This window comes from Microbispora sp. H10949 (genome assembly GCF_014161435.1).
In the GTDB taxonomy this organism is placed as follows: domain Bacteria; phylum Actinomycetota; class Actinomycetes; order Streptosporangiales; family Streptosporangiaceae; genus Microbispora; species Microbispora triticiradicis.
Genome location: NZ_JABBWZ010000001.1, coordinates 113893 through 169457 on the forward strand (window position 1 = coordinate 113893; position 55565 = coordinate 169457).

Below are 55565 nucleotides of genomic sequence, written 5' to 3' on the forward strand. Positions count from 1 at the left end.
GTCCGGGGACGACCCCTGCGCCCGCGTCGTGTCGGCCGTCGGCTATCTGGGGCTGTCGCTGCTGCCCCCCGGGCAGGAGGAGGCCCAGCACTGGGACGGCGACGTACGCGGCCGTTTCGGTTACCTGCGCGGGACGCTGGCGATGTACGGTCCCCGGCTGCCCGCCCCGGCCGCTCCCGCCGTCAGGGCCGTCGACCGGCTCGCCCGCACCCTCTCCCTCGCCCGTACGGAGGACTCCCGGCGGCCCCGCCTGCTGCGCGAGTACCGGACGGCGTCCGCCGCCGTCCTGGCCGCCTGCGACCGCCCCTGATGTCACCTGCCGGCCCGCGTCACCTGCCGGCGTCCGTGACCGGCGTGACCAGGGAGACGATGTCGTCCATGGCGATCACGAGCACGGCGGCGGCGAGCCCCGTCAGCACCGCGAGGGCGAACCATCCCGTGGGCGCGAAACCGGCGGGCTCCCCCGGCGCGACCGCGAGCGCCGCGGCCGCCAGGAGGAGGTTGCGCACGACGTGCCGTCTCCCGACGACGGCTCCGCTCCTGCCGAAGCAGTGACAGCGGGCCCGCCGCCCGCTCCGCAGCGCGACCACGAGCCCCGCCGTGAGCACGGCCAGCAGCGCCGCCGCCAGGACCAGCCCGTACGGCGCCAGCCACGCCCGCGCGAAGGACGCCGCGAGGAGCACGGCCGTGACCCCCTCGGCGAGGACGACGGCCCACGCGACCGGCAGGACGGCGGCGCGCGGCACGACGCGCAGCGCCTCCAGCGACCGCGCGAAGCTCCCCGGGTCCCTGGCCTTCCCGGACGCGGAGACAGTGAAGATCGCGATCAGCAGGACCTGGACGGCGTGCTGGGGGAACGTCATCTCACCGGCCCCCCGAGATCCGCCGCACGACCCGGCCCAGCACCAGGCCGACGGGAACCGGGCCGAGCTGACGGGAGTCCAGGCTGTGGCCGCGGTTGTCGCCCAGCACCACCATGTGACCGGGCGGCACGCGCGGCGAGCCCGCGCCGTCCCCTCCCGCCACCCGCTCTCCCGCCGCGGCGACCTCCTCGGGGACGGGCTCCCCCGCGACCGCGACGACGCGTTTGACCATCCACGCCCGGCCCGGGCGGCCCGTGCTGCCCGCCGCCGCCAGGGGGTTGAAGAACACCACCACGTCGTCCGCCCGCGGGCGCCGGCTCCTGCGTACGAGCAGCCGGTCGCCGTCGCGGTAGGCCGGCTCCATGCTCCGGCCCACCAGGTCGACCACGACGAGACAGCGCCGGACGACGAGCGCGGCCGCCACGGTGACGGCCGCCACGAGCGCCGCCGTCATCACCCGGCGCTCCACCCTGTGCGGGGACCGTGGCAGCGGGTGGCGGACCGGTCTCACGGCCGCGTCCCGCCGGTCACGCGAGCACCGGGTCGGCCGCCCCCGGCAGGTCCGTCGAGACGATCCTGCCGTTCCCGGTCGCGACGAAGGCGGGGGTGCCCTGGACGCGGAACGCCTGCCAGACGGGCTTGCCGAACTCCTCCACGATCACCTCGCCCACGGACTCCAGAGCCGAGAGCATCTCCTGGAAGCGCGGGTCGTCCCGGTCCCCGTCCATCATCACCGCCACGGCGCGCAGATCCGCGTTCTTCGCGTACGCCACGAACTGCGGCAGCCTGGTCCGGCAGGGCTCACATCCGGCCGACAGGAAGGCGACCACCGTCCCCGAGGCCACGTCCCCGTCGCCGATGGTGGCACCGGTCGTCGTCGTCGCCGTGAACGCTCCGATTTCCGTCCCGACCGGCGCCACGACGGACGCGGAGAAGCCGGAATTCATCGTCTGCCGCAACAGGTCCGAATGCTCGCGCAGCCGGCGGATAACGGCCACCGTGAGCAGCAGGTCGATTATCGCGACGGCCCCCACCGCGACCAATCCGGCCACCAGCAACGACATGAGATCGCTCCCGTAGGTTGAATTCACGTTACAGACACGGAAACGCGGGGGCCGCGCCCGCCTGCAGCGGCAGGCGCAACCCGGCATTTCACAGGCAGTTGGACGACGAGACGCAGGTGCTGAACACCGCGATACAGCCGCCGCTCTGACACTGCCAGCAGTATCGATAGGCCCACCTGTTGTTTCCCTGACAGCCGCAGCCCTGCTCCCAGCACCCGAAGCAGTTGGTGCAGGCCGCGCTCGCCGTCACTCTGGGCACCAGCCTGCCGAGCAGCCGGTCGCCGAGCCGTGCCATCGACTCGAACATTTCCCTCCTTCTCCTGCATTATCCGAACGTGAACTTCTCTCGGATGGTTACACGGCGCGGACAGAAGGGTCAAGGCATTCCGTACGAGCCGGAACGACGGAGAGTCATTCACCGAATACGCCCGGCCATACCGCTCGCACGGGCCCGGCTTCCGGAAAATGCGGCGCATAATACCGGCGGCCCGGGCAAATTCAAGCTCTTGTCAGGTGATTTTCCATGACCGAATCTGTTCGGGTGAAGCGGTCGCAGGAACGTCGCGTGCGGTGGCGCCGTCCCCCGGCCGGGCCGTGGATCGCGCTGACGATGGCGTGGCGGGCCGGAGCCGTCTGGGCCGTGTCGATCGCCGCCGTCACCGCCGTCTCGTCCGGCGTTCCGGTGGCCGTCGCCTGGCTGACCAAACTGGTGCTGGACCGGCTGGCCGGCGGTCCGGGCGCGCTGCCGGACGTGCTGGGCCCCGCGCTGGCGCTGATGGCGCTCGGCCTGGTGGCAGGCGTGCAGCCCTCCGTACGGCGGTTCGCCGGCAACGAGCTGGACCGCCGGATCAGCCTGCTGGCGCAGGACCGGCTCTACACGGCCGTGAGCCGGCTGAGCGGGCTCGCCCGGTTCGAGAACCCCGTCTTCATCGACCGGCTCCGGCTGGCCACCCAGGCCGGCGGGTCGACCCCGGGCCAGGTGCTCAACGCCGTCTTCGCCGTCGCCGGCGGCCTGATCACCCTGGCCGGCTTCCTGGTCTCGCTGCTGACGATCAGCCCTCCGATGGCGGTGGTGCTGCTGCTCGGCGCGGTGCCGGTCCTCGGCGCCGAACTCGTGCTGGCCCGCCGCCGGGCCGCCTCCGACTGGCGGCTGGGCCCGGTGGAACGACGCGAGTTCCTGTACGCCACCCTGTTGTCGAGCGCCAACGCGGCCAAGGAGATCCGCCTCTTCGGGCTGGCCGCGTTCCTGCACGACCGCATGCTGCGCGAGCGGTCGGTCGCCGAGCGCGAGCGGCGCGGGCTCGACCGGAGCGAGCTGCGGATCCAGCTCGCCCTCGGCCTGACGGCCGCCCTGGTGGCGGGGGGCGGACTGGTCTGGGCGATCACCCAGGCCGGGCGCGGGGCGCTGTCCGTCGGCGACGTGTCCATGTTCGTGGCGTCCGTCGCGGGCGTGCAGGCGGGCCTGTCCGGCATCATCACCGAGATCGCCGTCGCCGCGCGCCGGCTGCTGCTCTTCCAGCACTACCTGGCGGTCGTGGGCACCGAGCCCGACCTGCGGGGAACCAGGCGTGAGCTTCCCCCGCTCACGGGCGGCATCGAGTTCCGCGACGTGTGGTTCAGGTACGGCCCCGAACATCCGTGGGTCCTGCGAGGGGTCAGCCTGGTGGTGCCGTACGGCCGCGGCGTCGGCCTCGTCGGCGGCAACGGGTCGGGCAAGAGCACGCTGGTCAAGTTGCTGTGCCGGTTCTACGACCCGGAAAAGGGCGCCGTGCTGTGGGACGGGGTGGACCTGCGGGAGATCGACCCGGCCGTCCTGCGCGCCCGGATCTCCGGCGTCTTCCAGGACTACATGCAGTACGACATGACCGCCGGCGAGAACATCGGGCTCGGCGACCTGGACAGGTTCACCGACCGGGCGGCGGTGCGGGAGGCGGCGCGCAGGGCCGGGGCGGAGGAGTTCGTCGCCGCGCTGCCCCGGGGATACGACACCCTGATCACCCGGGTGTTCTTCGACTCCTCCGACGACGAGGAGGGCGTCTTCCTGTCCGGGGGGCAGGGACAGCGGGTCGCCGTCGCGCGGGCGATGCTGCGCGGCGACCGCGACGTGCTGATCCTCGACGAGCCGAGCTCGGGGCTGGACGCCGAGGCCGAGCACGAACTGCACACCAGGCTGAAGGAGCACCGCCGGGGCCGGACGAGCCTGCTCATCTCCCACCGCCTCGGCGCGGTGCGCGACGCCGACGTGCTGGTCGTCCTGGAGAACGGCGTCGTCGCCGAGCAGGGCACGCACGACGAGCTGATGGCCGCGGGCGGCGTCTACGCCCGCATGTTCACGATCCAGGCGTCCGGATACCGCGAGCCGGACCGGCCGGCGATGACGGAACCCGGCCCGCCCGGATGACGCGCGGGGGCGGGCCGGTCGGACCGGCCCGCCCCCGTCACCGTCGTGCCGCCTGCCTAGCCGGCGATCTTGCCGGTGTTGAAGGAGGTGTTCTTGTTGTTGTTGTCGGCGCCGTACTCGTAGATGCCGATCGTGGCCTCGGCCGGGTCACCGGCGTCGTTGAACTCGATCGGGCCCGACGCGCCGTCGAAGTCGATGTCCTTGCCCGCGGCCAGCAGGTCGGCGCAGGACTTGAAGTCCTTGCACTTCTCGCCGCCGGTGGACACCTCCTTCAGGTGGGCCGCGATGTCCTTGCCGGCGTCGCTCTTGGCGGCGGTCGCCGCGAGCGCGGTGAGGATCGTGGCGTCGTACGACTCGGGGCCGTAGTTGAAGTCCTTCAGGCTCGGGTCGACCGACTTCAGCTTCTCCTTGAAGTCGTCGGACACCTGGGCGCCCGGCTGGGTGCCCTTCGCGCCGTCGAGCGTGCCCTTGGGGAACCCGTCCTTGCCGGTGCCGTAGTTGTGCAGGTTGCCGTCGACGAAGTAGTACTTCACCTTCTTGGCGGTCAGGCCCTGCTTGACCAGCTCGGGGACGATCTTCTTGGTCTCGTCGAACCCGATCAGCGCGACGGCCTTGGGGTTCTTCTCCTTGATCTTGGCGACGTCGGCCGAGTAGTCGGCCGCCTTCGGGTCGTAGATGACCTTCTCCACGACCTCGCCGCCGCCGCCCTCGACCGCCTTCTGCACGTTGTCGGCCAGGCCCGTGCCGTACGCGTCCTGGAGGGCGAGGATGCCCACCGTGTCGTTGCCGTCGGCGAGGATCAGGTCGCCGAGCACCCGGCCCTGCAGCACGTCCGGCGGCGCGGTGCGGAAGTACAGGCCCTTGTCGTCGTACGTGGTGAACTGGTCGGAGGTGTTCGCCGGCGAGATCTGCACGACGCCCGCACCAGTGATCTTGTCGATGACCGACAGCGACACCGAGGACGACGCGGCGCCCACGACCACGTCGGCCTTCTGCTGCAGCAACTTGTCGACAGACTGGGAGGCAATGTTGGTGGAGGTGTCACCCGAGTCCGTGTCGATCTCGGTCACCGGCTTGCCGAGGACACCGCCGGCGTCGTTGATCTCCTTCACGGCCAGCTTCACACCGGCGAACTCCGGCGGGCCGAGGAAGGCGAGCGAACCGGTCTGGGGCAGCAACGTGCCGATGGTGAGGACGCCGTCGCCCTGCGCGGCGGCGGGGGCCGCCGAGGAGGCCGCCGGCGCCGGGGCCGAGGCACTCGGGGCGGCGCTGTCCTCGCCACCGCCACAGGCCGCCAGCGCGAGGGTGGCGGCCGCGGCGACGGCCAGAGCCCGCCCGAGGGGGGCAATGCGGATCATGAAAGCATCTCCTTCATCCAGGCCCGGGAATCCGTCAGCGCTGCCGACTGTCCCGATCGACTGGCTGAAAGGTACATAGGCGGGGGCGCCCCGGACCAGGGATGCATCAGAACTGTCCGCACTTGGATGCGGAGTCGTAATAACTCCTCAACTTAGCGGCGCACGCCCCTGACCAGGAGTCTTCTCCCAGACGATCAGCACGGGCGCGTGGTCAGGCGGACGCCGGGGCCCCGCCGCCGTTCTCGTTCACCACGATCTGCGCCACCTGGCGCATGCTCATGCGCCGGTCCATCGACGCCTTCTGGATCCACCGGAACGCCTGCGGCTCGGTCCACCCGTGCTGGGCCATGAGCAGGCCCTTCGCCCGCTCCACCAGCTTCCTGGTCTCCAGCCGCTCCGACAGCGTGGAGACCTCCTTCTCCAGCGCGGCCATCTCCTCGTGCCGGCTGACCGCCATCTCGATCGCGGGGACCAGGTCGCCCTTGGTGAACGGCTTGACCAGATAGGCCATGGCCCCCGCGTCCCTGGCCCGCTCCACCAGGTCGCGCTGCGAGAACGCGGTGAGGATGAGACAGGGGGCGATCCGTTCCGACACGATGCGCTCCGCCGCGGAGATCCCGTCGAGCACCGGCATCTTCACATCCAGGATCACCAGGTCCGGACGGAGCTCCAGGGCCAGTTTGACCGCCGTCTCTCCGTCACCGGCCTCCCCGACCACGGCGTAGCCGTCCTCTTCGAGCATCTCCTTCAGGTCGAGGCGGATCAGCGCCTCGTCTTCCGCGATCACCACTCGCCGCTGCGTACTCACGCACAAGAGGTTACCGATGTCCGCTACATTGGAACCACGCCAGGGGCCTCGTGAGTGATCACCTGTTTGGTAGGCTGCTGCGCGACGGGTTCGGACAAAGTAGGTAAAGTCCGGATTGAAGCCCCGGTACCCCAATTGGCATGAGGGAGCGGATTCAAAACCCGTACAGTGTGGGTTCGAGTCCCACCCGGGGCACTTTTCACTCTTCGCGTCCACTCGGAAACTGTCGGTGGCGACTGTCACGATCAGGCGCGTGTACGCCTCCTCGACTCGCCGCCGAGCTCTCCGTCTCCTCGCCTCCGGTCTCACCCTGACGCAGACGAGCCGTCAACTCGGCATCTCCATCTCGACGCTCCGTGAGTGGCGGGACCACCCCGAGTGGCTTCCCGCCCGGGCCGCGACCTGCCCGCGCTGCGAGGAGATCCCCACAATGCCGGAGCCGCCCGGTGCCTACGCCTATCTGCTGGGCCTGTATCTGGGAGACGGCTGCATCAGCGTGGTAGGCGACCCGGGCAAGCGGGTCTGGTCGCTGCGAATCATGTGCGCGGACTCGTGGCCCGGCCTCCGGGACGAATGCGCGCGGGCGATGACGGCGATCCGCCCGCTCAACCGGGTCCGCGTCCTCCAGAAGCAGGGCTGCAGCGAGGTCAACAGTTATTCGATGCACTGGCCCCATCTCTTTCCGCAGCATGGGCCGGGGAAGAAGCATCAGCGGGCCATCGTGCTGGCGGGCTGGCAGGAGGAGATCGTCGCCGAACATCCGGGGCTCTTCGCACGCGGTCTCATCCACTCGGACGGCTACCGGGGGACGAACCGGGTCCGGCGGCCGGTCGGCGGGGAGGACAAGTGGTACGAGTACCCGCGATACCTGTTCAAGAACGAGTCGGCCGACATCCTCCGGCTGTGCGGCGAGACGCTGGACCGGCTCGGCGTCGCATGGCGTCACAACAAACCCAACGAGATCTCGGTGGCCAGACGCGACGCCGTGGCCCGCCTCGACCAGTTCGTGGGCCCCAAGTACTGACGATCACAGGGCCGCCCGAAGCGACGGTCAGGCGAGGCTGTCGAGCCAGGCGTGGTGGAGGCGGGCGAACCGCCCGGAGCGGGCGATCAGCCGGTCGGGCGGGCCGTCCTCCACGATCCGGCCGTGCTCCATGACGAGCACCCGGTCGGCGATCTCGACGGTGGACAGGCGGTGGGCGATGATCAGCGCGGTCCGGTCGGCGAGGATCGTCCGCAGCGCCCGCTGCACGAGCCGCTCGCTGGGCACGTCGAGGCTGGAGGTGGCCTCGTCCAGGATCAGCACGGCGGGGTCGGCGAGGAAGGCCCGGGCGAAGGCGACGAGCTGCCGCTGCCCCGCCGACATCCGGCCGCCGCGCTTGCCGACCTGCGTCTCGTACCCCTCGGGGAGGGTGGAGACGAACGTGTGGGCGCCGATGGCCTCCACGGCCCGTACGATCTCCGCGTCCGGCGCGCCGGGCCGCCCGAACCGTACGTTGTCCGCGATCGTCCCGCTGAACAGGTAGTTCTCCTGGGTGACCATCACCACGTGGCGGCGCAGGGTGTCCTCGTCGAGGTCGCGCAGGTCCACGCCGTCGAGCAGCACCCGCCCGGCGACCGGGTCGTGGAACCGGGCGATGAGCTTGGCCAGCGTGGTCTTGCCCGCGCCGGTCGTGCCGACGACGGCGACCGTCTGCCCGGCGGGGATCTCCAGGTCGAGCAGCGGCAGCACCGGCGGGCCCTCGGCATAGGCGAACCGGACGGTCTCGAAGCGCAGGGCCCCGGCGGCGTTCGGCAGCGGCGCCGGACGAGCGGGCTCGGCCACCGCCGGCCGTTCCTCGAGCACCCCCGACAGCTTCTCCAGCGCCGCACCCGCCGACTGGAGGGCGTTGTAGAACTGCGAGATCTCCTGCATCGGCTCGTAGAACTGGCGCAGGTAGAGCAGGAACGCGGCGAGCACGCCGACCGTGACCGTGCCGCGCAGGGCGAGCATGCCGCCGTACAGCAGGACGGCGGCGACCGTGACGTTGCCGATCAGCTTGATGCCGGGCATGAACACGGCCACCAGGCGCGAGCCGCGCACGTTGGCGTCGCGGTAGTCCGCGTTGAGCCGTTCGAAGATCTCCTGGTTGCGCGGCTCGCGGCGGAACGCCTGTACCGCCCGGATCCCGGTCATCGACTCGACGAAGTGGACGATGACCAGTGCGACGGCCTCCCGCGTACGCCGGTAGGTGACGCTCGACTCCCGGCGGAACCATCGGGTGAACAGCAGCAGGACCGGCAGCGGCAGCAGCGCCACCAGGCCGAGGTGCACGTCGAGCACCAGCAGCATGACCGCGGTGCCGCACAGGGTGAGCACGGCGGTGACGAGGCCGTCGAACCCGGAGTCGAGCAGTTCGGCGATCGCGTCCACGTCGGAGGTCAGCCGGGAGATGACCCGCCCTGAGGTGTACTTCTCGTGGAACGACAGCGACAGCCGCTGGAAGTGGTCGAAGACCCGGCGGCGCAGCTCCAGCAGGGTGTCCTGCCCGATCCGGCCGGCCATCTGCAGGAACGCCTGCCGGGTGAGCGCCTGCGTGAGCGCGGCCAGCAGCACCGCGGCCACGACGGCCAGCAGGGTCCCCGCGCCCTGCCCCCGCAGCATCGGCGGGATCCCGTCGTCGATGCCCCTCTTCACCAGGTACGGCAGGGCCAGTCCGGCGGCGTTGGACACGACGATGACCGCGGTGAGCACGGCGATCGCCCGGCGGTGCGGGCGGAGCAGGTCGCCGAGCAGGCGGCGGGACCGGGTCCGCAGCAGCAGGGAGACCCGTTCGGAGATCTCGTCCCGGTCCTCCGCCGCGACCCCCCGCCAGGCGGTGTTTCCCGCTTCGCTCATCGGGGCGCTCACATCCGCCGGGGTCGCGCCGGAGGCGCGCAACGGGCTCTTCCCTCGTCGCGCTTGGTCGCTTCGCTCCCGCACACTCCTCAGTCCAGACCGGCGGCGCGCCCCTCCGGCTTGCTCGGTGTTTCCCGCTTCGCTGCCGGTGTCGTGGGTCATGGCGCGGATCTCTCGGCGTCGAGGCCGGCGTCCTGGGCGAGCAGTTCGCGGTATTCCGGCACCGTGGCCAGCAGGTCGCCGTGGCGCCCCACGTGGGCGATGGTGCCGTCGCGCAGCAGCGCCACGCGGTCGGCGAGCAGCACCGTCGAGGCGCGGTGGGCCACGACGATGCCGGTGGCGTCGGCGAGCACGCGGCGCAGCGCCTCCTCCACCAGCGCCTCGGTCTCCACGTCGAGCGCCGACAGGGTGTCGTCGAGCACGAGCACGCGCGGCCGGCCGAGCACGGCCCGGGCCAGCGCCAGCCGCTGCCGCTGGCCGCCCGACAGCGACATGCCCTGCTCGCCGATGCGCGTATCGAGCCCCCACGGCAGGTCGTAGGCGAAGGTCGCCTGCGATATCTCCAGGGCCTGCCTGATCTCCTCCTCGGTGGCGTCGCCCCGGCCGAGCGTGACGTTCTCGCGCACGCTCATGGAGAACAGCGTGGGCTCCTCGAACGCGGTGGCGACCACCGAGCGCAGCGAGGCCAGCGACAGGTGCCGTACGTCGTGCCCGTCGATGGTGACGCGGCCCGCGGTGACGTCGCACAGGCGGGGCACGAGGGTGGTCAGGGTCGTCTTGCCCGAACCGGTGGCCCCGACGACGGCGACGGTCTCCCCCGGCCGCACCTCCAGCCAGACGTCGCGCAGCACCGGGCGGTCCGCGCCGGGGAAGCGGAACTCCACGCCCTCGAAGCGGACGTGGCCGCGGGGGCGCTCGATGACGGCCGCGCCGCCGCGGATCGCGGGGACCGTGTCGAGCACCTCGACGACCCGGTCGGCCGAGGTCATCGCCTCCTGCCCCATGGCGAGGATGTAGCCGAGGGAGGCGACCGGCCAGACGAGCTGGAGGACCAGCGTGGTGAACGCGACCAGCGTGCCGAGCGTCAGCGCGCCGGCCCCGACCGCGATCGCGCCGAGCAGCAGGACCAGCGCGAGCGTGACGTTCGGCACCACTTCGAGGAAGGTGAAGAACCGGGAGGCCAGGCGGACCTTCCCCAGGGCGGTGCGGCGGACCTCCCGCGCGGCGGCGGCGTACCCGCCGAAGACGTGCTCGCGCCGCCCGAACGCCTTGACGGTGCGGACTCCGACGGCCGACTCCTCGACGAGCGTCGCGAGGTCGCCCTGCTGGTCCTGCAGCCGGCGGGAGATGCCGATGTAGCGCCGCTCGAACCGCAGCGACAGGGCCACGACCGGGAGCGAGGAGGCGGCGACGAGCAGGCCGAGCGGCCAGTACATCCGGAGGAGCACCACCGTCACCGCGGTGAGCTGCAGGATGTTCATGATCAGGAACAGCACGCCGAATCCGAGGAACCGGCGGATCGTCGACAGGTCGCTCGTCGCGCGGGACAGCAGCTGGCCCGACTGCCACCCGTCGTGGAAGCTCATCGGCAGCCGCTGGAGCCGCCGGTAGAGGTCGTCGCGGATCGCGGTCTCGAGGCCGAGGACCGGCCCTGCCTGCGACCACCGGCGGACGAACGTGAGAAGCGCCTCGGTCACGCCGAGGCCGAGGGCGAGCAGCCCGAGCGGGACCAGCCCGGCCAGGTCCCCGTGGGCCACCGGCCCGTCGATGATCTCCTTGCCGACGAGGGGGATCACCGTGCCGGCCGCGATGCCGCCGAGCGCCGCGAACCACGAGACGACCAGGCTGCCGGCGTACGGCCGCAGGTAGGTCCGCAGCCGCCACAGCGAGCGCCACGACGACCGGCTGTGGACGGGCCCAGGGGTCTGGGGGGATGCCATCAACGGGCGCAGCGCTCCTCCGGCGTCTGACAGGACGGATTACTCGCTCCTGCCATGCTCCGTCGAAGAACGCCGCGCCCGCAAGCGATTTGACCCCGCCGCCGGGGATCACAGCTACCGCGGGGGCCGGGCCCTCAAGGCTCGGCCCCGCGGGCCGCCGGTGTCAGCCCGCCGGGTGAGCGACGAGGGAGCCGACGGTGTGGACGCGCAGCGCGTTGGTGGACCCGTGGTTGCCGGGCGGGGAGCCCGCCACGACGACGATCTTGTCGCCCTTCTCGCACACGCCGAGCGCGAGCAGCGAGGCCTCCACCTGGCGCACCATGTCGTCGGTGTGGTGGACGAACGGCACCTCGAACGTCTCGACGCCCCAGGTGAGCGCCAGCTGGCCGCGCACCTGCGGGTTGGAGGTGAAGGCGAGCAGCGGGATCGACGAGCGGTAGCGCGCCAGACGGCGGGCGGTCTCACCGGACATCGTGAACGCCACCAGGGCCTTGGCCTTGACGATCGCGCCGACCTCGGCCGCCGCGCGGGCGATGGCGCCGCCGGTCGTCTCGGGCAGCCGGTCCAGGTTGTGGGTGGCCTGCAGCGTGGTGCCCTCCGCCGCGACCGCGATGCGGTCCATCGTGGCCACCGACTCGATCGGGTAGGTGCCGACCGAGGTCTCGCCGGACAGCATCACCGCGTCGGCGCCGTCCATCACCGCGTACGCGACGTCGGACGCCTCGGCGCGGGTGGGCCGCGGGGCGCTCATCATCGAGTCGAGCATCTGGGTGGCCACGATGACCGGGTGGGCCTTCTCGCGGCACAGCTCGATGATGCGGCGCTGGACGATCGGCACCTGCTCCAGCGGAAGCTCGACGCCGAGGTCGCCGCGGGCGACCATCACGCCGTCGAAGGCGTCGACGATCTCCTCCAGGCACTCGACGGCCTGCGGCTTCTCGATCTTGGCGAGGAGCGGGAGCCGGACGCCCTCCTCCTCCATGATCCCGTGGACGAGGGCGGCGTCCTCCGGTGACCGGACGAACGACAGGGCGATCATGTCGAAGCCGGTGCGCAGGGCCCAGCGCAGGTCCTCCTCGTCCTTCTCCGTGAGCGCCGGGGCGCTGACGGCGACGCCGGGGAGGTTGAGGCCCTTGTTGTCGGAGATCATGCCGCCGATGACGACGCGGGTGACGACGCGCGGTCCCTCGACCGCGGTCACCTCGAGGTTCAGCCGTCCGTCGTCGACGAGGATGGTGTCGCCGGGACTGACGTCGCCGGGCAGGCCATCGTAGGTGGTGGACACGATGTCACGGTCCCCGGGGACGTCCTCGGTGGTGATGGTGAAGACGTCGCCGAAGCCGAGCCGGACGGGGCCGGAGGCGAAGCGTCCGACGCGGATCTTGGGACCCTGGAGGTCGGCGAGGACGCCGACGGCGCAGCCAAGCTCGTCGGCGGCGGCCCTGACCCGGTCGAACACCTCCTTGTGCAGCTCGTGGCTGCCGTGGGAGAGGTTGAAACGGGCCACGTTCATGCCCGCCTTGATGAGCTCGCGAAGGCGCTCCGGCGAGGAGGTGGCGGGCCCGAGGGTACAGACGATCTTTGCTCGACGACTCACAACACTACCCTAATTGGTACAGACCACTCGATGTGACGGCACACACAGCCGTCGCCAAATGTTCAGACACTTCACGCGATCACCCGCGTGCCCTAGCCTGCAGCCATGGAACGTACCCGGGCATGGGGGGCGATAACGGCGCTGTTCACCCTGGCGGCGTGCGGAGGCCAGGCTACCGAATCTCCCGCTCCTCCGCCGGGCGTTTCGGTGTCCCTGAACCAGTGGCGCAGCGACGAGGCGGCCCACGAGCTCGAGGTGTCCGTGCGCAACGACGGCGACGCCCCCGTCCGGTTCCTGGACGTGCAACTCGTCACCGGCTCCTTCGCCACGCTCCCGCCGACCCGGGTGGACTCCACGCTCGGCCGGACTCCGCGCACCGACCTGCGGATCCCCTACGGTGAGGCGCGGTGCGACCCCGCGACGATCCCGCCGGTGCGCCCCGCCGTCGTCGTGGCGAACGTGCAGGCGGGCGAGGGGCCGGCGCGCAGGGTGGAGTTCCCCGTACGCCATCCGGACCCGCTGCTGGCGGGGCTGGTGAAGGCCGAGTGCGGGGCGTACCTCCTGCGCCTGGCGGCGGACGTCACCTTCGGCGACACCTGGACCAGGGCGGGCCGGACGCTGCGCGGGGTGCTCCTGGTGACCAGGAAGCAGGGCGCGGAGCCGGTGACGATCGACGAGCTGGGCGGCACCACGCACTACGACATGAAGCCGCTGTCGGGCCGGAGCCGCCCGGTGGCGGTGCTGGAGGCGGGGACGCCGCGCCTGGAGATCCCGGTGGAGGTCACCCCCGCCCGCTGCGACTGGCATGCCTTCGCCGAGGCGAAGAAGGCGTACCTGTTCCCGATCTACGGGATGGTGGGGGCGGGCGAGCGGCGCTACCTCATCGCGACGCCTCCGGCGCCGGTGCAGCGGACGTTCCTGTCGTACGCGGAGGACGTCTGCGGCGTCGGCGGATGACGACCGCCAGACCGGCCCAGGAGACGAGCACGACGGCGATCACCGCCAGCCGGACGGCCGTGACGTACTCCTCGGGATAGACGATCCCTTCGATGTAGGTGTCGATGAAGCCGCCGGGCAGCAGGCCGCGCTCCCCCGCCCGGGCGCGCCCCCAGTTCTCCAGCGCGGTCAGCGGGCACTCCACCAGCCCGGTGAGCTGGACGAGCGCCCACGCGCACAGCGCGAGGTGCGGCCAGGCCAGCCGGGGCCGCCACCAGGCGGGGAAACCGCCCAGGGCGATGTAGGCGATGACCAGGAAGTGCACGGCCATCGTGGCCTGCCAGACGAACCGGTAGATCATGATCTGCCCTCCCGAGAAGCCGAGGGTAGATCGCCGTCCGGCCGCCGGCCATCCGGCGGCCTACTCAGTTCGGTACTCAGACGGGTCAGCGGGCGACGGTCGCGGCCCGGGCGGCGTCGACCAGTCCGTGGCCGAAGAAGCCGTTCCGGCTCGCGGGGCCCTCGCAGACCTGTGTCTCGCCGGTCCCGTAGCGGTACGTGCGGGGCGAGGGGCAGTCCTTCGGCGTCGCCGTGGCGTACAGCAGGCGCTCCACCTCCGCGGGGTCCATCTGGAGCCCGCCCCGGCCCGGCTTGCCGAACCGTCCGATGATGATGGCCGCCACGCCGGTCACGTGCGGCGCCGCCATCGAGGTGCCCTCCATGTACTGGTAGTAGGCGCACTTCCCGGCCCGGCACTCGCGGATCACCGAGTCGTCCTTCGGCATGCCCTTGGCGTCGAGGCGCCCCTGGGCGCGCAGGACGTGCTCGGGGGCGGCGGCGAGGATCTCCCGGCTCGGCCCCCGCAGCGCGGTGCCGCCGTCGAAGACGTCACCGCCCGGCGCCGCGATGTCGGTCTGCTCGGTGCCGTAGTCGGAGTACGGCGCCTTGCGGCCGCTCGGGCCGACCGCGGACACCGAGATGACGCCGTCGAGTTCGGCCGGGACGTTGCGGCAGGAGTTGTCGACGGACCGGTTCTTCTCGGAGCCCCTCGGGAAGTCCGGGCTGGTGGTGTCCGTCTTCGGCTTGCCGAGGTCTCCCCCGGCGTTCCCGATGGCGGTGATCAGCGTGACGCCGTGCGACCGGGCGTAGTTCACCGCCCGCCGCATCCCCTCCAGGATCGCCCGCTGCTCCGACCGCTCGGCGGGCGTGTCGTCGGGGTTGTCCGGGCAGTTGAACGTCCACGGGTCGACGTAGAAGCTCATGTTGACCACGTCGACGCCGATGTCGGCGGCGTACTCCAGGGCGTCCAGGGTCGGCTTGAGGAAGAAGAAGCCCGAGTCGGTGCCGGCGCGCAGGTTGACCAGCGACACGTCGGGGGCGACGCCGGCGACGCCGATGCCGTTGATCGGCGACCCGATCGTGCTCGCGACGTGGGTGCCGTGGCCGTCGTCGTCGACGTCGGCCGGGTCCTTGCACCCCTTGTACTCGCAGGGCCCGTCGAGCTTCTTCCCGTTGGGGTCGGTGGGCTGGTCGGTCACGAAGTTGCGGCTCAGCACCCGGTCGAAGTTCGGCGCGATGTCCGGGTGCCGGCCGTCGACGCCGGTGTCCATCACGCCGACCAGCACCTTGCGGCTGCCCCTCGCCTTCGCGTAGGAGCCCGTGGGGGTGGCGCCGATCATCTTCATGTTCCACTGCCGGTCGGCGAGCGGCTCCGGGCCGCCCGCCCGCGCGGCCGTGCCCGGGCGCCACGCGCCGGGGAGCGTACGCCCCGGTCCGGCGGAGACGGGGGCGTCGGCGGTCCGGCCGATGGGGCGGTCGCGGGCGACGCCGACCACGGCGGGGTCGTCGCCGATCCGCTCGGGCGCGGACGTGCGCACGACGAGGTAGCCGAGGCGGTCGTCGTGGACCCGCACCGTGCCGCCGGCGGCCTCGGCCGCCCGCTGCGCGGCGGCCCGCCCGCCGTCCACGTAGAAGACCAGGTAGTTACCGGCCTGCCCGCTTCCCGACGGGCTTGACGAGCTGGATGGGCCAGATGGGCTCGGTGTGCTCAGCGCGACCGGTATGCCCGGTATCCCTGGCGTGCCCGACGGGGCGCCCGGCCCGCCGAGCAGTGCGACCGACATGATGGCCCCGGCGAGCCGCCCCCGTGCGTGCAACGCTCCTCCTCGATTCCGGGCCCGGTGATCGGGCTCAGCATCTTCCCGGCAGCCGGCCGCGCGTCGCAACCCGCCGGACCGCGTGGCCCGAGGGCCGCACGGGCCGACCGCCGCGCGGCCTGGCCTCCCGAGATGGAGATATTCCCGATTTGCCGCGTGACGCCGCCCTAACGCGGTCCGGTCCCCTGAGGACCGCGTTCCGGCGGCTCACATCGCGATCAGACGAGGGGCCGCGCCGTCGGGGGGATCGGCACGGGCAGGACCGTACGGCCGCTCAGGTGCTGGTCGACGGCCGCCGCCGCGGACCGGCCCTCGGCGATCGCCCACACGATCAGCGACTGGCCGCGGCCCATGTCACCGGCCGAGAACACGCCCTCCACCGACGTCTCGTACGAGGAGTTCCTGGCCACGTTGCCACGGGCGTCGAAGAACGACTCCGGGTCGCCCGACAGGGCGGCGAGGTCGTTCAGCAGCGGGCCCTTCTCCGGGCCGAGGAAGCCCATGGCGAGGGTGACCAGGTCGGCCGGGATCTCCCGCTCGGTGCCGGGGATCGGCGCGAACCCCGCCGCCGGGCCCTCGACCTCGACCAGGCGCAGCGCCCGCACGTTGCCCTCGTCGTCGCCGGCGAACTCGGTGGTGGACACCGCGTACACGCGGTCGCCCGCCCCGGCCTCCAGCTCCTCGTGCGCGCTCTCCATCTTGAACAGCATCGGGTACGTCGGCCACGGCTGGCTGCCGGGACGGTCCGCCGGCGGCCTCGGCATGATCTCCAGCTGGGTGACCGACAGCGCGCCCTGCCGGATCGCGGTGCCGATGCAGTCGGCGCCGGTGTCGCCGCCGCCGATCACGACGACGTGCTTGCCCTCCGCCGAGATCGGCGATTCGGCGTAGTCGCCCTCCTGGGCCTTGTTGGCCGGGGGGAGATACTCCATCGCCTGGTAGACGCCCTTGAGCTCGCGGCCGGGCACCGGCAGGTCGCGCCACGCCGTGGCGCCGCCCGCGAGCACGATCGCGTCGAACTCCTCGCGCAACTCGGCCGCCGTGACGTCCACGCCGACATTGACGCCGGTGCGGAACTCGGTGCCCTCGGCCTCCATCTGGGCGATGCGGCGGTCGACGTGCCGCTTCTCCATCTTGAACTCGGGGATGCCGTACCGGAGCAGCCCGCCGATCCGGTCGGCCCGCTCGAACACGACCACGTCGTGCCCGGCGCGGGTGAGCTGCTGCGCGGCCGCGAGGCCGGCCGGGCCGGAGCCGACGACCGCGACCTTGCGGCCGGTCTTGACGGCGGGCGGCTGCGGCGTGACCCAGCCCTCGGCGAAGGCCCGGTCGACGATCTCGACCTCCACCCGCTTGATCGCGACCGGGTCGGAGTTGATGCCGAGCACGCACGCCGACTCACACGGAGCGGGGCACAGGCGGCCGGTGAACTCCGGGAAGTTGTTGGTCGCGTGCAGCCGCTCGATCGCCTCGCGCCAGTCGTCGCGGTAGACGAGGTCGTTCCACTCGGGGATGAGGTTCCCGAGCGGGCAGCCGTTGTGGCAGAACGGGATGCCGCAGTCCATGCAGCGGGCCGCCTGCTTGGTCAACGCGGGCTTGGGGAAGTCCTCGTAGACCTCGCGCCAGTCGCGGATGCGCACGTCGACCGGGCGGCGCGCCGGCAGCTCGCGCCCGTGTGTCAGGAACCCCTTCGGGTCAGCCATCGGTGTACCCCCCTTATCGTCGCGTGGGAATGGTGGTGGTGATGACGCTCATCGGCGTCACCCGTGGGCGGCGGCCATGACCGCCTCGTCGATGTCGCGGCCCTCGGCCTCGGCGGCGGCCCGCGCCAGCAGGACCCGCTTGTAGTCGGACGGCATGATCTTCGCGAACCGGCCGAGCGCGGCGTCCCAGTCCGCCAGCAGCGCCTTGGCCACCGTGGACCCGGTCTCCGTGAGGTGCCTGTCGACGATCTCCCGCAGGAACTCGGCGTCCTCGTCGTCCAGCGCCTCGAGCTCGACCATCTCGCGGTTGACCCGCTCGGGCCGAAGGTCGAGCACGTAGGCCACGCCGCCCGACATGCCGGCGGCGAAGTTGCGGCCGGTCGCGCCGAGGACGACGGCCCGGCCGCCGGTCATGTACTCGCAGCCGTGGTCGCCCACGCCCTCGACGACGGCGGTGGCGCCGGAGTTGCGGACGCAGAACCGCTCGCCCACGATGCCGCGGACGAAGACCTCGCCGGACGTCGCGCCGTACAGGCCGACGTTGCCCGAGACCACCTGCGTCTCGGCCTCGAACGGAGCGTCGGGGTGCGGCCGGACCACGAGCCGGCCGCCCGACAGGCCCTTGCCGAGGTAGTCGTTGGCGTCGCCGGTCAGCCGCAGCGTGACGCCCCGCGGCACGAACGCGCCGAACGAGTTGCCCGCCGAGCCGGTGAACGACACGTCGATCGTGTTGTCGGGCAGGCCCTCGCCGCCATACCGCTTGGTCACCTCGTGGCCGAGCATGGTGCCGACCGTGCGGTTGACGTTGCGGATGGGCAGCTCCAGCGTGACCGGCTCGCCGAGGTTCAGCGCGCCCTCGGCGAGCTGGATCAGCGTGTTGTCCAGCGCCTTGTCGAGCCCGTGGTCCTGCTCGGCGACCCTGCGGCGCGGGGTGCCCTCGGGCAGCTCCGGCTGGTGCAGGATCGGCGACAGGTCGAGGCCGGCGGCCTTCCAGTGCTCGACCGCGCGGGTGGTGTCGAGCAGGTCGGCCCGCCCGATGACCTCGTCCAGCGAGCGGTAGCCGAGCTCGGCGAGGTACTCGCGCACCTCCTGGGCGACGAACTCGAAGAAGTTCACCACGAACTCGGGCTTGCCGCTGAACCGCTTGCGCAGCTCGGGGTTCTGCGTGGCCACGCCCACCGGGCAGGTGTCGAGGTGGCAGACCCGCATCATGACGCAGCCGGAGACGACCAGCGGAGCGGTGGCGAAGCCGTACTCCTCGGCGCCGAGCAGCGCCGCGATGACCACGTCGCGGCCGGTCTTGAGCTGGCCGTCGGCCTGCACGACGATGCGGTCGCGCAACCCGTTGAGCAGCAGCGTCTGCTGGGTCTCGGCCAGGCCGAGCTCCCAGGGGGCGCCCGCGTGCTTGACCGAGGTCAGCGGGGAGGCGCCGGTGCCGCCGTCGTGGCCGGAGATCAGCACGACGTCGGCGTGGGCCTTGCTGACGCCCGCCGCCACGGTCCCGACCCCGACCTCGGCGACCAGCTTCACGTGGACGCGGGCGCGCGGGTTGGAGTTCTTCAGGTCGTGGATGAGCTGGGCGAGGTCCTCGATCGAGTAGATGTCGTGGTGCGGCGGCGGCGAGATGAGGCCGACGCCGGGGGTGGAGTGCCGGGTCTTGGCGATCCACGGGTACACCTTGTGGCCGGGCAGCTGGCCGCCCTCGCCGGGCTTGGCGCCCTGCGCCATCTTGATCTGCAGGTCGTCCGCGTTGACCAGGTATTCGCTGGTCACGCCGAACCGGCCGGAGGCCACCTGCTTGATCGCGCTGCGCCGCTCGGGGTCGTGCAGCCGCTCCGGGTCCTCGCCGCCCTCGCCGGTGTTCGACTTGGCGCCGAGCCGGTTCATCGCGATGGCCAGCGTCTCGTGCGCCTCCATCGAGATGGAGCCGTACGACATGGCGCCGGTGGAGAACCGCCTGACGATCGACTCGACCGGCTCGACCTCGTCGATCGGGATCGGCGCGCCGGCGGGGCGCAGCCTGAACAGGCCGCGCAGCGTCATGAGCTTCTCGGACTGCCCGTCCACGAGGGACGTGTACTCCTTGAAGATCTCGTACCGCCGGGTGCGGGTGGAGTGCTGGAGCTTGAAGACGGTGGTCGGGTTGAACAGGTGCGGCTCGCCCTCGCGGCGCCACTGGTACTCGCCGCCGACCTCCAGCCGCCGGTGCGGGTTCTCCGCGCGGGGATAGGCCCGCGCGTGCCGCTCCAGCGCCTCCCTGGCCAGCACGTCGAAGCCGACGCCGCCGAGGCGGGAGGTGGTGCCGGTGAAGCACCCGTCGATGACCTCGGCGCCGAGGCCGAGCGCCTCGAAGATCTGCGCGCCGGTGTAGGAGGCGACCGTGGACACGCCCATCTTGGACATGACCTTCAGGACGCCCTTGCCGTACGCCTTGATCAGGTTGCGGACGGCCTTGCGCGGGTCCAGGTCGAGCTGACCGGTCGCGATCATGTCCTCGACCGTCTCCAGGGCGAGGTAGGGGTTGATCGCGCTGGCGCCGTACCCGACGAGCAGGGCCATGTGGTGGCACTCGCGGGCCTCGCCGGTCTCGATCACCAGGCCGACCCGGGTGCGGGACTTCTCCCGGATGAGGTGGTGGTGCACCGCGCCGGTGAGCAGCAGCGACGGGATCGGCGCCCGCTCGCGGGAGGACCCGCGGTCGGACAGCACGATGATCCGGGCGCCGTCCTCGATGGCCCGGGAGACCTCCTGGCGGATCTCCTCCAGCCGCCGCACCAGCGCCTCGCCGCCGCCGGCGGCGTCGAACAGGCCGGACACGACGTACGGCTGGAAGCCGGGCAGCGCGCCCTCGTCGTTGATGTGGACGATCTTCGCGAGCTCGTCGTTGTCGATCACCGGGTAGGGCAGCACGAGCCGGCGGCACGAGGCCGGGCCGGGGTCGAGCAGGTTGCCCTCGGGGCCGATCGTCGACTGCAGCGAGGTGACGAGCTCCTCGCGGATGGCGTCCAGCGGCGGGTTGGTGACCTGCGCGAACAGCTGGCTGAAGTAGTCGAACAGCAGCCGCGGCTTCTCGCTCAGCACGGCGACGGGGCTGTCGGTGCCCATCGAGCCGATCGGCTCGGCGCCGTTCCGCGCCATCGGCGTGAGGATGATCCGGAGCTCCTCCTCGGTGTAGCCGAAGGTCTGCTGCCGCTTGACCAGCGCCTCGTGGGTGGGGTGCTCGTGCTCGCGCTCGGGCAGCTCCTCGAAGCGGACCAGGCCCGCGTGCAGCCACTCGCCGTACGGCTCGGCGGCGGCGAGCTCGGCCTTGATCTCGTCGTCCTCGATGATCCGGCCGCGCGCGGTGTCCACCAGGAACATCCGGCCCGGCTGCAGGCGGCCCTTGCGGACCACCTTCTCCTGCGGGATGTCGGACAGCACGCCGGCCTCGGAGGCGAGCACGACCAGGCCGTCGTCGGTGACCCAGAACCGGCCCGGGCGCAGGCCGTTGCGGTCGAGGACCGCGCCGACCAGCGTGCCGTCGGAGAAGGTGATCGACGCGGGGCCGTCCCACGCCTCCATGAGGGTGGAGTGGAACTCGTAGAAGGCCCGGCGGGCCGGGTCCATCTCGGTGTGGTTCTCCCACGCCTCCGGGATCATCATCAGCACGGCGTGCGGCAGCGACCTGCCGCCGAGGTGCAGCAGCTCCAGCGTCTCGTCGAACGAGGCGGTGTCGGAGCCGTCCGGGTCACAGATGGGGAAGAGCCGCCGCAGGTCGCCCGGGATCAGGCCGGTGGCGAGCATCGCCTCGCGGGCGCGCATCCAGTTGCGGTTGCCCCGGACGGTGTTGATCTCGCCGTTGTGCGCGACGTACCGGTACGGGTGGGCCAGCGGCCAGGAGGGGAAGGTGTTGGTCGAGAAGCGCGAGTGGACGAGCGCGATGGCGCTGACGTAGCGCTCGTCGGACAGGTCGGCGAAGAACGGCTCGACCTGCAGCGAGGTCAGCATGCCCTTGTAGACGATGGTCCGCGAGGACAGCGAGGAGAAGTAGACGTCCGCCTCGTGCTCAGCGCGCTTGCGGAAGGCGAACACGATCCGGTCGAGGTCGACGCCGGTCTCGCCGCCGGGCGAGGTCACGAACAGCTGCGCGAAGTGGGGCATGGCCGCCCGCGCGGTGGCGCCGGGCAGGTCGCGGTCCACCGGCAGCTCGCGCCAGCCGAGGATGCTCACGCCCTCCTCCGCGGCGATCCGCTCGATGGTCTCGATCGCGGCGGCCCTCGCCTGCCCGTCCGCCGGCAGGAACGCGGCGCCCGCGGCGTACGCGCCCTCCGCGGGCAGCTCACTGTGCCATCCCAGATCGGCCACCACGGCGCGGAAGAACGCGTCGGGGATCTGGGTGAGGATGCCCGCGCCGTCGCCGGTGTCCGGCTCGCTGCCGCTCGCGCCCCGGTGGTCGAGGTTGCGGAGGGCAGTCAGTGCCTTGGCGACGATGTCGTAACTGCGGCGACCCTGCACGTCCGCGACCATGGCGACGCCACAGGCGTCATGCTCGAAGGCGGGGTCGTAGAGTCCCTGAGGCTCGGGGAGACCTCCGGGAAGGCCAAGGCGGGCAGCAGGCATGTAGTCACTCCCGTCGTCAACTTCTGCGTGGAACAGAGGGACGACGCTGGCCCTGCTGCGGTTGTGGTGCTTAGAGATTACAACACGCTGCCGGAATAGTGCCCCCCCGGTCTGCTTCGCGAACCTTCACAGGTCAGCGTGGTGAACAGGGCCTCGATAGGGTTTGCGCATGGGTGGTCATGAGGCGATCGACGAACTGCTGGCGGAGGCCGGCGTGGACGGCCTGCGCCTGCGCGGAGCACTGGCGCTCCTGGCAGGCGGCCGCTGGTGGACCCTGTCCGACCTGGTACGGGAGACCGCGACGCCACGGCGGACGATCGAGTCGCTGCTGCGGGCGCTCCCCCTTGAGCACAGCGGCGACCGTGTCCGGATACCCATGGATCAGGTCAACCGCTACAACGCCGGGGTCGGGCCGGAAATTTCCGATCTGGGGAATCCGGTGTCCGAAATGGTGCCGGAACACGCCGAAACCCTCGCCCGTCTGGAGCGGCTGATCGCCGAGGCCCCCCGGGGCCGGCACGCGCTCGACCACGTCTCCGCGACCGCCGAGACCGTGCTGCGCCGCGCCCTCCTGCTGGGGCGGCGGTTCTGGCTGCCCGGCGCCCGCCTGCTGTGCGTCGGCGACCACGACCTGACCTCGCTGGCGGTGCGGATGGTCCACCCGGAGGTCGAGGTGGCGGTGGCCGACATCGACGACCGCATCCTGGAGTTCGTCGACGCCCAGGACCTCGGGGTGCGCACCCGGTGGGCCGACCTGCGTCTCGGCCTGCCGCCGTCACTGCGCGGCTGGGCCGACCTCGCGATCACCGACCCGCCGTACACGCCGGACGGGATCGGGCTGTTCGCCGCGCGCGCCGCCGAGGGCCTGCGCGACCGCGAGCGGGGACGCATCCTCCTGGCGTACGGCGCCTCCGAGCGCACCCCGATGCTCGCGCTGAAGGTGCAGAAGGCTCTTGTCGACCTCAACCTGCTGCATGAGGCGATATTTCCGCACTTCAACCGGTATTACGGGGCGGAGGCGATCGGCAGCGCGGCGGACCTGTACGTGCTGCGTCCCACCACGAAGACCTGGCCGGCGATCGCCGCGCGACTCGACCGCCTCGCCACGGCCATCTACACGCAGGGCCCCCAGGCCGTGGAGTCCGCCGGGCGCCCCGGTAAGGCGACGGTCCAGGCGACGGCCGTGGACAGCGCGACCGGCAGGACGGCCGGTGCGGGGACGGACAGCACTGCGGGCAGCACGGCCGGTGTGGGGGTGGACGGCGCAGCGGACGAGGCGGCGGTGACCGCCTTCGGGCCGGACCTGCTCGCCGGGGACTGGCCGCGCGGCCTGCTGCCGCAGGTGCCCCGCACCCGGCTCGCCACGCTGCTGGCCAAGCCGTACGCCGCCGACCCGCGGCGGGTGGTCATCGCGGTGCCGGCCGGGCTGGAGGCGGCCCTGCCCCGCCTGCTGCTCGCGACCCGGGCCCGGCACGTGCGGGTGCTCACCGCCGCCCCGGTCGCCGGGCTGCCCGAGCTGGCCGCGTTGCTCGCCCCGGTCTACGAACTCACCGCCGAGGGCCGTGTCCTCGACGCCGTACGGCTCGCTCCGCCGGAGGACGGGCCGGACCGGATCGTCCGCGCGATCCTGGACAGCGCGCACGGGAAGCTCGCCAACACCTGGCGGGAGGCGCTCACCAGGACCGGCCTCACCACGACGCCCGGACACACCACACCGCCCGGACACACCGCACCGCCCGAGCACGCCGGGACCCCCGGGCACGGCGGGACGGCCGGGCTCACCAAGCGGCAGGCCAGGGCCGCCGTCGAGGAGGCCGCTCCCTGGGCCGGCGACGCGACACCCCTCGAACTCCCGCTCCACCGCCTCGCGCAGCTGACGGCGGAGATCACCGCTCCCACCCCGGCCTGAGGATCGGCCGCCCGAGGTCGTCCCCGGGCCGCGATCAGCCGGGGCCACGCACGCCCCCTCCCGGCGGGGGAACCGGGCACGCCCCCGGGGCTCCGATCAGGCCGGCGCGGCGCTGACGGGCGGCCGGCCCTGCGACCTGCTACCGGGCGGCCGGGACGGACGGGGACGGCGCGGCCGTGTTCGCAGAAGGGGCCGTGTTCGCGGACGAGGCCGGAGAGGCGCCGGGATCGGACGGCGGGTCCTCCGCGGGCTGTGCGGTGTCGGCCGGGCCCGGCGGCTGGGCGGGGTCCGACGGCACGCCGGCGACCGCGACCACCCGGCGGAAGACCGCTCTCTCCGCCTCCCGCACGGCCAGGCCGAGCATGACGAAGTCGTCGGTCTCCCCCGGCTCCGCGCCGTCGGTCCTGCCGATCCAGGCCACGCCGAGGTAGTGGCCCATGACCTGGGCGCTCGCCTCGCTGTAGGCGCCGAACTTCGCCCGGGGGGATTCGAGCGGCTGCACCCACGAGCCCCGGTAGAGCGTCCCCAGCGACGTCGCCAGCGACTCGGCGGCGTCGACGGACGACAGGTTGAACAGCGTGTACTGCGCCAGATAGACCCCGTCCGCCGTGGCGTACAGGCCACGGACGGCCTGGGTGCACCCGGCCTCCGCGAGGGCGTCGACGAGGTCGGCGCCCCACACCGCTCCCCCGCAGGCCTGGTCGGGGCGGCTGGTCAGGCGGCGCAGCGTGACCTTTCCCGCGCTGAGCGTCCGGGCGCCGAACACCTCCTGGACGCTCAGCGGCGCGGAGTCCGCCTTGCGGTCCGCGATCGGGGCGAACTCCTTCAGGGACGGCCAGGACTGGAAGGACGACGGCAGTCCCTGCCCCGCGATGTCCGCCGACGCCCCCGTCGGCACCGCGGGTCCGCCTCCGCCCAGCGCGTTGACCACCAGCGTCAGCACCAGGGCGATCACCAGGACGCCCGCGGCGGTCACGGACCACACGAACACGCGCTGCTGCCGGTCGTCCAGCCCGAGCTCGGTGAGGGTGGGTCCGGCCCAGCGCTCGGCCGTCGCGGACGACCGGCGCTTGCGCTTGGTCATAGACCGCCGGTTCCTATCAGCGACCCCAGTCCCCAGGTCAGCGCCGCCGCCACGGCGCCCACCACGAGCTGGCGGAGACCGCTGAACCACCAGCTTCTGGCCGTCACGCGCGAGACCACCGCGCCGGCGACGAACAGCGCCACCATCGACGCGGCGGCCGAGATCCACAGGCTCCGCGCGCCGATCAGGTACGGCAGGAGCGGGACCAGGGCGCCGAAGGCGAACGATAAGAACGACGATCCGGCGGCGAGCAGCGGTGAGGGCAGGTCGCCGGGGTCCACACCCAGTTCGGCCCGCGTGTGGACGGCGAGCGCCTCCTCCGGGTCGCGGGAGATCTGGCGGGCGACCTCCCTGGCGGTCTCCGGATCCACGCCCCGCTGGACGTACATCTGGGCCAGCTCGGCCTCCTCGGCCTCGGGATGCCGCTCCAGCTCCCGCCGCTCCACGTCGATCTCGGCCTCGGCCAGCTCGCGCTGGCTGGCGACCGACACGTACTCGCCGCCCGCCATGGAGAAGGCTCCGGCGGCCAGGCCGGCGATGCCGGCGAGGGCGATGATCCTGGTCTCGGCGGTGCCGCCGGCGACGCCCGCGATGAGCGCGAAGTTGGACACCAGTCCGTCCATCGCGCCGAACACCGCGGGCCGCAGCCATCCGCCGGTGACGTCCCTGTGCTGGTGGTGTGCCTCGGCCCGTGCCCCCGTCCTGGCCTCGGTCATCGCCGCCCGGCCTCCGGTTCCGGCATGGTCCCGCCGTCGCCCGTGGCGCCGGCGCCCGCCGGCGCCCTGTCCCCCTCACCGGAGTCCGCCGGAGCGTCGTCGGAACCCGCGGAGCCGGAGCCGGCCCGGCCGTCCGTCTCCGGTGTGTCCTCGTGGGCCGCGGGCAGGCTCCCGGCCTCCCCGCCGCCGAGCTCGGGCTCGTCGGCCTGGTCCCGCTGGTGGGCGGGGTCGGCGCCTTCGCCGTCCCCCGCGAGGACGCCGACCGGCTCCTCGCCCGTCCGGTTGCGGGACAGCAGCAGGTACGCGACGGCGCACAGGAAGATGACGATCGAGGTCCACTGGTTCAGCCGCAGCCCGAGGATCTCGTGCGCGGGGTCGACCCGCAGCCCCTCGATCCAGAACCGGCCCAGCGTGTAGCCCGCGACGTACAGCGCGAACACCCGGCCGTGGCGGAGGCCGAAGCGGCGGGCGGCCAGGATCAGCACGCCGGCGAGCGCCAGGTCCCACAGCGACTCGTACAGGAAGGTCGGGTGGTAGGTGGTCGCGCCGGGGACGGTGCCCGGGTGGCCCGGCTCGATCTCCAGTCCCCACGGCAGATCGGTGGGGCCGCCGAAGAGCTCCTGGTTGAAGTAGTTGCCCCACCGGCCGATGGCCTGGGCCACGGCCACGCCGGGGGCGAGGGTGTCGGCCACGGCGGTGAAGGAGATGCCGCGGCGGCGGCAGGCGATCCAGACGCCGAGCGCGCCGAGCGCGATCGCGCCCCAGATGCCGAGGCCGCCCTCCCAGATGAACAGGGCGTCGATCGGCCGCTTGGGCGCGTCGGAGCCGAAGTAGATCTGCCAGTCGGTGATGACGTGGTAGAGACGTCCGCCGACGAGGCCGAACGGCACGGCCCAGACCGCGAGGTCGGTGACCGTCCCGGGAGCACCGCCGCGGGCGCGCCAGCGGCGTTCGCCGATCCAGACGGCGACGACGACGCCGAGCACGATGCACAGGGCGTACGCGCGGATCGGAATCGGTCCGAGATTCCAGACCCCCTGTGACGGGCTGGGAATCGAGGCGAGGAGGGGCATGTAACGTGACGTTACCGCAAGAGGGGGCGAGTCCGGTGCCCGCCGCGTTCATCGGTACCAGGACGTGCTCCGGCCCCCGGCGGGCGGGTCATCAGGGCGGCGGCGGAGCCGCGCGGAGGGCGGCCAGGCGGGCCGCGAGGTCCGGCAGCGCGGGATACTCGCCGAGGTCCACCGGCCCGAGCCAATCAAGCGCGGCCACCCCCTCCGGCTCCCTGGCGCCGAGGACCCCGCCGACGAGCGCGGCGACCGTGTCGGTGTCGCCGCCCAGGGACACGGCGTACGGCAGCGCGGCGGCGAGGGCGGGAGCCTCTCGCAGCACGTGGACCACCGCGGCGACGGTCTCGACGGCGTCCAGCGAGACGCCCTCGGACGGGGGCGTCCACCGTCCGTAAGCCGCGTCGATGACAGCGTCCACAGGAGCGGGATGCCCGCCCGCCGCCACTCCGTCACCGGCGGCTTCCGTCGCGTCGTCCATGGCGTCGTCTGCCGGCGTCGGCGTGAGGTGCTCGTCCGCCCGGCGGGCCTCGTCCGCGGCCACCTCCAGCAGGGCGGGCACGCTCTCCCCCTCCAGCGCGTGCGACGCCAGCGCCGCGATGACGCGGGCCGCCGCCACGGCCGCCGGCGCCCGGTGCGTCGCGGCGGAGACGACCTCGCAGAGCCGGCGGCGCAGGCCGGGCCGGTCGGTCGGAACGGCCCAGCCGATCGGGGCGACGCGCATGGCCGCGCCGTTGGTCGGCCGGTCTCCCGCCGAGGGGGCGGGCGGCTCACCCGTGGCGTGGAAGTGCGCCAGGGCGTGCCGCGTGGTGGGGCCGAGGCCGCGTACGGCCGGCGCCGCCTCGGCGAGCCGGGTCAGGAACTCCAGCGAGGTGGGGCGGCCGCCGGTGTCGGCCAGGCAGCGTGCGACCAGCACCATCTGCGCCGTGTCGTCCGAGGTCGACCCGCGCGGCCATCCCCGGTCCGGGGCGGGGAGCCGGACGACCTCCTCGGGGTCGATCCGCTCCGGCCCGCGCCCCTCCCATGGCACGCCGAGCGCGTCGCCCGCCGCGAAGGCCACCATCGCCTGGTGGATCCGTGCGGCGACGTCCTGCCGGGAGCCGGCGATCGGCGCGGAGCGAGGGGCGGAAGGGTCGTCACGGGGCATGCCGGAATGCTGACCCGCCAGGCGGCGGCGAAACCCGTGTCAGGTGCGGTAGAGGCGTCCGGCCCTTCGGAAGGCGACGCACGGGCCGTCGTCCGGTACCACAGGTCCCTGGTGAGCCGGCGGCCGGAATGGGCAGACTCCGATCATGAACGACACACTCACGCCCGAAGCGGTCACGGTGGAGACGAGCGGGCAGGTGCCCGCGGGAGCGGTCACCGAGGCGCGGGAGCGCATCGCGTCGGTGTCCAGGTTCACCGCCAGGCCGATCCTCTACGCGAGGGTCAACCTCGCCTACAGTCCGTCGCTCAGCCCGGGAGAACGGTGCGCCGCGCGGGCGGTCCTCGACGTCAACGGGCAGCCCGTGCACGCCCAGGCCGAGGCGGAGACCATGCACCTCGCGATCGTGGAGGTCCAGCACCGCCTCCGGGTGGGCCTGGACCGCCTGTCCTACCGTCCGGCCCACCGGGGCTGAGGCTCTCTGCCGGAACCCCGCCGACCCCGCCGACCCGCCGGAACGCACCCTGGAACGGGTCCGGCGGGCCTCGCGGCCCGGATGGCGGCGCGCGGGCCGGTCCTGCCGTCCGGCTCGGCCTGCGCCCGGGTCAGCTCTTGGCGGCGTTCACCACGGCGTCGCGGAGATCGCTCGGCACGAACGCGACCTTGCTGTCGATCTCCTTGCCGTTGATCTTGACCGTCGGCGTGCCGCTCAGCTTCTGCGTGGTCATGACCTGCTGCGTGTACGCCTGGTGTGCCGCGACGTTGCCCTGCTTGCGCACGCAGTCGTCGAAGCCGGAGGAGGTCACGCCCGCCTCCTTGCCCCACGTGATCAGCTGGTCCACGGAGAACCCGCTGGAGGTCTCGCTCGGCTGGTTCTTGTAGAGCTTGTCGTGGAACGCCAGCCACTGCCGGCCGTCCGTGACGCACCGTGCGGCCGAGGCCGCGCGCAGCGAGTTGCTCTTGGTCGGCTCCTGCGTGAAGATCGTGATCACGTGGTAGGCGACCTTCGCCTTGCCCTCGGCGGCCAGGTTCTTCAGCGTGGCGCCGCTGGTCTCCTCGAACTGCTTGCACGCGGGGCACTGGAAGTCCTCGTACACGTCGACCACCGGCGTGGTGACCCCCGGCTGGGCCATCACCACGGTCCCGTCCTCCTGCACGGTCGCCGCGGCGAGGCCGCCGGTGACCTTCTCCGAGGCGCCCTGCCGCACCGACCACACGACGAAGGCGGCCGCGACCACGACGACCACCACGATGGTGGCGATCATCGTGACGCGCCTGCGCTGATCCTGCTTGCGCAGGGCCTCCCGCTGCGCCGCGATGCGGGCCTTGGCCGCCTCACTCGTCCGCTTGCTCACGAACCTTCCCCCCTGCTGTCACCGCGGCCGGACCCAGAGCCGGACCGCGGTCCTGCGTGTCAGGCGCGGTCGTCCCGGCCCTCGTCCTGACCGTCCTCGTCCACCGGCTCCCGGGCTCCCCCGAAACCCAGAGCCGAGTCCAGCGACAGGCGGCTCACCGGCTTCACGACGATCCACGCCGCGCAGGCGAGCAGCCCGATGTCACGCACCAGTTCCCAGAAGTAGTTCGGGTCCTGGCCCGCGGCGAGGGTGCCGTCGCCGCCGAAGCAGCCGCAGTCGATGCGCAGCCCTCTGGCCCACGCGGACCCGATGCCGATGACGAACGCCACCATCAGCACGCCGCCGGCTCCCGCCGCCACCCGGGTGAACAGGCCGACGAGCAGCAGCAGGCCCGTGATGATCTCCACGACGGGCAGGCCGTACCCGACGACCTGCGCCAGGGATTCCGGCAGCAGCTGGTAGGCGAGCACCGCCTGCACCGACAGGGCGGGTGCCCCGATCTTGAGCGCGCCGGCGACGATCAGTACGGCCGCCAGCACGACGCGCGCCGCAGTCGTGACCCAGGAGTGCGCCGGTCTCTCGGACGGTAACCGGCCGGAGACCTGAGCGCCGGATGCCAACTGAACCATCAGGAACTCCTCGCCCGGTAGGCAACACCGACTGAACAGTACCGGGACCCAACCTCACCATGTGCGGGATAAGAGCATGGTAAGCGGTGGCGTTTCCGCTGTTCGCGGCGGTACCGGGGGGAGAAAGCCGGAGATCCGGCTCAGCGCCGGACACCCCTGGCGAGTTCCTCCGCGAGTTCGCGTACCGCCACGAGACCGGACTTCTCGTCCGGCGCGTCGAGCAGGCGCCGGATGAAGGCCGACCCCACGATGACCCCGTCGGCGTACGACGCGACCTCGGCGGCCTGGGCGCCGTTCCCGACGCCGAGACCGACGCAGACCGGCAGCGCCGTGTGGGCCTTGGTCTTCTTGACCAGTCCCTCGGCCGCCGAGCTGACGGACTCCCGGGCGCCGGTCACGCCCATCAGCGAGGCCGCGTACACGAAACCGGTGCAGCAGGCGGCGACCCGGGCGATGCGCTCGTCGGGCGAGCTGGGCGCGACGAGGAAGACCGTGCCGAGGCCGGACTCCCGGCTCGCGTCGAGCCAGGGCCCGGACTCCTCGGGCGTCAGGTCCGGCGTGATGGTCCCCACGCCGCCCGCCGAGGCGAGGTCCCGGGCGAAGCGCTCGGCGCCGTAGCGGTCGATCGGGTTCCAGTACGTCATGACCAGCGTCGCGGCCCCGGACTTCGCGACGCCCTCGACGGTGCGCAGCACGTCGGCGATGCGGGTCCCGTTCTCCAGCGACCGGTGCACCGCGTCCTGGATCGTCGGGCCGTCCATCAGCGGATCGGAGTACGGCAGGCCGATCTCGATCACGTCGCAGCCGGCCTCGACCATCGCGGTCGCGGCCCTCACCGCGCCGTCCTTGGTCGGGAAGCCGGCCGGCAGGTAGCCGACGAGCGCGGCCCTGTCCTCGGCGCGTGCCTTGTCGAACACCGCCTGGAGTGTCGTCATCGGATGCCCTATCGATGCTGGATCAGAGGTTGAAGTACTTCATGGCGGTGCCCATGTCCTTGTCGCCGCGTCCCGAGAGGTTCACCAGGATCACGGCGTCCGGGCCGAGCTCGCGGCCGAGCCGCAGCGCGCCCGCGAGCGCGTGGGAGGACTCGATGGCCGGGATGATGCCCTCGGTGCGCGCCAGCAGGGCGAAGGCCTCCATGGCCTCCTCGTCGGTCACGCCCTCGTAGGTGGCGCGGCCGCTGTCCTTCAGCCACGCGTGCTCGGGGCCCACGCCGGGGTAGTCGAGACCGGCGGAGATCGAGTGCGACTCGATCGTCTGGCCCTCGTCGTCCTGCAGGACGTAGGTGCGGGCGCCGTGCAGCACGCCGACGCTGCCCTGGGTGAGGGTGAGCGCGTGCTCGCCGGTCTCCGCGCCCCGCCCGCCGGCCTCGTAGCCGTACAGCCGGACCCCCTCGTCGGGGATGAAGGCGTGGAAGAGACCGATGGCGTTCGACCCGCCGCCGACGGCGGCGCAGACCGCGTCGGGCAGACGGCCCACGAGCTCCTGCACCTGGCGGCGCGCCTCGACTCCGATGATCCGGGCGAAGTCCCGGACGATCTCGGGGAACGGGTGCGGCCCGGCGACCGTGCCGAACAGGTAGTGGGTGTGTTCCACGTTGGTGACCCAGTCGCGGAACGCCTCGTTGATGGCGTCCTTGAGGGTCTGGCTGCCGTTGGTGACCGGGACGACCGTCGCGCCGAGGAGCTTCATCCTGGCGACGTTGAGCGCCTGGCGCTCGCAGTCGACGGCGCCCATGTAGATGACGCACTCCAGGCCCATGAGCGCCGCCGCGGTGGCCGTGGCGACGCCGTGCTGGCCCGCCCCGGTCTCCGCGATGACCCGCCGCTTGCCCAGCCGCTTGGTCAGCAGCGCCTGGCCGAGCACATTGTTGATCTTGTGGGCGCCGGTGTGGGTGAGGTCCTCGCGCTTGAGCAGGATCCGGGCGCCGCCCGCGTGCCCGGCGAAGCGCGGCACCTCGGTCAGCGTCGTGGGACGGCCCGCGTACGTGCGCAGCAGGTGGTCGAACTCGCGGACGAAGTCGAGATCGGTCTTGGCCTTCTCGTACTCGGCGGCCACCTCGTCGAGGGCCGGGATGAGCGCCTCGGGCACGTACCGGCCGCCGAATATGCCGAACTTGCCCTGGACGTCCGGATCGTTGCCGCCGACACCGCCCCCCGCCAGGTCGGCGGGGGTGATGAGGGTTCCATCCGTCGAGGTCACTCGGCCTCCTTCTGCGGTGCTGTCGTTCACGGGTGCCTCTCGGAGCCGCTGTCCTGCCGGGAGGCCGGGTGCGCGCCCGCGGTCACCAGGTCGTTGACCGCGGCCTTGGGGTCCCTGCCGGTGACCAGGCTCTCGCCCACCAGCACCGCGTCGGCCCCCGCCCGCGCGTACGCGAGCAGGTCGTGCGGCCCGCGCACCCCCGACTCCGCGATCTTGATGATGCCGTCCGGCACCTTGGGCGCGAGCCTGGCGAACACCTCGCGGTCCACCTGCAGCGTCTTCAGGTCGCGGGCGTTGACGCCGACGACCTTCGCGCCGGCGTCCACCGCGCGGGTCAGCTCCTCCTCGGTGTGCACCTCGACGAGCGGGCAGAGCCCGATCGACTCGGCCCGCTCGATCAGCGAGACGAGCGCCTGCTGGTCGAGGGCCGCCACGATCAGCAGGGCGAGGTCGGCGCCGTGCGCCCTGGCCTCCCACAGCTGGTAGGAGGTGACGATGAAGTCCTTGCGCAGGACGGGCACGTCGACCGCGGCCCGCACCGCCGCGAGGTCGGCGAGCGTGCCGCCGAACCTGCGCCGCTCGGTCAGCACGCTGATGACGTGCGCGCCGCCCTCCTCGTAGTCGGCGGCGAGCGCGGCGGGGTCGGCGATGGCGGCGAGCGCGCCCTTGGACGGGCTCGACCTCTTCACTTCGGCGATCACGGAGACCCGGTCGCCGCCAAGGGCGGCATAGGCGTCCCGGGGCTCGGGGGCGCGGGCGGCGATGCGCTTGAGCTCCTCGATCGGCACGTCGCGCTGCCGCTCCTCGAGGTCCTCCCGCACGCCCACGATGATGTCCTCAAGAACACTCACGCGTCCTCCTCGCCTTCGGCTCGGAGCTCGCGCGAATCACCTGTCCGCTCGCTCACGCGCAAGGGTCCCTCCGGTCGGCTGCTCTCGTCGGCTGCTCTGCGTGTCCTGCCCTGCGATGGTATCGGCCCGTCTCGCGTCGATCGGCCACAGGGTCGCGTCACGGAGCGAGGAAATGCCCGAAAGGCGTATTACGCACTACCCAGAAGACGGCCGCGACGACGATCAGTCCCCACAGGTAGACGGGGCGTGCGGCACCCGGGCCCACGGGCCGCCCCTGCCATGATCGTAACGTCCACCTGGCCCATGCCGCGATCACGACAGGAACGCAAACGACAAAGAGAAGGTTCATGCGCGCCGCCCCGGCGAGGTCGGCGTGCGCGAGATCGTGCACGGCGCGCAGGGCGCCGCAGCCCGGACAGTACAGGCCGGTGAGGTAGTAGAAGGGACAGACGGGGTAGTGACCCGGCTCGTGCGGGTCGACCACCGCCAGGTACGCCACCGCCGCGGCGAGACCGGCCGCGGCGCCGGACGGCGCGCGCAGCGACCGAATCCGGTCCCACGCGCGCCGTCCGGTCACGTCCACGTGCTCAGCCTAGCGCTCAGGCGCGCACGACCACGGTGCCGACGATCTTGTCGGCGAAGGTCTGCCGCTTGGCGTCCCACAGCGGCCAGAGGAAGCCGATGTAGCAGGGCAGGCCGTCGATGATGTGGCAGAGGTAGCGGACGAAGGCCATGCCGAAGCCGATGTACTCGCCCGTCTGCTCCTTGACCGTCTTGATGCCGACGACCTTCTTGCCCACCGTCTGACCGGTGGTGCCCTCCTGGTACTTCAGCCACAGGCCGAGGCCGATCGCGACGGCGAAGCCCAGGAGGTAGATGATCATGCCGATCCCGCTGCCGCCCGTCGAGGTGAGCTGCCCCGTGTTCGGGTCCACCTCGAGGGAGCTGGCGGTCATGGAGCCGCCGATGGTGTAGAGGATGCCGGACGGGATGCCGACGATCAGGGCGTCGATCAGGTACGCACCGACGCGCAGGCCCCAGTGGGCGAGCTCGGGGCCGCCGTAGCCGCCGGAGGGCTGGCCGTACGCGCCGGCGCCGTACTGGCCGCCGCCGTACTGGCCGCCCTGCGGGGGCGCGGGGTAGGAGCCCTGCGGCGGCGGGGGGTAGCCGCCCTGGGACGGGTACCCACCCTGCGGGCCGGGCTGCTGGGGAGGCTGCTGAGGGGGGTAACCACCCTGGTTGTACGGGTCGTTGCCGTAGGACATGTGATGCTCCAGCGAAAGTGGGAGAAGAAGGAGAGCGAAGGGGAGGGAGACCCGGGGTGGGGGCTAACCGGCGATGCTCGTGACGCTCAGCGCCGCCAGCAGACCCAGCCCGATCGCGTACAGGAGCCAGACGGAGGCGCCGGCGTAGGACAGGATCAGCCCGGCGATCGCAAGGCCCCGCCCCTGTTCGCCCGTCCGCCTCGTCTGGTGCAACGCGATGTGACCACAGATGACGCCGGCGATCCCGGGGATCCCGCAGAAGAGCAGGCCGAGAACGCCGAGAACGAGCGACGCGACGGCCATGCCGTTCGTACGGGGACCATGGGGTTGGTGGTACCCGTACGGAGGGGGCGGTGGCGGATAGCCGTACCCGTGGCCATAGCCGGAGACCGGCGGCACGCCGCCCGCGCCGGGCGGGTGGCCGTAGCCGCCCGAGTCACCCGGCAGGTACCCGTGGCTCATCCGGTCTCCTGTAGCGATCAACGAAGTCGCCGCGAAGCCTATCGACAGCCGGGCGACCGGTCAGAGCAGAAACCGGGTTTGTGGACAATTTGTAATCTGAGGTGGGAACGGTCCAACAACTCCGGCTCTTCGCACCCCGGTCGAAAAGGCTCAACGCCCCCGATCGTCGGTGGGGTCCTCCCCCTCGTCGAGCGCGTCCCACAGGGCGCGGTCGGCGTCACGCGCGGCAGCCCGTCCCGGCTCCGTGCGGGCGTGTCCGGCGTCCCGTTCGTACCTGCCCGACATGCCGGGCCAGCGCGCGCCGCGCGCCGCCGCCACCACCCCGGACCCGAGCAGGACGAGCCCGCCCGCGGCGGCGAGCAGCGGCCAGACCCAGGCGCGCGACTCCACCGGGATCGCGGCGCCGGAGACCGTCGCCGCCGTCGCGTGCGCGCGGGCCGCGGCTGCGACCGTCGCGTCGCGGGTACCGTCCCAGGCTCCGGCCGCGACCGCCGCGCCGAGCAGGGCGACGACGCCGCCGATCAGCCGCCGCCCGATCCCCCTGGCCGCCAGTACGGCCACCGCGGCGGCGAGCGCGGCCAGCGCGGCGGGTGAGAGCCAGGCGACCAGGTCGCCGCCCGTGAGGCCGTCCTGCCCCGCTCCCCCGGGTCCCCCGGCGGCGCCGAGCGTCACCCACCGCCTGCCCGCGGCGAGCAGCGCGAGGCCGCCGCCGGCGGCGCAGGCGGCGAGCCAGACGAGCAGCGAGCGCCCCGCCGGAGAGCCGGCCCGGCCGGGCGCGGCGGCGGGAACGGGGGTGGGAGCGGTCACGGCGCGCCGGTCACGTCGAGGACGTCGGCGTCGAAGCAGGTGCGGTCGCCGGTGTGGCAGGCGGCCCCCACCTGGTCGACCTTCAGCAGGACCGTGTCGCCGTCGCAGTCGAGCGCGACGTGCCTGACCCACTGCACGTGGCCGGAGGTGTCGCCCTTCACCCAGTACTCCCCCCGGCTGCGGGACCAGTAGGTCGCCCGGCCGGTGGTGAGCGTGCGGTGCAGCGCCTCGTCGTCCATCCAGGCGAGCATCAGCACCTCCCCGGTGTCGTGCTGCTGGACGATCGCGGGCACCAGGCCGTCCGGGGTGCGCTTGAGCCGGTCGGCGATCTTCGGGTCGAGGGCCATGTGGCCAATTGTGCCGCAGCGCCCCGCCGCCCCCGCCGCCGCTCCCGGCAACGCCCGGTTCACTTCACGGTGGTGGCGGTGGTCCACGACGCGTAGAGGTCCGCGTACACGCCGGGCTGGGCGGCGAGCACGGCGTGGGGGCCGCGCTGGACGATCCGGCCGTGCTCGAACACCAGGATCTCGTCGGCCGCCTCGGCGGTGGACAGGCGGTGGGCGATCGAGACCGCCGTACGGCCCCGGGTCACCCCGTCGAGCGCCCGGGCGAGCCGCACCTCGGTGGCGGGGTCCACGGCGGAGGTGGCCTCGTCGAGCAGCAGCAGGTCGGGATCGGCGAGGTAGGCCCGGGCCAGCGCGACCAGCTGCCGCTCACCGGCCGACAGCGACTCGCCGCGCTGCCCGACGGGGGTGTCCAGACCGGCCGGGAGGCCGTCGAGCCAGTCGGCCAGGCCGAGCTCGGTCAGCGCCCGCGTGATCTCCTCGTCGGTGGCGGAGGGACGCCCGAACCGGATGTTGCCGGCGAGGGTCGAGTCGAACAGGAAGCCGTCCTGCGGGACCATGACGATCCGCTCCCTCAGGGAGCCGAAGCCGACCTCCCGCAGGTCGACCCCGTCCACCGTGATCCTGCCGGAGGTCGGGTCCATCAGCCGGGTGAGGAGCTTGGCGAAGGTCGTCTTGCCCGAACCGGTCTCCCCCACCACCGCGACCCGCGTGCGCGGGGCGATCTCGGCCGACACCTCGTGCAGGACGGGCGGCCCGCCCGGGTAGGCGAAGCCGACCCCCTCGAAGCGGACCGTGATCGGGCCGCGCGGCAGCGTCGCGCCGTTCTCCGGGTCGGCCACGTCGGCCGGGGTGTCGAGCACGCCGAGGATGCGGCGCCAGCCCGCGATCGCGTTCTGCGCCTCGTTCAGCACCTCGGTCGCGGTCTGCAGAGGGCTGACGAACAGCGTGATGAGGAACAGGAACGCGATGAGCCGGCCCGCCGTGATGGACCCGGCGACGCCCAGCTCGACCCCGGCGACGACCACCAGCGCGACGGCGGCCGAGGCGACCAGCTCGGTGGTCGGGAACGTGAAGCCGACGATCTTCTGGGCCCGGGTCTGCGCCGCGCGCATCCCGTCCACCGCCCGGTCGATCCGCTCGGCGGTGCGGTCCTCCGAGCCGTACGCGCGGATCACGCCGCTGCCGACGACCGACTCGCTGACGGCGGCGAGCACGTCGCCGGCCCGCTCGCGCACCCGGGTGTACGCCCTGGCCACCAGACGCTGGAACCTCGGCAGGGCCAGCATCACCGGCAGGAAGCAGGCCCACACCAGCAGCGTGAGCTGCCAGGAGTAGACGGCCATGAGCACGGTCGCGACCAGCAGCTGGCCGACGGACACGATGACCATCAGCCCGCCCCACTGCATGAAGGCGCTGATCTGGTCGACGTCTCCGGTGACCCGGGAGACCAGGCCGCCGCGCCGCTCGCTGTTCTGTGTGAGCACCGACAGGTCGTGCACGTGCCGGAAGCCCTTGCCGCGCAGGGTGGCCAGGCCCGACTCCGTGGAGCGGTAGAGCCGCACGTTCATCAGGTAGCCGCACACCGCGGTCAGCGCCACCGCGACCGCGCACAGGGCGACGGCGTCGCGGATGAACGGCACGTCGGGCGCGCCCTGCCCGAGGCCCCGGTCGATCACCTGCTGCACGGCGACCGGCACGACGACCTTGCCCAGCGTGGCCAGCACGGCCAGCGCCAGGGTCCCGGCGATCCCGCGGCGGAACTCCGGCGACAGCCGCAGGGCCTGCCTGAGCGTCTCCACCGCCCCGCGCTCCGCCGACCGCAGCGCGGAGGCCTCCCCGGTCTCCGCGCCCGTCTTCCCGCCGGTCTTCCCCGTGTCCGTGACGGCGGTCACCGGGCCACACTCCTCGCTGAAAGCCTCACTGAAAACCTCACCGAAAGCCTCACTGTGCGCCGTGGAAGGTTCGTCACGCCACGACCTCCTCACCGCTGTCGAGCGCGGCCCGTTCGGCCTCCTCGCGCTCGTACGCGGTGACGAGGGCGCGGTAGCCCGCGCAGCGGGCCAGCAGTTCCTCGTGCGCGCCCTGGTCGGCGACCACGCCCTGCTCCAGGTAGACGACCTCGTCGGCGAGGGCGATCGTGGCCATCCGGTAGGCGACCACGATCACCGTGGCCTCGGCGGCGCCGTCGCGCAGGCCGTACAGGATGCGCTTCTCGACCTGCGGGTCGACGCTGGAGGTGGCGTCGTCGAGGATCAGCAGCCGGGGCTCGCGCACGAGGGCGCGGGCCAGCGCGAGGCGCTGCCGCTGCCCGCCGGACAGCGTCGCGCCGCGCTCGCCGATCCGGGTGTCGAGGCCCGACGGCAGCCCGCTGACGAAGCCGTCGGCCTGCGCGAGGCGCAGCGCGGCCCAGACCCGCTCGTCCGGGACGGCCTCGCCGAGGGTGACGTTGCCGCGCACGGTGTCGTCGAACAGGAACGTCTGCTGCGGGACGAGCGCCACCGACCGGCTGACCTCCCCCCTGGCCGCGTCGCGCAGGTCGACCCCGTCGACCCGTACGACGCCCTCGCCGGGGTCGACGAGCCGCGCGAGCAACTGGGTGAGGGTCGACTTGCCGGCGCCGGTCGGGCCGACGATCGCGGTCGTGCGGCCCGGCGTGACCGTGAAGGTCACGTCCTTCAGCACCGGGCTCCCGGGGACGTACGCGAAGCCGACGCCCTCCGCGGCCAGCCGGGCCGGGCCGGGGGCGTCCAGGCGGGCCGTGCCGTGCTCCATGGAGCCGGTCGCGTCGAGGACCTCCCTGATCCGCGTCCAGCCGACGACGCTGCGCGGCAGCTCGGCCAGCACCCAGCCGAGCGCCCGGATGGGGAACGACAGGAGCGTGAACAGGTAGGCCACCTGGATGAGGTCGCCGGCCGCGACGCCGCCCGACTCCAGGCGCAGCGCGCCGACGAGCAGCACGGCCAGCACGCCGAGCGTGGGCAGCGCCTCCAGCAGCGGGTCGAACAGGCCCCGGACCCGGCCGACGGCGATGTTGGCGTCGCGCAGCGCGTCGGCCTTCGCCTGGAACCGGACGGTCTCGGCGTCCTCCCGGCCGAGGGTCTTGACGACGAGCGCGCCGTCGAAGCTCTCGTGTGCGACCTCGCTCACCTCGGCCCGCAGCGCCTGGGCCCGCATGGCCAGCGGCGACAGTCTGCGCTGGTAGACGAGGTTGAGCACGGCCACGGCGGGGAAGATCAGGAAGCCGACGACGGCGAGGACGGGGTCGACCAGCACGATCGCCACGGCGGCCGTGACGAGCATCACGACCACGCCCACCGCCATCGGCAGCGGCGCGAGCGGCGCCCAGGCCGCCTCGACGTCGGAGTTCGCGTTGGACAGCAGCTGCCCGGTCGGGTGGCGATGGTGCCACGCGAGCGGCAGCCGCAGGTACTGGCGGGTGACCGCGCGGCGGGAGTGGGCCTGCATGCGGTACTGGTGGATGCCGGCCAGGATGCGGCGGCCCATGATGCCCGCGGCCTTGAGCACCGCGACGCCCACGATCAGCGCCGCCGCGGCGACGAGCCCTCCGGTGGCGGCCTCGTGGTCCCGGAACGCCGGCAGCACGGCGTTGTCGGTCGCCCAGCCGAGCGCCCAGGACGACGCGACGGTCATCCCTCCGTAGAGGGCGCTGGCGAGGACCGCGCCGATGAAGATCCGCGGCTCCGTCCTGATCGCCACGCCGAGGACCTTGAGACCCTGGAGCATGATCGAGCTGCCGGGCCGCGCGGGAGACTCCTTCGTCGGCACGCGGTGTGCTTCCTTCCGATCGGGGATCGTCCGGGCCGCTCCCTGCGAGCGCCCCGGACGGGGACGATACCCATGCGGGCGGACCGCCGGATCGGTCCCAGGCCCCAGGCCCGCCCAAGCCATTGGTCCTAGTTACTCCCTATCATCCTGATCAAGCGGTTTATTCCGGGTGCTCCGCTTCGGGGCGGGCCGGGCGCCGGCCGTAGGCTGATCACGTGACTCACGCCCAGACGGAGCGCGCGGCGCTCTGCGACCTGCTCGACGACCTCGGCCCCGGCGCGCCCACGCTGTGCGAGGGCTGGGCCACCGAGGACCTGACGGCCCATCTCGTCCTCCGCGAGCGCCGCCTCGACGCGGCCCCCGGCATCGCGCTGCCGCTCCTGGCGGGCTACACCGCCGCCGTGCAGGAGCGCCTCACGCGGCGTCACTCCTACCCCGAGCTGGTCGGGCTCGTGCGGAGCGGCCCGCCGCGCTGGACGCCGTACGGCCTGGTGTCCCGGCTGGACGAGATCGTCAACACCGTCGAGCTGTTCGTCCACCACGAGGACGTACGCCGGGCGCAGCCCGGATGGGAGCCCCGTGAGCTCCCCGAGGACCTCCAGGAGGCGTTCTGGCGGCGGCTGCGGGGCGGCGCCCGCTTCTTCATGCGCGGGGCGCCCGTGGGCGTCGTGCTCCGGCGTACGGACGGGGCGAGGACCGCGGGACGCATGGCCGAGCCCGCCGTCGTGGTCACCGGCGAGCCGGCCGAGCTGCTGCTGTTCGCCTTCGGCCGGCAGGAGCACGCCCGGGTGACCTACCAAGGGGACGACCAGGCGGTCGCCCGGCTGCGGCAGGCGAGATTCGGCCTGTGATCAGGGCATGGTGGGAACTGCCCGGAATTCCCACGTAAACATCTTGATATGGGGCAGCATGTGATCCAGACATGAGTGTTTGGGAGCCCCGATGAACCTCAAAAAGGTCCTGACCTATGTGGCCGTCGCGTTTGTGATCTTCTACTTGTTCACCCAGCCCGCGAACGCCGCCGCCGCGGTCAGGAACCTGTTCGGGGGGATCACGACGGGTGCGGAGCGGCTTTCGGCCTTCTTCACCTCGCTCGTGTCAGGCTGACCGCCGGGGCCCGGAGGCGGGCCCGCCTCCGTCTCACGATGAGAGCGGAACGGGCTCGTGTCCTCGCGGCTAGTTATGATCATTCCTGCCGCCGGGTACAAACGTCCGGGAAACCGACAGCAGGAGGCCCCCCCGATGAAGTTGAAGAAGGTTCTTACGTACGCGGCCATCGCGTTCGTAGTTTTCTACCTCTACAACCAGCCGCACGCGGCGGCGGGCGCCGTCCGCGGCGTGTTCGACACGGTCAACACCGGGGCCAGCCGGCTCGCCACCTTCTTCACCTCGGTCCTACCCCGGTCCTGACCCCGCTCTGACCTCGTCCTGACCCGGTCCTGAGCCGACCGTCGCGGCGTCCCCGCCGCGAGATCCCTCAAGGGCCGTGAAGGAACCCGTTCCGGCACGGCCACACTCTCCCGACAGGGCCGACGCCAGGGCGACCAAAGGGCCGACGCAGGGCTAGCACAGGGGCCGACACAGGGGCCGACACAGGGCTCACAGGGCCGGCAGGGCAACCGCCCTCGCTCCGCCGGCCTCTCCTCACCCGTCTCCGCGCCCTGCTCGTTCGACCCGTCCCTCCAGCCCATCCCTTCGGCGCGCCACCCTCCGCGTCGGACACGCCACCCTCCGCGATCACTGATGCGGCCCTTCTCGCGGCTCCTCCGGCGTTCGTCGAGTGGGGTCCGGCCACCGGTCCCCTACCTTTACCCCTACGGGCCGCTCTCACACCGGTCTCCGCAGAAGCCGCCGTACGGCGGCCGCGGGCACGGCGCGAGCGACCGGAACGGCCAGGACCGTTACGACCCGGCCGCGCCCGCGTCTCGCCTCGGCAAATCACGATCTTTCCGCACCAAGGCGGGAAAAGGGCGCTAAATCCCTTATGCCTGATTCGTCCGCATATTGCCCTGTTTGCTGCTGAATGCCTGGACGACAATAGCGCGCCCGGTGACCATTGGAGATGCCGATCCGGATCGCCGTACCCGCGCCAGTTCAGCAGAAGGAGCTCAGCAGGACGAGCCAGCAGGACAGGAGGCAGTATGCCCGCCATGCGATTCCCGAGCCCGCTCGGTCTCGCGGTCCTCGCCGCCATCGGTCTGTCGGCCGTGCAACCGGCGCCCAGAGCGTTCGCCGACACGGTCGTCCCTGTCGGCCACACCGGTTCCGCCTACCACCACCAGGTGTCCGGGCAGGGCTGTGACGGCCCCTACCAGGCGCAGTGGCAGTACCAGTCGCAGGCGTCGTCCTCGCTCGGCACCGGTCCCGCGGCCTTCCCCACGGCCATCGTGGAGATCGACGACGACTGACCGGTGCGTGATCATCGGGGACGTGCGGGGCAGGCCGGGCGGTGAGGGCCCGGCCTGCCGGCACGTTCAGCGGACCGGGTGACCGGCCGCCCGCAACGTGTCCTTGACCTCGTGGATCTTGAGCTGGCCGAAGTGGAAGACCGAGGCGGCCAGCACGGCGTCCGCTCCGGCGTCCACCGCGGGCGGGAAGTCCTCCAGCCGCCCGGCGCCGCCGGAGGCGATCAGGGGGATGCCCACCGCGGCCCGTACGGCCCGCAGCAGCTCCAGGTCGTAGCCCGTCTTGGTGCCGTCGCCGTCCATCGAGTTGAGCAGGATCTCCCCGACCCCCAGCTCCTCACCGCGCCTGGCCCACTCGACCGCGTCCATGCCGGTCCCCCGGCGCCCGCCGTGGGTGGTCACCTCGAACCCCGAGGGCGTGGGCGGGCCGTCGACCACCCGGCGCGCGTCCACCGACAGCACGATGCACTGGGACCCGAACCGGCGGGAGGTCTCCGTCAGCAGTTCGGGCCGGGCGATCGCGGCGGTGTTGACGCTGACCTTGTCGGCGCCCGCGCGCAGCAGCCGGTCGACGTCGTCGGCCGACCGCATGCCGCCGCCGACGGTCAGCGGGATGAAGACCTGCTCGGCCGTACGGCGAACCACGTCGAGCATGGTCTCCCGCTCACCGGAGGACGCCGTGATGTCGAGGAAGGTCAGCTCGTCGGCGCCCTCGGCGTCGTACCGCGCGGCCAGTTCGACCGGGTCGCCGGCGTCCCTGAGGTTCTCGAAGTTGACCCCCTTCACGACCCGTCCGGCGTCGACGTCCAGGCAGGGGATGATGCGCACCGCTACCGTCATCGCTCAGCCCCCGCCGCCGCTTGCCGCCCGGTACGCCTCGACCTCGACCTCGACCAGCATGCGCCGGTCGACGAGGCCGGCGATCTGCACGCTCGTGCAGGCGGGCCGCACGTCGCCGAAGATCTCCCCGTGCGCCTTGCCCACGGCGTCGAAGTCGTCGGCGTTCACGACGAACATGCGGGTGCGCACCACGTCGGCCCGCGTCGTGCCGGCCTTCTCGACGGCGTCCAGCGCGATCGAGAAGGCGGTGAGCGTCTGCCGGTAGGCGTCGCCCACGTGCTGCACCTCCCCGCCGACGGTGGCGGTGCAGCCGGACACGAGCACGTGCGGCCCGGCGACGACCGCGCGGGCGTAGCCGTACCGGTCCTCCCAGGGACCGCCGGAGGAGATCCGGCCCTCGGGCATCTGTGCCGAGGGCGTCTGTGCCGATGCCTGTGCCGGTGCCTGCGCCTGTGCAGGTGCCGATGTCTGTGCGGGCGTCTGTGCCGGTGTCTGTGCGGGCGTCGGGGTGCTCATCCGGCCGTCACCGCCGCGAGCGCCTCCTGCAGCGTGAACGCCTGGGCGTACAGCGCCTTGCCCACGATCGCGCCCTCGACGCCCTCAGGCACGAGCGTCGCGATGGCCCGCAGGTCGTCGAGCGACGACACGCCGCCGCTGGCGACGACCGGGCGGTCGGTCCGCGCGCAGACCTGGCGCAGCAGGTCGAGGTTGGGACCGCGCAGCGTGCCGTCCTTGGTCACGTCGGTGACGACGTAGCGGGGGCAGCCTTCGGACTCCAGCCGGTCGAGGACCTCCCACAGGTCGCCGCCCTCCTTCGTCCAGCCGCGGGCGGCCAGCGTGGTGCCGCGCACGTCGAGCCCCACCGCGATGCGGTCGCCGTACTCGGCGATCGCCTTGGCGCACCACGCCGGGTCCTCCAGCGCGGCGGTGCCGATGTTGACCCGGCGGCAGCCGGTGGCCAGCGCGGCCTCCAGCGTGGCGTCGTCGCGGATCCCGCCGGACAGCTCGACCTGCACGTCGAGCCTGCCCACGACGGAGGCCAGCAGCTCGCGGTTGCTTCCCCGCCCGAACGCCGCGTCGAGGTCGACCAGGTGGATCCACTCCGCGCCGGCCTCCTGCCAGGCGAGGGCGGCGGCGAGCGGGTCCCCGTACGAGGTCTCCGTCCCCGCCTCACCCTGCACGAGGCGTACGGCCTGGCCGTCGGCGACGTCGACGGCTGGGAGCAATACGAGCGACATTTGGTCATGACCTCCGGTCGAAAACGATGGTGACGAGCACCGGGAGCAGCAGGATCGAGCCGAGGAAGACGCCCAGCCGGGCCATCCACGACTCGAACAGGATCCAGGCGAGCGCCTGGACGAGGAACCACAGCGTGACCGCGACCCCGTTCTCCGTGCGGCGGCGGCGGGCGAGATACCCCCGCTGCCGGGCGACCCGCACCGGTCGGGCGGGCCGCGGGAGCACCGCGGTCCGGATGGGCCCGACGAGCCTGTCACGCAGCTCGCGCCGCCTGGCGGCCCTCGCCTCGCGTTCGGCGCGGGCCGCCGCGAGGCGCTCGCGCTCGGCCTCGCGTTCCGCCCTCCGGCGGGCCCGCTCCTTGCTCATCGAGCCTCCCGCTCAGGTCTTCCGGTCACGCCCTGGTCCTGGTTCACGCTCTGGTCAGGCTTGGTCACAGCCGCGGTCAGGGCTCTGGTCACGGTTATAGCCGGGCCCGGCCGCGCCCATGTCCGTTTCCATGTCCGTTTCCAGGTCGGAGCCCATGTTTCTGCCCGCGTCCCTGGCCGTGTTCCTGGGCGTGTCCCTGGCCGTGTTCCTGGGCGTGTTCCTCGCCGTGTTCTTCTCCGTGTCGCGCGCCGCCGCTCCCCAGTGTCGCACCGCCGTGCCGGGATTCCGCGGGCCGCGCACGCTCACAGCGTGTTGAGCCAGTTGGACAGCAGCCGGGCGCCCGCGTCCCCGGACTTCTCCGGGTGGAACTGGGTCGCCATGAGCGGCCCGTTCTCGACGGCGGCCACGAACGGCACGCCGTGCTCGGCCCAGGTGACCAGCGGTTCGCGGAAGCCGTCGCCCGTCTGGAGCAGCCACTTCCGCACCCCGTAGGAGTGCACGAAGTAGAAGCGGGTCGCCTCGTCCAGCCCCTGGAACAGCGCGCTGCCCTCCGGGGCGGTCACGGTGTTCCAGCCCATGTGGGGCAGCACGGGCGCGTCGAGCCGCTCGACCGTGCCCGGCCACTCGCCGCAGCCCTCCGTGTGGACGCCGTGCTCGACGCCCTTGCCGAACAGGATCTGCATGCCGACGCAGATGCCGAGCACCGGCCGGCCACCGGACAGGCGGCGCCCCACGATCTGGTCGCCGCGCACGCTCTTCAGCCCCTCCATGCAGGCGGCGAACGCCCCGACGCCGGGGACGACGAGCCCGTCCGCCTCCAGGGCCGCGTCGAAGTCGGCGGTGACCGTCACGTCTGCGCCCACCCGGGCGAGCGCCCGCTCCGCGGACCGGAGGTTGCCCGACCCGTAGTCGAGCACCACCACACGCCTGCTCATTGCCACCACATCACTCCCGCGGTCAGTGCCAGGGCCGCGCCGACGCCGGCGATCGCCGCCAGCAGCTTGATCCCCTGCCGGATGCCGGAGACGACCCCGCCGATCAGGAAGAGCGCGATGAAGATCATGCCACCGGACGCGAAGGTCATCAGAGCACGCCCTTGGTGCTGGGCACCCCGGTCGCCCTCGGGTCCCGCTCCGACGCCTCCCGCAGCGCCCGCGCGAGCGCCTTGAACTGCGCCTCCACGATGTGGTGCGCGTTGCGCCCGTACGGCACGTGCACGTGGAGGCAGACCGCCGCCTGCGCGACGAACGACTCCAGGATGTGCCGGGTCATGGTCGTGTCGTAGTCGGGCCCGATCATCGGGGCCATGCTCTCGGGCTCGGTGTGGACGAGGTACGGCCGGCCGGACAGGTCGACGGTGACCTGCGCGAGCGCCTCGTCCAGCGGGCAGGAGGCGCTGCCGAACCGCCGGATGCCCGACTTGTCGCCCAGTGCCTCGCGGAAGGCCGCGCCGAGCGCGATCGAGGTGTCCTCGATCGTGTGGTGCGCGTCGATGTGCAGGTCGCCCTCGGTCTTCACGGTGAGGTCGAACAGGCCGTGTTTGCCCAGCTGGGCGAGCATGTGGTCGTAGAACCCGACGCCGGTCGCCACGTCGACGATCCCGGTGCCGTCGAGGTCCACCTCGACCAGCACCGACGTCTCCTTCGTCGTACGCTCGACCCGGCCGCGGCGCGTGTCGATCTCGGTCATGCGAGGACCCCTTCCAGCGCGGCGCGGAACGCCGCCATCTCTTCCGGCGTGCCGACCGACACGCGCAGCCAGCCCGCGGGCCCGGTCTCCCGGATCAGCACCCCGCGCTCCAGCAGTCCCTCCCAGACGGACCGCCGATCGGGAAACCTGCCGAACAACACGAAGTTGGCGTCCGAGTCGGCGACCGTCAGGCCGCGACCCCGCAGCCAGTCCACCGCGGCGTCCCGCTCGGCGCGCAGCGCGTCCACCGTGCTCAGCAGCTCCTCGCGGTGCGCGAGCGCCACCCGGGCCGCCGCCTGGGTCAGCGTCGACAGGTGGTACGGCAGGCGGACCAGCAGCAGGGCGTCGACCACCGCCGGGTCGGCGGCGAGGTAGCCGAGCCGGGTGCCGGCCATCGCGAACGCCTTGGACATGGTCCGCGTCACGATCAGCCGGGGGTTGCCGGGCAGCAGCGTCAGCGCCGACGGCGTGCCGGTGCGGGCGAACTCGGCGTACGCCTCGTCCACGACGACCATGCCGGGCGCGGCGGCGAGCACCCGCTCGATCACCTGAAGCGGCAGGGACGTGCCGGTGGGGTTGTTCGGCGAGGTCAGGAACACCACGTCCGGGCGGTGCTCCTCGATCGCGGCCACGGCGGCGGCGGGGTCGAGCGCGAAGTCCTCCTCGCGCAGGCCCTCGATCCAGCGGGTGTTCGTGCCGCCCGCGATGATCGGGTGCATCGAGTAGGACGGCTCGAACCCGATGGCCGCGCGCCCGGGGCCGCCGAACGCCTGGAGGATCTGCTGGATGATCTCGTTGGACCCGTTGGCCGCCCACATCTGGCGTGCGGTCAGCCCGTGGCCGAGGTAGTCGGCGAGATCCTTGCGCAGCTCGACGGCGTCCCTGTCGGGGTAGCGGTTGAGCGTGGCCGCGCCCTGCCGGACGGCCCGGGCGAGATCGTCGATCAGCGCGGCGGACGGCGGATAGGGGTTCTCGTTGGTGTTGAGCTGGACCGGCACATCGAGCTGCGGCGCGCCGTACGGGTGCTTGCCGCGCAGGTCGTCGCGGATCGGCAGGTCGTCGAGGGTCGTCATGCGGGCACTTCCCAGTCGAAGCGGGCGCGGACGGCGGCGCCGTGGGCGGGCAGGTCCTCGGCGTCGGCGAGCGCGCACACGTACGGCGCGGCCCCGGCCAGCGCCTCGCGGCTGTAGTCGACGACATGGATGCCGCGCAGGAACGTCTGCACCGACAGCCCCGAGGAGTGGCAGGCGCAGCCGCCGGTCGGCAGCACGTGGTTGGACCCGGCCATGTAGTCGCCGAGCGACACCGGCGCGTACGGCCCGATGAAGATCGCGCCGGCGTTGCGCACGCGGGCGGCGACCGCGGCGGCGTCGGCGGTCTGGATCTCCAGGTGCTCGGCGGCGTAGGCGTCCACGACCTTCAGGCCGTCCTCGAGGTCCGAGACGAGCACGATGCCCGACTGGCGGCCGGCCAGCGCCTCGGTGATGCGCTCGGAGTGGCGGGTCGCGGCGACCTGGCCGGGCAGCTCCTTCTCCACCGCGTCGGCCAGCTCGGGGCTGGTGGTGACCAGGACGGCCGCCGCGATCACGTCGTGCTCGGCCTGACTGATCAGGTCGGCGGCGACGTGTGCGGGGTCGGCGGTCTCGTCGGCGAGGATCGCGATCTCGGTCGGGCCGGCCTCGGAGTCGATGCCGATGCGGCCCTTGAGCAGGCGCTTGGCCGCCGCCACCCAGATGTTGCCCGGGCCGGTCACCATCGTGGCCGGGCGGCACTCCTCGGTGCCGTAGGCGAACATCGCCACGGCCTGGGCGCCGCCCACCGCGTACACCTCGTCGACGCCGAGCAGCGCGCAGGCGGCGAGGATCGTGGGGTGCGGCAGCCCGCCGAACTCCTTCTGCGCGGGCGAGGCCACGGCCAGCGAGGCGACCCCCGCCTCCTGGGCCGGGACGACGTTCATGACCACGCTGGACGGATAGACGGCCCGGCCGCCGGGGACGTACAACCCCACGCGGTCGACCGGCACCCAGCGCTCGGTGACCGTGCCGCCCGGCACGACCTGCGTGGTCGTGTCGGTGCGCCGCTGGTCGCGGTGGACCAGGCGGGCGCGGCGGATCGACTCCTCCAGCGCGGCGCGCACGGCCGGGTCCAGCTCCGCGAGCGCGCGGGTGATCGCCTCGGCGGGCACCCGGGCGGACTCGATGTCGACGCCGTCGAACCGCGCGGTCAGCTCCCGTACGGCCGCCGCGCCGCGATGGCGGACCTCCTCGCAGATGGGCCGCACCTTCTCCAGGGCGGCCTCGACGTCGAGTTCGGCTCGCGGCAGCACGTCGCGCAGGTCGCCGGGCAGGGACCCGCGCAGGTCGATACGGGAAATCACCGTCCCAGTCTACGGACGACCAGGGGCGCATCCGCGTGTGTCCAGCATTCGGGACGGGCGTTTCATCGCCACCCGCACCCCTCCCTAGCTGGGGCGTCGTGCCGCTCACCCGCGTTCGGGCCCGGCGGTTGACAGGTTTTCGGGCACCGATCCACACTCTCGGGCGACATCGGTCATGTTCGGTCGGTCGAAAGAGGGTCTCGTGCTTCCCGCCCAGCGCCACCAGCGGATCATCGAAAGCCTCGGGCGGAAAGGGACCGTACGCACCGAGGACCTGGCCGCGCTGCTCGGCGTGTCCCACGAGACCGTACGGCGCGACCTGGCGGTCCTGGAGCGCCGCGCGCTGTTGGTCCGCGTGCACGGCGGGGCGACCTCGGCGGCGTCGGGCACCGGCGAGGAGCTGTCCTACCTGGAGCGCTCGACGAGCCAGTCCGAGGCGAAGGCCGTGATCGGCGGGCTCGCGGCGGGGCTGCTGCGGCCGAGACAGACGGTGATCATCGACGTGGGGACCACGGCGGTCCACGTCGCACGGGCCGTCCCCCCGTCCTTCCGCGGGGTGGTCGCCACCTGCTCGCTGCTGGTGGCGGCCGAGCTCGCCGGCCGTCCCGGCGTCGAGGTGCTCGTGGCCGGCGGGCGCGTCCGGCAGGGCGACCTGGCCGTCTCCAACGCCCGAACACTGGAGTTCTTCGAGGACCTGCGCGCCGACGTCGCCTTCCTCGGCTCGGGCGGGGTGGACGCGCAGGCCGGGCTCACCGACTACTTCCTGGACGAGGTCGCGACCAAGCGCGTGATCCTCGCCCGCACCGCGCGGACCTACGTGCTCGCCGACACGGAGAAGCACGGCAGGGTCGCCGCCTACCGGGTGTGCGGCCTGGACGGCCCGTCCGGTCTCGTCACCGACGCGGAGCCCCCGCCCGCCCTCGCATCCGCCCTGGCCAGGGCGGGTACGGAGGTGATCCACCCCTGAGCTCTCGTGTCACCGGCGCCTGTGAGATCCTGGCCACCACCGGCTCGCGGCACCGGCGGCGGGGGACGGCATGGTGGCGAGATCGCGACGGAGGGCTTCGAGCTATGGCTGTCATCCACAAGACCATGCTGACACCCGGCAAGCTGGAGCTCCTTACCGCGTGGCTTCCCGCCCGGTCCTGGTACGAAGGCGGGGAGCGCCGTCCGGAACTCGCCAGGGCCGGCGGCTTCCGGCTGGACGATCCGCAGGGTGAGGTCGGCATCGAGTTCATGGTCGTCACCGACGAGTCCGGTGACGAGCCGGTCTCCTATCTCGTGCCGCTCAGCTACCGGGGGGCGCCGCTCGACGGAGCGGACCACGCCCTCATCGGTACGACGGAGCACGGGGTGCTGGGGTCTCGGTGGGTCTACGACGGCGCCCATGACCCGGTCCTCGTCGCACAACTGCTGGCGCTCCTCCTGGGCGAGGCCGAGCCGCAGGCCCAGAGCGTGAGCAACACCCCCGACCCCTCCGTCGTCAGCGACTTCACGGGACCGGCGATCACCGGCCCGATCATGTCGACGACCGCGACCGACGGTCCGCGATGCACCGACATCGTCGTACGGGCCGGCTCGGGGGAAGACCCGCAGCGGGACCAGGACGGACGGCTGGTGATCCGGGTGAACCGCGTGCTGCGGCCCGGCGAAGAGGACGCGACGGGGGCTCAGGGACACGTGACGGCGGGCTGGCGCCTCCCGGATGGCACCGAGACCCGGGCAGTGTTCGCCGTCGTCCCGGACGCGGCGCCCTGACAGCGCAGATACGGCGCCTAGGCACGGCGCCTTAACAACGCTCAGACGCGGCGACCCGGCGCGGCGCTGTGACAGCACTCTGCCGCGGCCCGCGCCCCGACCACACCGCCTCTGCCGCACCCCTCCCTGCGCCTGGGCCTGCGGCGCCCGGCCGGACGGCACCGAGGCCTGACACGTTTGCGCCGCCGTTCAGAACACGGCGCCCTGCCACGGCCCGCGCCCTAACCACACCGCCTCCGCCGCGCCCTTGCCGCACCCTGCCCTGCGCCTGCCGCGCCCGGACGGACGGCACCGAGGCCTGCCCACCCCTATACGCCGCCTACGCCGCCGCGGCCCTCCCCATCCCACCCGCGCGGCCGGCATCGTGCGTTTCACCTTCTCTGGTGTGCCGCCGCAGGCACGGCACGGCACGGGACAGAAGTGGACGAATTTGGAAAATACCACTGGAAATCAATTTCTCGACGGCAATCTGTAACTCCAACAATTCAATGGTCGAGGCTGTTCTCGCCAGCAGGAGGCATGGGAGAATTCATACAGGGTTTCGAATAAGAAGATGAGGAGGTGCCATGGGCCTGTTCGGCTTTGATCCTGGCGACCTTCATCGTTCGAATAAATGCGATGATGCCGAACACGACGCGACCAGCGGCGGGACGGCCGTTCCTGGCGCTGACCACGGATACACCAGCAACGCGCCCGGGGACAACGGACCCAGCGACGGTGAATTCGATGGCGCTGGATCTGATGACACCAGGGCTTCGGCGGATGCCGACGCCGGTGGTCGTGCCAGCGGCCGGGGACGGTCGTCCTGGGCGCTGGTGGCATCGTTGCGAGAGACGGCGCAGGCGTTGGCGTTGATGCCGGCGCCGGATGCGGCGGAGATTTGCATGGCCGAAGCCGAGGACCTGCTGTTCGCCCGCGACCGGATCACAAGTGCGCTGGCCGAGCGTGTCGGCCGCGTACATCGGACGGGAGAGGCCAAGCAACATGGGCACGCCTCGACGCGCACCTGGTTGCGCACCGTCGGCGGAATGAGCACGCCCGGAGCGAGTCGTTTGCTGACTCTCAGCGAGGAACTGCCCCGGCTGCCTGATGTGGCGCGGCGGTTCGCCACAGGCGAGATGGCGGCTGGGGTGGCGGAGGCCGTCTGCGCTGCGACGGCCGGGCTGTCGGACGAGGATGCCGCGCTGGCTGAGCCGATTCTGGTGGAGCTGGCCAAAAAGGCAACCGCCGCAGAGGTATCCAAGGCAGGACGGTACCTGCGGGCCGTGCTGGATCCCGACGGGGAAGAACAGGACGAGCAAGCCGACTACCAGCGGCGTTTCATGACGGTACGTCCGACCAAGAACGGCGGAGTGGAAGGACAGTTCTATCTTCCTCGCGAGGCGGCCGCGCGCCTGATGGCGTTGCTGCAGACATACGGCAAGCCCAGAGCCGAGAGCGATGACCGGCCGCGACGGGTACGCAACGCGGACGCGTTCATCGCGCTCCTCGGGCAGAAGGTCGCCGCCGAACTGCTCGTGATGGTCAGAGCCGAATCCCTTCCCACCGATGGCCCCGTGCCCGCCGAGGGCTCTGTTTCCGCCGAGGGCCCTGTTTCCGCCGAAGAGCCGGTCCCCCACGACGGCCCCGTTCCCGGCGAGGAGCCGATCCCCGCGAAGAAAGCCGAACCTGACTGCTCCCGGTACAGAGGCCCGGACAGCACCGCTACAGCCGACGACGATCTTGCTGACCAGGTTTCGGGTGGCAGCTCCCAATCCGACCACGGCCATGACGCCTGCCGCCCCTGCCCTCGTGGGCCCTCTGGTGGGCCGTCTGGTGGGCGCGGAGATGAGCATGGAGATGAGCACGGCAACACGCGGCACGCAGGCGAAGCAGCCGCAGAGACGCTGCCGGGAGCTGTGCCAGGGCCGAACTCGGAGCAGTCGAAAGAAGCTCCCGGAGCGTCCCACCGCGTAGGAGGGACACCAGGCGAGCCGGGAGAAACACCAGGCGGACCTGGCGAGATACCAGGTGAACCGGAGGGACCACCGAACGAACCGGAGGGAGGGCCCGGCACACCGACGGCTCTGGCGTGGGCGCTGCTCGGAACCGCGCCCGGGTTGTTGCTGGCGACCGGGCAGATGCTGCCCATTTCCAGCGTGCACCGTCTGGCCCGCACCAGCACCCTGGTCCGGATCGTCATGGACGCGGACGGGCAGGTGCTGGACATGGGGCGGAAGGTTCGCCTCGCCACGACCGCACAACGCCGGGCGGTCTTCGCCCGGTACGCGACCTGCTGGGTCGACGGCTGCCCGCTGCCCGCCACGATGTGCGAGATCGACCACGCCGACAACTGGAGCAGCGGAGGGCTGACCGACCTGAAGCTGCTGGGACCGGCCTGCCAGTTCCACAATCGTGACCGTTACCGCCGTCCCGGCCGCTACCTGCGGCGGAAGGTCGGCGAAGACCGCTGGGGCTTCACCTACCTTGGCCGCTTCGCCTCCTTCCGGCAACGCGAGTGAGCCCGCTGGTACGGCCGACCCTGGCCAACCCATGCCCTGCCCCCGACCGGTGCCAGGGAATACCGGCGCGGGCAACTTCGGCACGGACAGCCGGGGATGGGCAGGCGGGGCATGGCCAGAGGGGCACGGGCAGACGGGGCACGGGCAGGCACGGCGCGCGGGGTCGGCACAGACGGGATCCACATAGACGGGATCGGCACAGACGGGGCGGGCGACCGCGGGGACGGGCGACCGCGGGGACGAGGGACCGCGGGGACGAGGGACCGCGGGGACGAGGGACAGCAGGAGCGAGGGACGACAGGGACGGCGGAGACGGCGGGAGCGACGCCGTTAGGCTTGCGGTCGTGAGCAAGACCAAGAGCAAGGGCGGCCAGAGCACTCCGGCGACGGTCGCTCTCACGCAGGCGAAGGCGGAGTTCACCCTCCACCCCTACGACCACGACCCGAACGCGCAGGCGTACGGCGAGGAGGCGGCCGACGCGCTCGGAGTGCCGTACGAGCGGATCTTCAAGACGCTGGTGGCGGAGACCGAGGCGGGTCTGGCGGTCGCGGTCGTGCCGGTGGCGGGCAAGCTCGACCTCAAGGCGTTCGCGGCGGCGCTCAAGGGCAAGCGGGCGGCCATGGCCGACGCGGCCAAAGTCGAGCGGATCACCGGCTACGTCGTCGGGGGCATCAGCCCGCTCGGCCAGCGCAAGCGGCTGCCCACCGTGGTGGACGAGTCGGCGCTCGGCTTCGAGACCGTCTACTTCTCCGCGGGGCGGCGTGGCCTGCAGATCGAGACCGCGCCGGAGAACCTCGTCCGGCTCGCGCAGGCGGTGACCGCCCCCATCGCCAGGGTGTGAACCTGTCGACTGTTGCCATCGCCGGTACGGCTCGCCCCCTCGACACTGGCGATAGCCGAGGAACGGGGGAAACGTGAGCGAACACGGCGGACATGTCAGCCACCACGACGGCGGGCCGGCGGACCTGACGGCGACGGAGATGGCCGCGCTGCTTAGAGCGCGGGAGGTCAGCGCCGTCGAGCTGACGCAGGCGTGCCTGCGGCGGATCGAGGAGACGAATCCGCAGGTCAATGCCATCGTGACGTTGACCGCTGAGCGGGCGCTCGACCAGGCGGCACGGGCCGACGAGGACCTCGCACGCGGCCTGGTGCGCGGGCCGCTGCACGGCATCCCGGTCGCGCACAAGGACCTCGCCGACACCGCGGGCGTGCGGACCACGTACGGCTCGCGGGCGTTCGCCGATCACGTTCCCGTCGAGGACGATCCGCTGGTGCGGCGCATCCGCGAGGCGGGCGGGATCGCGCTCGGCAAGACGAACACCCCCGAGTTCGGCACCGGGTCGCACACGGTCAACGAGGTCTTCGGCGCGACCCGCAACCCCTACGACCTGTCGAAGAGCGCGGGCGGCAGCAGCGGCGGGGCCGCGGCGGCGCTGGCCTGCCGGATGGTGCCGCTCGCCGACGGTTCGGACATGGGCGGCTCGCTGCGCAACCCCGCGTCGTTCTGCAACGTGGCGGGGCTGCGGCCGACTCCCGGCCGGGTGCCGTCGAAGTCGCCGACGGCGGCCTGGTTCGCTCTGAGCGTCGCGGGACCCATGGCCCGCACAGCAGGCGACCTGGCACTGTTCATGTCGGCCATCGCCGGGTTCGACCCGGTCTCGCCGCTTTCGATTCGTGAGGACGGGTCGGCCTTCGCGGAACCTCTGGACATGGACCTCACGTCCGTCCGGGTGGCCTTCAGTCCCGATCTGGGGGGCCTGCCGGTCGACCCGCGTACCGCGGCGGTGACGGCGCGGGCAGTGGAGGCGCTGACCGGCCTCGGCGTGAAGGTCGAACAGGTGGACCTTGACCTGTCCGACGCGGAGGAGGCGTTCCGCGTCTACCGGTCGTGGCACTACGCGCTCGCCTTCGGCGACTTCCCTGAGGTGGGCCCCAACGTGGCGTGGAACGTGGAACAGGGGCGGAAGGTCACCGGAGCCGACCTCGGGCGGGCCGAACGCCTGCGCACCCGGCTCTGGCACCGCATGCGGCGCTTCTTCGGACGGTACGACTTCCTGGTGGCGCCCGTGAGCCAGGTGCCGCCGTTCCCGATCGGGCAGCCGTACGTAACGGAGGTGGCCGGGGTGGAGATGCCCGACTACCTGGCCTGGATGCGCTCCTGCTACTGGATCAGCGTGCTGCATGCGCCCGCCATGTCGGTGCCCTGTGGTTTCACATCTGACGGGCTCCCCGTCGGCCTGCAGATCGTCGGCCGGCCATGGGCCGACATGGACGTCCTGCGCCTCGGGCACGCGTTCGAGCAGGCGACCGGCTTCTGGCGGACGGCTCCCCGGCTGCCTGAGCCGACAGGGTGACCGCCGAACAGGTGACACTGTGAACAGGTGACACTGTGAACAGGTAACGCAGTGCGTGGGAGATCCGGCCGGTGCGGCTCAGCCGGCGGCCGCGTCGCCCCGCAGGAG

General features: G+C 72.3%; 55 protein-coding genes and 1 tRNA gene (2 of these 56 only partly in view). 17 read left to right on the forward strand and 39 right to left on the reverse strand.

Annotation, left to right across the window (positions count from 1 at the left end):
- Positions 1 to 310, forward strand: the 3' portion of a protein-coding gene (locus HHX40_RS00510; protein ID WP_182879021.1) for a hypothetical protein. It extends 206 nt beyond the left edge of the window; only the last 310 of its 516 coding nucleotides appear in the window; its start codon lies beyond the left edge, outside the window; the stop codon is at positions 308 to 310.
- A gap of 19 nt (positions 311 to 329) precedes the next feature.
- Here the strand turns inward: HHX40_RS00510 and HHX40_RS00515 are convergent, their stop codons facing one another.
- The 4 genes from HHX40_RS00515 to HHX40_RS00530 all read right to left on the reverse strand — a co-directional run bounded on the left by HHX40_RS00515 (position 330) and on the right by HHX40_RS00530 (position 2234).
- The gene (locus tag HHX40_RS00515; RefSeq protein ID WP_182879022.1) at positions 330 to 863 is read right to left on the reverse strand and encodes a MauE/DoxX family redox-associated membrane protein; all 534 of its coding nucleotides are present in this window, start codon (positions 861 to 863) and stop codon (positions 330 to 332) included.
- Between the two features lies 1 nt (position 864).
- Entirely contained in the window at positions 865 to 1317 is a 453-nt protein-coding gene (gene lepB, locus HHX40_RS00520) for a signal peptidase I (protein ID WP_182879023.1), read from the reverse strand.
- Positions 1318 to 1390: 73 nt separating this feature from the next.
- Positions 1391 to 1927, reverse strand: a complete 537-nt coding sequence (locus HHX40_RS00525) for a TlpA family protein disulfide reductase (RefSeq protein WP_182879024.1) — start codon at positions 1925 to 1927, stop codon at positions 1391 to 1393.
- A gap of 88 nt (positions 1928 to 2015) precedes the next feature.
- Positions 2016 to 2234 (reverse strand): hypothetical protein, encoded by a 219-nt coding sequence (locus HHX40_RS00530; protein WP_117408730.1) that lies wholly within the window; start codon positions 2232 to 2234, stop codon positions 2016 to 2018.
- Between the two features lie 216 nt (positions 2235 to 2450).
- Between HHX40_RS00530 and HHX40_RS00535 the strand changes: the two genes are divergently transcribed.
- Entirely contained in the window at positions 2451 to 4328 is a 1878-nt protein-coding gene (locus tag HHX40_RS00535) for an ABC transporter ATP-binding protein (RefSeq protein ID WP_220498517.1), read from the forward strand.
- A 56-nt stretch (positions 4329 to 4384) separates the two neighbouring features.
- Here HHX40_RS00535 and HHX40_RS00540 read toward each other — a convergent pair whose 3' ends face one another.
- Positions 4385 to 5686: an ABC transporter substrate-binding protein gene (locus HHX40_RS00540; protein WP_182879025.1), complete on the reverse strand. Its 1302-nt coding sequence runs from the start codon at positions 5684 to 5686 to the stop codon at positions 4385 to 4387.
- A 211-nt stretch (positions 5687 to 5897) separates the two neighbouring features.
- Positions 5898 to 6494 carry an ANTAR domain-containing response regulator gene (locus tag HHX40_RS00545; protein WP_310737881.1) on the reverse strand — a complete coding sequence of 199 codons (597 nt, stop codon included), beginning with the start codon at positions 6492 to 6494 and terminating at the stop codon, positions 5898 to 5900.
- A 120-nt stretch (positions 6495 to 6614) separates the two neighbouring features.
- On the opposite strand from HHX40_RS00545, the gene HHX40_RS00550 reads away from it, so the two are divergent.
- Together HHX40_RS00550 and HHX40_RS00555 are read left to right on the forward strand one after the other, a co-directional pair.
- A tRNA-Leu gene (locus HHX40_RS00550) sits at positions 6615 to 6689 on the forward strand.
- Between the two features lie 34 nt (positions 6690 to 6723).
- Positions 6724 to 7518 (forward strand): helix-turn-helix domain-containing protein, encoded by a 795-nt coding sequence (locus HHX40_RS00555; protein WP_310737882.1) that lies wholly within the window; start codon positions 6724 to 6726, stop codon positions 7516 to 7518.
- A 27-nt stretch (positions 7519 to 7545) separates the two neighbouring features.
- On the opposite strand, the gene HHX40_RS00560 is transcribed toward HHX40_RS00555, so the two are convergent.
- The 3 genes from HHX40_RS00560 to pyk all read right to left on the reverse strand — a co-directional run bounded on the left by HHX40_RS00560 (position 7546) and on the right by pyk (position 12909).
- Complete coding sequence (locus tag HHX40_RS00560; RefSeq protein ID WP_220498519.1) at positions 7546 to 9372, reverse strand: ABC transporter ATP-binding protein; 1827 nt, start codon at positions 9370 to 9372, stop codon at positions 7546 to 7548.
- 158 nt (positions 9373 to 9530) lie between these two features.
- Positions 9531 to 11312 carry an ABC transporter ATP-binding protein gene (locus HHX40_RS00565; RefSeq protein WP_182879027.1) on the reverse strand — a complete coding sequence of 594 codons (1782 nt, stop codon included), beginning with the start codon at positions 11310 to 11312 and terminating at the stop codon, positions 9531 to 9533.
- A 163-nt stretch (positions 11313 to 11475) separates the two neighbouring features.
- Positions 11476 to 12909 (reverse strand): pyruvate kinase, encoded by a 1434-nt coding sequence (pyk, locus tag HHX40_RS00570; RefSeq protein ID WP_182877142.1) that lies wholly within the window; start codon positions 12907 to 12909, stop codon positions 11476 to 11478.
- A 105-nt stretch (positions 12910 to 13014) separates the two neighbouring features.
- Between pyk and HHX40_RS00575 the strand changes: the two genes are divergently transcribed.
- A complete protein-coding gene (locus HHX40_RS00575) occupies positions 13015 to 13866 on the forward strand; it encodes a hypothetical protein (RefSeq protein ID WP_182879028.1) in 852 nt (283 codons plus the stop codon).
- Here the strand turns inward: HHX40_RS00575 and HHX40_RS00580 are convergent.
- The 4 genes from HHX40_RS00580 to gltB form a co-directional block, all read right to left on the reverse strand.
- Positions 13790 to 14206 (reverse strand): DUF2784 domain-containing protein, encoded by a 417-nt coding sequence (locus tag HHX40_RS00580; RefSeq protein WP_117408716.1) that lies wholly within the window; start codon positions 14204 to 14206, stop codon positions 13790 to 13792. The genes HHX40_RS00575 and HHX40_RS00580 overlap by 77 nt on opposite strands.
- A gap of 85 nt (positions 14207 to 14291) precedes the next feature.
- A complete protein-coding gene (locus tag HHX40_RS00585; protein WP_259403193.1) occupies positions 14292 to 16001 on the reverse strand; it encodes a S8 family peptidase in 1710 nt (569 codons plus the stop codon).
- Positions 16002 to 16219: 218 nt separating this feature from the next.
- Positions 16220 to 17704 carry a glutamate synthase subunit beta gene (locus tag HHX40_RS00590; protein ID WP_182879029.1) on the reverse strand — a complete coding sequence of 495 codons (1485 nt, stop codon included), beginning with the start codon at positions 17702 to 17704 and terminating at the stop codon, positions 16220 to 16222.
- 57 nt (positions 17705 to 17761) lie between these two features.
- Complete coding sequence (gene gltB / locus HHX40_RS00595; protein ID WP_182879030.1) at positions 17762 to 22303, reverse strand: glutamate synthase large subunit; 4542 nt, start codon at positions 22301 to 22303, stop codon at positions 17762 to 17764.
- A gap of 169 nt (positions 22304 to 22472) precedes the next feature.
- On the opposite strand from gltB, the gene HHX40_RS00600 reads away from it, so the two are divergent.
- Positions 22473 to 24212: a bis-aminopropyl spermidine synthase family protein gene (locus tag HHX40_RS00600; protein WP_182879031.1), complete on the forward strand. Its 1740-nt coding sequence runs from the start codon at positions 22473 to 22475 to the stop codon at positions 24210 to 24212.
- Between the two features lie 139 nt (positions 24213 to 24351).
- Here HHX40_RS00600 and HHX40_RS00605 read toward each other — a convergent pair whose 3' ends face one another.
- From HHX40_RS00605 to HHX40_RS00620, 4 genes are all read right to left on the reverse strand, one after another.
- The gene (locus HHX40_RS00605; RefSeq protein WP_182879032.1) at positions 24352 to 25296 is read right to left on the reverse strand and encodes a hypothetical protein; all 945 of its coding nucleotides are present in this window, start codon (positions 25294 to 25296) and stop codon (positions 24352 to 24354) included.
- Complete coding sequence (locus HHX40_RS00610; protein WP_117410543.1) at positions 25293 to 26012, reverse strand: VIT1/CCC1 transporter family protein; 720 nt, start codon at positions 26010 to 26012, stop codon at positions 25293 to 25295. The genes HHX40_RS00605 and HHX40_RS00610 overlap by 4 nt, the downstream gene beginning before the upstream one ends.
- On the reverse strand, positions 26009 to 27085 hold the full coding sequence (lgt, locus tag HHX40_RS00615; protein ID WP_182879033.1) for a prolipoprotein diacylglyceryl transferase: 1077 nt from the start codon (positions 27083 to 27085) through the stop codon (positions 26009 to 26011). Before lgt ends, HHX40_RS00610 begins: the two co-directional genes overlap by 4 nt.
- Before the next feature lie 91 nt (positions 27086 to 27176).
- The gene (locus HHX40_RS00620; protein ID WP_182879034.1) at positions 27177 to 28226 is read right to left on the reverse strand and encodes an ADP-ribosylglycohydrolase family protein; all 1050 of its coding nucleotides are present in this window, start codon (positions 28224 to 28226) and stop codon (positions 27177 to 27179) included.
- 145 nt (positions 28227 to 28371) lie between these two features.
- Here HHX40_RS00620 and HHX40_RS00625 point away from each other — a divergent pair, with 145 nt between their 5' ends.
- Positions 28372 to 28698, forward strand: coding sequence for a hypothetical protein (locus HHX40_RS00625; RefSeq protein WP_117410540.1), 327 nt, complete (start codon positions 28372 to 28374; stop codon positions 28696 to 28698).
- 130 nt (positions 28699 to 28828) lie between these two features.
- Here HHX40_RS00625 and HHX40_RS00630 read toward each other — a convergent pair whose 3' ends face one another.
- The 12 genes from HHX40_RS00630 to HHX40_RS00685 all read right to left on the reverse strand — a co-directional run bounded on the left by HHX40_RS00630 (position 28829) and on the right by HHX40_RS00685 (position 39885).
- The gene (locus tag HHX40_RS00630) at positions 28829 to 29578 is read right to left on the reverse strand and encodes a DsbA family protein (RefSeq protein WP_310737883.1); all 750 of its coding nucleotides are present in this window, start codon (positions 29576 to 29578) and stop codon (positions 28829 to 28831) included.
- 59 nt (positions 29579 to 29637) lie between these two features.
- Positions 29638 to 30207: a DoxX family protein gene (locus tag HHX40_RS00635; RefSeq protein WP_182879035.1), complete on the reverse strand. Its 570-nt coding sequence runs from the start codon at positions 30205 to 30207 to the stop codon at positions 29638 to 29640.
- 140 nt (positions 30208 to 30347) lie between these two features.
- A complete protein-coding gene (trpA, locus tag HHX40_RS00640; RefSeq protein ID WP_182877131.1) occupies positions 30348 to 31142 on the reverse strand; it encodes a tryptophan synthase subunit alpha in 795 nt (264 codons plus the stop codon).
- A 22-nt stretch (positions 31143 to 31164) separates the two neighbouring features.
- Positions 31165 to 32370, reverse strand: coding sequence for a tryptophan synthase subunit beta (gene trpB / locus HHX40_RS00645; protein ID WP_220498593.1), 1206 nt, complete (start codon positions 32368 to 32370; stop codon positions 31165 to 31167).
- A gap of 65 nt (positions 32371 to 32435) precedes the next feature.
- Positions 32436 to 33260, reverse strand: a complete 825-nt coding sequence (gene trpC / locus HHX40_RS00650) for an indole-3-glycerol phosphate synthase TrpC (RefSeq protein WP_117410535.1) — start codon at positions 33258 to 33260, stop codon at positions 32436 to 32438.
- A gap of 157 nt (positions 33261 to 33417) precedes the next feature.
- Complete coding sequence (locus HHX40_RS00655; RefSeq protein ID WP_117410534.1) at positions 33418 to 33843, reverse strand: DUF2752 domain-containing protein; 426 nt, start codon at positions 33841 to 33843, stop codon at positions 33418 to 33420.
- Between the two features lie 16 nt (positions 33844 to 33859).
- A complete protein-coding gene (locus tag HHX40_RS00660) occupies positions 33860 to 34525 on the reverse strand; it encodes an RDD family protein (protein WP_117410533.1) in 666 nt (221 codons plus the stop codon).
- A gap of 63 nt (positions 34526 to 34588) precedes the next feature.
- On the reverse strand, positions 34589 to 34987 hold the full coding sequence (locus tag HHX40_RS00665) for a DUF4190 domain-containing protein (protein WP_182877128.1): 399 nt from the start codon (positions 34985 to 34987) through the stop codon (positions 34589 to 34591).
- A 150-nt stretch (positions 34988 to 35137) separates the two neighbouring features.
- Complete coding sequence (locus HHX40_RS00670; protein WP_182879036.1) at positions 35138 to 35794, reverse strand: TIGR02234 family membrane protein; 657 nt, start codon at positions 35792 to 35794, stop codon at positions 35138 to 35140.
- Entirely contained in the window at positions 35791 to 36141 is a 351-nt protein-coding gene (hisI, locus tag HHX40_RS00675; protein WP_111697426.1) for a phosphoribosyl-AMP cyclohydrolase, read from the reverse strand. The genes HHX40_RS00670 and hisI overlap by 4 nt, the downstream gene beginning before the upstream one ends.
- Positions 36142 to 36200: 59 nt before the next feature.
- Complete coding sequence (locus tag HHX40_RS00680; RefSeq protein WP_182879037.1) at positions 36201 to 38033, reverse strand: ABC transporter ATP-binding protein; 1833 nt, start codon at positions 38031 to 38033, stop codon at positions 36201 to 36203.
- 73 nt (positions 38034 to 38106) lie between these two features.
- Positions 38107 to 39885: an ABC transporter ATP-binding protein gene (locus HHX40_RS00685; RefSeq protein ID WP_182879458.1), complete on the reverse strand. Its 1779-nt coding sequence runs from the start codon at positions 39883 to 39885 to the stop codon at positions 38107 to 38109.
- A gap of 257 nt (positions 39886 to 40142) precedes the next feature.
- Between HHX40_RS00685 and HHX40_RS00690 the strand changes: the two genes are divergently transcribed.
- From HHX40_RS00690 to HHX40_RS00705, 4 genes are all read left to right on the forward strand, one after another.
- Complete coding sequence (locus HHX40_RS00690) at positions 40143 to 40778, forward strand: TIGR03085 family metal-binding protein (RefSeq protein ID WP_182879038.1); 636 nt, start codon at positions 40143 to 40145, stop codon at positions 40776 to 40778.
- Between the two features lie 91 nt (positions 40779 to 40869).
- The gene (locus tag HHX40_RS00695) at positions 40870 to 41034 is read left to right on the forward strand and encodes a hypothetical protein (RefSeq protein WP_167521588.1); all 165 of its coding nucleotides are present in this window, start codon (positions 40870 to 40872) and stop codon (positions 41032 to 41034) included.
- A gap of 135 nt (positions 41035 to 41169) precedes the next feature.
- Positions 41170 to 41337, forward strand: a complete 168-nt coding sequence (locus HHX40_RS00700) for a hypothetical protein (RefSeq protein ID WP_165900427.1) — start codon at positions 41170 to 41172, stop codon at positions 41335 to 41337.
- 731 nt (positions 41338 to 42068) lie between these two features.
- Positions 42069 to 42335: a hypothetical protein gene (locus tag HHX40_RS00705; RefSeq protein ID WP_182879039.1), complete on the forward strand. Its 267-nt coding sequence runs from the start codon at positions 42069 to 42071 to the stop codon at positions 42333 to 42335.
- A gap of 66 nt (positions 42336 to 42401) precedes the next feature.
- Here HHX40_RS00705 and hisF read toward each other — a convergent pair whose 3' ends face one another.
- The 4 genes from hisF to HHX40_RS00725 all read right to left on the reverse strand — a co-directional run bounded on the left by hisF (position 42402) and on the right by HHX40_RS00725 (position 44777).
- Positions 42402 to 43172: an imidazole glycerol phosphate synthase subunit HisF gene (gene hisF, locus HHX40_RS00710; RefSeq protein ID WP_182879040.1), complete on the reverse strand. Its 771-nt coding sequence runs from the start codon at positions 43170 to 43172 to the stop codon at positions 42402 to 42404.
- Between the two features lie 3 nt (positions 43173 to 43175).
- On the reverse strand, positions 43176 to 43577 hold the full coding sequence (locus HHX40_RS00715; protein WP_111697421.1) for a RidA family protein: 402 nt from the start codon (positions 43575 to 43577) through the stop codon (positions 43176 to 43178).
- Positions 43578 to 43684: 107 nt separating this feature from the next.
- Positions 43685 to 44410, reverse strand: coding sequence for a bifunctional 1-(5-phosphoribosyl)-5-((5-phosphoribosylamino)methylideneamino)imidazole-4-carboxamide isomerase/phosphoribosylanthranilate isomerase PriA (gene priA, locus HHX40_RS00720; protein ID WP_111697420.1), 726 nt, complete (start codon positions 44408 to 44410; stop codon positions 43685 to 43687).
- A gap of 4 nt (positions 44411 to 44414) precedes the next feature.
- Positions 44415 to 44777 carry a hypothetical protein gene (locus HHX40_RS00725; RefSeq protein WP_111697419.1) on the reverse strand — a complete coding sequence of 121 codons (363 nt, stop codon included), beginning with the start codon at positions 44775 to 44777 and terminating at the stop codon, positions 44415 to 44417.
- A 154-nt stretch (positions 44778 to 44931) separates the two neighbouring features.
- Between HHX40_RS00725 and HHX40_RS00730 the strand changes: the two genes are divergently transcribed.
- Entirely contained in the window at positions 44932 to 45093 is a 162-nt protein-coding gene (locus HHX40_RS00730) for a hypothetical protein (RefSeq protein ID WP_182879041.1), read from the forward strand.
- On the opposite strand, the gene hisH is transcribed toward HHX40_RS00730, so the two are convergent.
- From hisH to hisD, 5 genes are read right to left on the reverse strand one after another with little or no spacing between them, the layout of a single operon-like run.
- The gene (gene hisH / locus HHX40_RS00735) at positions 45080 to 45712 is read right to left on the reverse strand and encodes an imidazole glycerol phosphate synthase subunit HisH (RefSeq protein WP_182877123.1); all 633 of its coding nucleotides are present in this window, start codon (positions 45710 to 45712) and stop codon (positions 45080 to 45082) included. The two genes, HHX40_RS00730 and hisH, sit on opposite strands and share 14 nt — an antisense overlap.
- Positions 45709 to 45861, reverse strand: coding sequence for a hypothetical protein (locus tag HHX40_RS00740; RefSeq protein ID WP_165900426.1), 153 nt, complete (start codon positions 45859 to 45861; stop codon positions 45709 to 45711). The genes hisH and HHX40_RS00740 overlap by 4 nt, the downstream gene beginning before the upstream one ends.
- Entirely contained in the window at positions 45861 to 46466 is a 606-nt protein-coding gene (gene hisB / locus HHX40_RS00745; RefSeq protein WP_182877122.1) for an imidazoleglycerol-phosphate dehydratase HisB, read from the reverse strand. Before hisB ends, HHX40_RS00740 begins: the two co-directional genes overlap by 1 nt.
- On the reverse strand, positions 46463 to 47539 hold the full coding sequence (locus tag HHX40_RS00750; protein WP_182879042.1) for a histidinol-phosphate transaminase: 1077 nt from the start codon (positions 47537 to 47539) through the stop codon (positions 46463 to 46465). Before HHX40_RS00750 ends, hisB begins: the two co-directional genes overlap by 4 nt.
- On the reverse strand, positions 47536 to 48843 hold the full coding sequence (gene hisD / locus HHX40_RS00755; protein ID WP_182879043.1) for a histidinol dehydrogenase: 1308 nt from the start codon (positions 48841 to 48843) through the stop codon (positions 47536 to 47538). The genes HHX40_RS00750 and hisD overlap by 4 nt, the downstream gene beginning before the upstream one ends.
- A gap of 202 nt (positions 48844 to 49045) precedes the next feature.
- On the opposite strand from hisD, the gene HHX40_RS00760 reads away from it, so the two are divergent.
- The 5 genes from HHX40_RS00760 (at position 49046) to HHX40_RS00780 (ending at position 55457) form a co-directional block, all read left to right on the forward strand.
- Positions 49046 to 49810: a DeoR/GlpR family DNA-binding transcription regulator gene (locus HHX40_RS00760; RefSeq protein WP_182879044.1), complete on the forward strand. Its 765-nt coding sequence runs from the start codon at positions 49046 to 49048 to the stop codon at positions 49808 to 49810.
- A 104-nt stretch (positions 49811 to 49914) separates the two neighbouring features.
- The gene (locus HHX40_RS00765) at positions 49915 to 50601 is read left to right on the forward strand and encodes a maltokinase N-terminal cap-like domain-containing protein (protein ID WP_182879045.1); all 687 of its coding nucleotides are present in this window, start codon (positions 49915 to 49917) and stop codon (positions 50599 to 50601) included.
- A 566-nt stretch (positions 50602 to 51167) separates the two neighbouring features.
- Positions 51168 to 53102, forward strand: a complete 1935-nt coding sequence (locus HHX40_RS00770) for an HNH endonuclease signature motif containing protein (protein WP_182879046.1) — start codon at positions 51168 to 51170, stop codon at positions 53100 to 53102.
- A 344-nt stretch (positions 53103 to 53446) separates the two neighbouring features.
- Positions 53447 to 53944, forward strand: a complete 498-nt coding sequence (gene ybaK, locus HHX40_RS00775; protein ID WP_111697411.1) for a Cys-tRNA(Pro) deacylase — start codon at positions 53447 to 53449, stop codon at positions 53942 to 53944.
- Between the two features lie 73 nt (positions 53945 to 54017).
- Entirely contained in the window at positions 54018 to 55457 is a 1440-nt protein-coding gene (locus HHX40_RS00780) for an amidase (RefSeq protein WP_310737884.1), read from the forward strand.
- 78 nt (positions 55458 to 55535) lie between these two features.
- Here the strand turns inward: HHX40_RS00780 and HHX40_RS00785 are convergent, their stop codons facing one another.
- Positions 55536 to 55565, reverse strand: the end of a protein-coding gene (locus HHX40_RS00785; protein ID WP_182879047.1) for an ArsR/SmtB family transcription factor. Its footprint extends 939 nt past the window's final position; 30 of the gene's 969 nt are visible here — the last part of the coding sequence; the start codon falls outside the window, past its right edge — the gene reads right to left on this strand; its stop codon occupies positions 55536 to 55538.

Excerpts from the sequence above, each read along its gene's own strand:
- HHX40_RS00515 (WP_182879022.1), bottom strand. The coding sequence starts at position 863 with ATGACGTTCCCCCAGCACGCCGTCCAGGTCCTGCTGATCGCGATCTTC.
- lepB (WP_182879023.1), bottom strand. The coding sequence starts at position 1,317 with ATGACGGCGGCGCTCGTGGCGGCCGTCACCGTGGCGGCCGCGCTCGTC.
- HHX40_RS00525 (WP_182879024.1), bottom strand. The coding sequence starts at position 1,927 with ATGTCGTTGCTGGTGGCCGGATTGGTCGCGGTGGGGGCCGTCGCGATA.
- HHX40_RS00530 (WP_117408730.1), bottom strand. The coding sequence starts at position 2,234 with ATGTTCGAGTCGATGGCACGGCTCGGCGACCGGCTGCTCGGCAGGCTG.
- HHX40_RS00535 (WP_220498517.1), top strand. The coding sequence starts at position 2,451 with ATGACCGAATCTGTTCGGGTGAAGCGGTCGCAGGAACGTCGCGTGCGG.
- HHX40_RS00540 (WP_182879025.1), bottom strand. The coding sequence starts at position 5,686 with ATGATCCGCATTGCCCCCCTCGGGCGGGCTCTGGCCGTCGCCGCGGCC.
- HHX40_RS00560 (WP_220498519.1), bottom strand. The coding sequence starts at position 9,372 with ATGAGCGAAGCGGGAAACACCGCCTGGCGGGGGGTCGCGGCGGAGGAC.
- HHX40_RS00565 (WP_182879027.1), bottom strand. The coding sequence starts at position 11,312 with ATGGCATCCCCCCAGACCCCTGGGCCCGTCCACAGCCGGTCGTCGTGG.
- HHX40_RS00575 (WP_182879028.1), top strand. The coding sequence starts at position 13,015 with ATGGAACGTACCCGGGCATGGGGGGCGATAACGGCGCTGTTCACCCTG.
- HHX40_RS00580 (WP_117408716.1), bottom strand. The coding sequence starts at position 14,206 with ATGATCTACCGGTTCGTCTGGCAGGCCACGATGGCCGTGCACTTCCTG.
- HHX40_RS00590 (WP_182879029.1), bottom strand. The coding sequence starts at position 17,704 with ATGGCTGACCCGAAGGGGTTCCTGACACACGGGCGCGAGCTGCCGGCG.
- gltB (WP_182879030.1), bottom strand. The coding sequence starts at position 22,303 with ATGCCTGCTGCCCGCCTTGGCCTTCCCGGAGGTCTCCCCGAGCCTCAG.
- HHX40_RS00600 (WP_182879031.1), top strand. The coding sequence starts at position 22,473 with ATGGGTGGTCATGAGGCGATCGACGAACTGCTGGCGGAGGCCGGCGTG.
- HHX40_RS00605 (WP_182879032.1), bottom strand. The coding sequence starts at position 25,296 with ATGACCAAGCGCAAGCGCCGGTCGTCCGCGACGGCCGAGCGCTGGGCC.
- HHX40_RS00610 (WP_117410543.1), bottom strand. The coding sequence starts at position 26,012 with ATGACCGAGGCCAGGACGGGGGCACGGGCCGAGGCACACCACCAGCAC.
- lgt (WP_182879033.1), bottom strand. The coding sequence starts at position 27,085 with ATGCCCCTCCTCGCCTCGATTCCCAGCCCGTCACAGGGGGTCTGGAAT.
- HHX40_RS00620 (WP_182879034.1), bottom strand. The coding sequence starts at position 28,226 with ATGCCCCGTGACGACCCTTCCGCCCCTCGCTCCGCGCCGATCGCCGGC.
- HHX40_RS00625 (WP_117410540.1), top strand. The coding sequence starts at position 28,372 with ATGAACGACACACTCACGCCCGAAGCGGTCACGGTGGAGACGAGCGGG.
- HHX40_RS00635 (WP_182879035.1), bottom strand. The coding sequence starts at position 30,207 with ATGGTTCAGTTGGCATCCGGCGCTCAGGTCTCCGGCCGGTTACCGTCC.
- trpA (WP_182877131.1), bottom strand. The coding sequence starts at position 31,142 with ATGACGACACTCCAGGCGGTGTTCGACAAGGCACGCGCCGAGGACAGG.
- HHX40_RS00660 (WP_117410533.1), bottom strand. The coding sequence starts at position 34,525 with ATGTCCTACGGCAACGACCCGTACAACCAGGGTGGTTACCCCCCTCAG.
- HHX40_RS00665 (WP_182877128.1), bottom strand. The coding sequence starts at position 34,987 with ATGAGCCACGGGTACCTGCCGGGTGACTCGGGCGGCTACGGCCACCCG.
- hisI (WP_111697426.1), bottom strand. The coding sequence starts at position 36,141 with ATGGCCCTCGACCCGAAGATCGCCGACCGGCTCAAGCGCACCCCGGAC.
- HHX40_RS00685 (WP_182879458.1), bottom strand. The coding sequence starts at position 39,885 with ATGCTCCAGGGTCTCAAGGTCCTCGGCGTGGCGATCAGGACGGAGCCG.
- HHX40_RS00695 (WP_167521588.1), top strand. The coding sequence starts at position 40,870 with ATGAACCTCAAAAAGGTCCTGACCTATGTGGCCGTCGCGTTTGTGATC.
- HHX40_RS00700 (WP_165900427.1), top strand. The coding sequence starts at position 41,170 with ATGAAGTTGAAGAAGGTTCTTACGTACGCGGCCATCGCGTTCGTAGTT.
- HHX40_RS00705 (WP_182879039.1), top strand. The coding sequence starts at position 42,069 with ATGCCCGCCATGCGATTCCCGAGCCCGCTCGGTCTCGCGGTCCTCGCC.
- hisF (WP_182879040.1), bottom strand. The coding sequence starts at position 43,172 with ATGACGGTAGCGGTGCGCATCATCCCCTGCCTGGACGTCGACGCCGGA.
- HHX40_RS00715 (WP_111697421.1), bottom strand. The coding sequence starts at position 43,577 with ATGCCCGAGGGCCGGATCTCCTCCGGCGGTCCCTGGGAGGACCGGTAC.
- priA (WP_111697420.1), bottom strand. The coding sequence starts at position 44,410 with ATGTCGCTCGTATTGCTCCCAGCCGTCGACGTCGCCGACGGCCAGGCC.
- HHX40_RS00725 (WP_111697419.1), bottom strand. The coding sequence starts at position 44,777 with ATGAGCAAGGAGCGGGCCCGCCGGAGGGCGGAACGCGAGGCCGAGCGC.
- HHX40_RS00730 (WP_182879041.1), top strand. The coding sequence starts at position 44,932 with ATGTTTCTGCCCGCGTCCCTGGCCGTGTTCCTGGGCGTGTCCCTGGCC.
- hisH (WP_182877123.1), bottom strand. The coding sequence starts at position 45,712 with ATGAGCAGGCGTGTGGTGGTGCTCGACTACGGGTCGGGCAACCTCCGG.
- HHX40_RS00740 (WP_165900426.1), bottom strand. The coding sequence starts at position 45,861 with ATGACCTTCGCGTCCGGTGGCATGATCTTCATCGCGCTCTTCCTGATC.
- hisB (WP_182877122.1), bottom strand. The coding sequence starts at position 46,466 with ATGACCGAGATCGACACGCGCCGCGGCCGGGTCGAGCGTACGACGAAG.
- HHX40_RS00750 (WP_182879042.1), bottom strand. The coding sequence starts at position 47,539 with ATGACGACCCTCGACGACCTGCCGATCCGCGACGACCTGCGCGGCAAG.
- HHX40_RS00765 (WP_182879045.1), top strand. The coding sequence starts at position 49,915 with ATGGCTGTCATCCACAAGACCATGCTGACACCCGGCAAGCTGGAGCTC.
- HHX40_RS00770 (WP_182879046.1), top strand. The coding sequence starts at position 51,168 with ATGGGCCTGTTCGGCTTTGATCCTGGCGACCTTCATCGTTCGAATAAA.